56 protein-coding genes and 1 pseudogene (1 of these 57 running past the window's edge) are annotated in these 57,221 nt (G+C 70.2%); 25 read left to right on the forward strand and 32 right to left on the reverse strand.

The window, feature by feature from the left end; translation table 11 throughout:
• Both M6444_RS13480 and M6444_RS13485 read left to right on the forward strand, forming a co-directional pair.
• Positions 1-563: pseudogene (locus M6444_RS13480) on the forward strand (hypothetical protein); the annotation flags it as partial.
• A gap of 88 nt (positions 564-651) precedes the next feature.
• A complete protein-coding gene (locus M6444_RS13485) occupies positions 652-1,017 on the forward strand; it encodes an MmcQ/YjbR family DNA-binding protein (RefSeq protein ID WP_363326369.1) in 366 nt (121 codons plus the stop codon).
• Positions 1,018-1,038: 21 nt separating this feature from the next.
• Here M6444_RS13485 and M6444_RS13490 read toward each other — a convergent pair whose 3' ends face one another.
• The 4 genes from M6444_RS13490 to M6444_RS13505 form a co-directional block, all read right to left on the reverse strand.
• On the reverse strand, positions 1,039-2,061 hold the full coding sequence (locus M6444_RS13490; RefSeq protein WP_298328197.1) for a zinc-binding alcohol dehydrogenase family protein: 1,023 nt from the start codon (positions 2,059-2,061) through the stop codon (positions 1,039-1,041).
• A 21-nt stretch (positions 2,062-2,082) separates the two neighbouring features.
• On the reverse strand, positions 2,083-2,868 hold the full coding sequence (locus M6444_RS13495; protein ID WP_298328200.1) for an endonuclease/exonuclease/phosphatase family protein: 786 nt from the start codon (positions 2,866-2,868) through the stop codon (positions 2,083-2,085).
• 58 nt (positions 2,869-2,926) lie between these two features.
• On the reverse strand, positions 2,927-6,805 hold the full coding sequence (locus M6444_RS13500; RefSeq protein ID WP_298328202.1) for an AAA domain-containing protein: 3,879 nt from the start codon (positions 6,803-6,805) through the stop codon (positions 2,927-2,929).
• A 154-nt stretch (positions 6,806-6,959) separates the two neighbouring features.
• The gene (locus M6444_RS13505) at positions 6,960-7,532 is read right to left on the reverse strand and encodes a hypothetical protein (protein ID WP_298328205.1); all 573 of its coding nucleotides are present in this window, start codon (positions 7,530-7,532) and stop codon (positions 6,960-6,962) included.
• Between the two features lie 91 nt (positions 7,533-7,623).
• Here M6444_RS13505 and M6444_RS13510 point away from each other — a divergent pair, with 91 nt between their 5' ends.
• On the forward strand, positions 7,624-8,805 hold the full coding sequence (locus M6444_RS13510) for a M23 family metallopeptidase (protein ID WP_298328207.1): 1,182 nt from the start codon (positions 7,624-7,626) through the stop codon (positions 8,803-8,805).
• A 4-nt stretch (positions 8,806-8,809) separates the two neighbouring features.
• On the opposite strand, the gene M6444_RS13515 is transcribed toward M6444_RS13510, so the two are convergent.
• Positions 8,810-10,168: an NAD(P)/FAD-dependent oxidoreductase gene (locus M6444_RS13515; RefSeq protein WP_298328210.1), complete on the reverse strand. Its 1,359-nt coding sequence runs from the start codon at positions 10,166-10,168 to the stop codon at positions 8,810-8,812.
• Between the two features lie 44 nt (positions 10,169-10,212).
• Here M6444_RS13515 and M6444_RS13520 point away from each other — a divergent pair, with 44 nt between their 5' ends.
• From M6444_RS13520 to M6444_RS13530, 3 genes are all read left to right on the forward strand, one after another.
• On the forward strand, positions 10,213-10,416 hold the full coding sequence (locus M6444_RS13520) for a zinc ribbon domain-containing protein (protein WP_298328213.1): 204 nt from the start codon (positions 10,213-10,215) through the stop codon (positions 10,414-10,416).
• 252 nt (positions 10,417-10,668) lie between these two features.
• The gene (locus M6444_RS13525; protein ID WP_363326366.1) at positions 10,669-11,316 is read left to right on the forward strand and encodes a methyltransferase domain-containing protein; all 648 of its coding nucleotides are present in this window, start codon (positions 10,669-10,671) and stop codon (positions 11,314-11,316) included.
• Between the two features lie 98 nt (positions 11,317-11,414).
• Entirely contained in the window at positions 11,415-11,870 is a 456-nt protein-coding gene (locus tag M6444_RS13530) for an Hsp20/alpha crystallin family protein (protein ID WP_298328216.1), read from the forward strand.
• 67 nt (positions 11,871-11,937) lie between these two features.
• Here M6444_RS13530 and M6444_RS13535 read toward each other — a convergent pair whose 3' ends face one another.
• Positions 11,938-12,312 carry a hypothetical protein gene (locus M6444_RS13535; protein ID WP_298328219.1) on the reverse strand — a complete coding sequence of 125 codons (375 nt, stop codon included), beginning with the start codon at positions 12,310-12,312 and terminating at the stop codon, positions 11,938-11,940.
• A gap of 86 nt (positions 12,313-12,398) precedes the next feature.
• Here M6444_RS13535 and M6444_RS13540 point away from each other — a divergent pair, with 86 nt between their 5' ends.
• Positions 12,399-12,914 carry a GNAT family N-acetyltransferase gene (locus M6444_RS13540; RefSeq protein WP_298328222.1) on the forward strand — a complete coding sequence of 172 codons (516 nt, stop codon included), beginning with the start codon at positions 12,399-12,401 and terminating at the stop codon, positions 12,912-12,914.
• 93 nt (positions 12,915-13,007) lie between these two features.
• Complete coding sequence (locus tag M6444_RS13545; protein ID WP_298328225.1) at positions 13,008-13,274, forward strand: hypothetical protein; 267 nt, start codon at positions 13,008-13,010, stop codon at positions 13,272-13,274.
• Positions 13,275-13,286: 12 nt separating this feature from the next.
• Here M6444_RS13545 and M6444_RS13550 read toward each other — a convergent pair whose 3' ends face one another.
• The 3 genes from M6444_RS13550 to nagA are packed head-to-tail and all read right to left on the reverse strand — an operon-like array spanning position 13,287 to position 15,472.
• Positions 13,287-13,610 (reverse strand): rhodanese-like domain-containing protein, encoded by a 324-nt coding sequence (locus M6444_RS13550; protein ID WP_298328228.1) that lies wholly within the window; start codon positions 13,608-13,610, stop codon positions 13,287-13,289.
• Positions 13,607-14,290 (reverse strand): metal-dependent transcriptional regulator, encoded by a 684-nt coding sequence (locus M6444_RS13555; protein ID WP_298328232.1) that lies wholly within the window; start codon positions 14,288-14,290, stop codon positions 13,607-13,609. The genes M6444_RS13550 and M6444_RS13555 overlap by 4 nt, the downstream gene beginning before the upstream one ends.
• 36 nt (positions 14,291-14,326) lie before the next feature.
• Positions 14,327-15,472: an N-acetylglucosamine-6-phosphate deacetylase gene (gene nagA, locus M6444_RS13560; protein WP_298328235.1), complete on the reverse strand. Its 1,146-nt coding sequence runs from the start codon at positions 15,470-15,472 to the stop codon at positions 14,327-14,329.
• A gap of 58 nt (positions 15,473-15,530) precedes the next feature.
• Between nagA and M6444_RS13565 the strand changes: the two genes are divergently transcribed.
• On the forward strand, positions 15,531-16,220 hold the full coding sequence (locus M6444_RS13565; RefSeq protein ID WP_298328238.1) for a hypothetical protein: 690 nt from the start codon (positions 15,531-15,533) through the stop codon (positions 16,218-16,220).
• A gap of 308 nt (positions 16,221-16,528) precedes the next feature.
• The gene (locus M6444_RS13570; RefSeq protein WP_298328241.1) at positions 16,529-16,909 is read left to right on the forward strand and encodes a VOC family protein; all 381 of its coding nucleotides are present in this window, start codon (positions 16,529-16,531) and stop codon (positions 16,907-16,909) included.
• 16 nt (positions 16,910-16,925) lie between these two features.
• Here M6444_RS13570 and pdxH read toward each other — a convergent pair whose 3' ends face one another.
• Positions 16,926-17,564, reverse strand: a complete 639-nt coding sequence (pdxH, locus tag M6444_RS13575; protein WP_298328243.1) for a pyridoxamine 5'-phosphate oxidase — start codon at positions 17,562-17,564, stop codon at positions 16,926-16,928.
• A gap of 123 nt (positions 17,565-17,687) precedes the next feature.
• Here pdxH and M6444_RS13580 point away from each other — a divergent pair, with 123 nt between their 5' ends.
• Together M6444_RS13580 and serC are read left to right on the forward strand one after the other, a co-directional pair.
• Entirely contained in the window at positions 17,688-18,791 is a 1,104-nt protein-coding gene (locus M6444_RS13580; RefSeq protein ID WP_298328245.1) for a citrate synthase 2, read from the forward strand.
• Between the two features lie 105 nt (positions 18,792-18,896).
• Positions 18,897-20,024: a phosphoserine transaminase gene (gene serC / locus M6444_RS13585; protein ID WP_298328247.1), complete on the forward strand. Its 1,128-nt coding sequence runs from the start codon at positions 18,897-18,899 to the stop codon at positions 20,022-20,024.
• A 147-nt stretch (positions 20,025-20,171) separates the two neighbouring features.
• Here the strand turns inward: serC and M6444_RS13590 are convergent, their stop codons facing one another.
• The 3 genes from M6444_RS13590 to M6444_RS13600 all read right to left on the reverse strand — a co-directional run bounded on the left by M6444_RS13590 (position 20,172) and on the right by M6444_RS13600 (position 22,494).
• The gene (locus tag M6444_RS13590) at positions 20,172-21,389 is read right to left on the reverse strand and encodes an SAM-dependent methyltransferase (RefSeq protein WP_298328249.1); all 1,218 of its coding nucleotides are present in this window, start codon (positions 21,387-21,389) and stop codon (positions 20,172-20,174) included.
• Between the two features lie 104 nt (positions 21,390-21,493).
• Complete coding sequence (gene thpR, locus M6444_RS13595; RefSeq protein ID WP_298328252.1) at positions 21,494-22,081, reverse strand: RNA 2',3'-cyclic phosphodiesterase; 588 nt, start codon at positions 22,079-22,081, stop codon at positions 21,494-21,496.
• Between the two features lie 26 nt (positions 22,082-22,107).
• Positions 22,108-22,494, reverse strand: a complete 387-nt coding sequence (locus M6444_RS13600; RefSeq protein ID WP_298328254.1) for a cupin domain-containing protein — start codon at positions 22,492-22,494, stop codon at positions 22,108-22,110.
• Positions 22,495-22,555: 61 nt separating this feature from the next.
• Between M6444_RS13600 and M6444_RS13605 the strand changes: the two genes are divergently transcribed.
• A complete protein-coding gene (locus M6444_RS13605) occupies positions 22,556-23,023 on the forward strand; it encodes a MarR family transcriptional regulator (protein WP_298328256.1) in 468 nt (155 codons plus the stop codon).
• Positions 23,024-23,089: 66 nt separating this feature from the next.
• Positions 23,090-23,875, forward strand: coding sequence for an E3 ubiquitin ligase family protein (locus tag M6444_RS13610; protein ID WP_298328258.1), 786 nt, complete (start codon positions 23,090-23,092; stop codon positions 23,873-23,875).
• 5 nt (positions 23,876-23,880) lie between these two features.
• On the opposite strand, the gene M6444_RS13615 is transcribed toward M6444_RS13610, so the two are convergent.
• The 3 genes from M6444_RS13615 to M6444_RS13625 form a co-directional block, all read right to left on the reverse strand.
• Complete coding sequence (locus M6444_RS13615) at positions 23,881-25,188, reverse strand: MFS transporter (RefSeq protein ID WP_298328260.1); 1,308 nt, start codon at positions 25,186-25,188, stop codon at positions 23,881-23,883.
• A complete protein-coding gene (locus tag M6444_RS13620) occupies positions 25,185-25,631 on the reverse strand; it encodes a MarR family transcriptional regulator (protein WP_298328262.1) in 447 nt (148 codons plus the stop codon). The genes M6444_RS13615 and M6444_RS13620 overlap by 4 nt, the downstream gene beginning before the upstream one ends.
• A gap of 196 nt (positions 25,632-25,827) precedes the next feature.
• Positions 25,828-26,742, reverse strand: a complete 915-nt coding sequence (locus M6444_RS13625) for a DUF2530 domain-containing protein (RefSeq protein WP_298328264.1) — start codon at positions 26,740-26,742, stop codon at positions 25,828-25,830.
• Positions 26,743-26,884: 142 nt separating this feature from the next.
• Here M6444_RS13625 and M6444_RS13630 point away from each other — a divergent pair, with 142 nt between their 5' ends.
• Positions 26,885-28,336 carry an NCS2 family permease gene (locus M6444_RS13630; protein ID WP_298328266.1) on the forward strand — a complete coding sequence of 484 codons (1,452 nt, stop codon included), beginning with the start codon at positions 26,885-26,887 and terminating at the stop codon, positions 28,334-28,336.
• Positions 28,337-28,457: 121 nt separating this feature from the next.
• On the opposite strand, the gene M6444_RS13635 is transcribed toward M6444_RS13630, so the two are convergent.
• Together M6444_RS13635 and M6444_RS13640 are read right to left on the reverse strand one after the other, a co-directional pair.
• Positions 28,458-31,406, reverse strand: a complete 2,949-nt coding sequence (locus M6444_RS13635; protein ID WP_298328269.1) for a hypothetical protein — start codon at positions 31,404-31,406, stop codon at positions 28,458-28,460.
• Positions 31,407-31,432: 26 nt separating this feature from the next.
• Positions 31,433-32,206, reverse strand: coding sequence for a DUF3027 domain-containing protein (locus M6444_RS13640; RefSeq protein WP_298328272.1), 774 nt, complete (start codon positions 32,204-32,206; stop codon positions 31,433-31,435).
• A 93-nt stretch (positions 32,207-32,299) separates the two neighbouring features.
• Here M6444_RS13640 and M6444_RS13645 point away from each other — a divergent pair, with 93 nt between their 5' ends.
• Positions 32,300-33,700, forward strand: coding sequence for an MFS transporter (locus M6444_RS13645; RefSeq protein WP_298328275.1), 1,401 nt, complete (start codon positions 32,300-32,302; stop codon positions 33,698-33,700).
• Positions 33,701-33,727: 27 nt separating this feature from the next.
• Here the strand turns inward: M6444_RS13645 and M6444_RS23015 are convergent, their stop codons facing one another.
• From M6444_RS23015 to M6444_RS13660, 3 genes are all read right to left on the reverse strand, one after another.
• A complete protein-coding gene (locus tag M6444_RS23015) occupies positions 33,728-34,111 on the reverse strand; it encodes a cold shock domain-containing protein (RefSeq protein WP_363326367.1) in 384 nt (127 codons plus the stop codon).
• Positions 34,112-34,214: 103 nt separating this feature from the next.
• Positions 34,215-34,829 carry an HAD family hydrolase gene (locus M6444_RS13655; protein ID WP_298328278.1) on the reverse strand — a complete coding sequence of 205 codons (615 nt, stop codon included), beginning with the start codon at positions 34,827-34,829 and terminating at the stop codon, positions 34,215-34,217.
• Positions 34,830-34,874: 45 nt separating this feature from the next.
• Positions 34,875-36,851 (reverse strand): CHAT domain-containing protein, encoded by a 1,977-nt coding sequence (locus M6444_RS13660; protein WP_298328281.1) that lies wholly within the window; start codon positions 36,849-36,851, stop codon positions 34,875-34,877.
• 48 nt (positions 36,852-36,899) lie between these two features.
• On the opposite strand from M6444_RS13660, the gene M6444_RS13665 reads away from it, so the two are divergent.
• Entirely contained in the window at positions 36,900-37,208 is a 309-nt protein-coding gene (locus M6444_RS13665) for a hypothetical protein (RefSeq protein ID WP_298328285.1), read from the forward strand.
• Between the two features lie 389 nt (positions 37,209-37,597).
• Here the strand turns inward: M6444_RS13665 and M6444_RS13670 are convergent, their stop codons facing one another.
• Complete coding sequence (locus tag M6444_RS13670) at positions 37,598-37,906, reverse strand: hypothetical protein (RefSeq protein WP_298328288.1); 309 nt, start codon at positions 37,904-37,906, stop codon at positions 37,598-37,600.
• A gap of 99 nt (positions 37,907-38,005) precedes the next feature.
• Here M6444_RS13670 and M6444_RS13675 point away from each other — a divergent pair, with 99 nt between their 5' ends.
• Genes M6444_RS13675 through M6444_RS13685 form a run of 3 tightly spaced genes read left to right on the forward strand, consistent with a single transcriptional unit; the run spans position 38,006 to position 41,408 of the window.
• Complete coding sequence (locus M6444_RS13675) at positions 38,006-38,779, forward strand: S8/S53 family peptidase (RefSeq protein ID WP_363326370.1); 774 nt, start codon at positions 38,006-38,008, stop codon at positions 38,777-38,779.
• 59 nt (positions 38,780-38,838) lie between these two features.
• A complete protein-coding gene (locus M6444_RS13680; RefSeq protein ID WP_298328292.1) occupies positions 38,839-38,979 on the forward strand; it encodes a hypothetical protein in 141 nt (46 codons plus the stop codon).
• Positions 38,980-39,023: 44 nt separating this feature from the next.
• A complete protein-coding gene (locus M6444_RS13685; RefSeq protein ID WP_298328294.1) occupies positions 39,024-41,408 on the forward strand; it encodes a helicase C-terminal domain-containing protein in 2,385 nt (794 codons plus the stop codon).
• A 17-nt stretch (positions 41,409-41,425) separates the two neighbouring features.
• Here M6444_RS13685 and M6444_RS13690 read toward each other — a convergent pair whose 3' ends face one another.
• A complete protein-coding gene (locus tag M6444_RS13690) occupies positions 41,426-43,303 on the reverse strand; it encodes a long-chain fatty acid--CoA ligase (protein WP_298328296.1) in 1,878 nt (625 codons plus the stop codon).
• Positions 43,297-44,598 (reverse strand): acetyl-CoA C-acetyltransferase, encoded by a 1,302-nt coding sequence (locus M6444_RS13695; RefSeq protein WP_298328299.1) that lies wholly within the window; start codon positions 44,596-44,598, stop codon positions 43,297-43,299. The genes M6444_RS13690 and M6444_RS13695 overlap by 7 nt, the downstream gene beginning before the upstream one ends.
• An 88-nt stretch (positions 44,599-44,686) precedes the next feature.
• Between M6444_RS13695 and M6444_RS13700 the strand changes: the two genes are divergently transcribed.
• A complete protein-coding gene (locus tag M6444_RS13700) occupies positions 44,687-46,009 on the forward strand; it encodes a 3-oxoacyl-ACP reductase (protein ID WP_298328302.1) in 1,323 nt (440 codons plus the stop codon).
• Positions 46,002-46,853 carry a MaoC/PaaZ C-terminal domain-containing protein gene (locus M6444_RS13705; protein WP_298328305.1) on the forward strand — a complete coding sequence of 284 codons (852 nt, stop codon included), beginning with the start codon at positions 46,002-46,004 and terminating at the stop codon, positions 46,851-46,853. Before M6444_RS13700 ends, M6444_RS13705 begins: the two co-directional genes overlap by 8 nt.
• Here the strand turns inward: M6444_RS13705 and M6444_RS13710 are convergent.
• The gene (locus M6444_RS13710; RefSeq protein WP_298328308.1) at positions 46,814-47,434 is read right to left on the reverse strand and encodes a TetR/AcrR family transcriptional regulator; all 621 of its coding nucleotides are present in this window, start codon (positions 47,432-47,434) and stop codon (positions 46,814-46,816) included. The two genes, M6444_RS13705 and M6444_RS13710, sit on opposite strands and share 40 nt — an antisense overlap.
• 68 nt (positions 47,435-47,502) lie before the next feature.
• Here M6444_RS13710 and M6444_RS13715 point away from each other — a divergent pair, with 68 nt between their 5' ends.
• Positions 47,503-47,961, forward strand: coding sequence for an SCP2 sterol-binding domain-containing protein (locus M6444_RS13715; RefSeq protein WP_298328311.1), 459 nt, complete (start codon positions 47,503-47,505; stop codon positions 47,959-47,961).
• 11 nt (positions 47,962-47,972) lie between these two features.
• Positions 47,973-49,184 carry an acyl-CoA dehydrogenase family protein gene (locus M6444_RS13720; RefSeq protein ID WP_298328315.1) on the forward strand — a complete coding sequence of 404 codons (1,212 nt, stop codon included), beginning with the start codon at positions 47,973-47,975 and terminating at the stop codon, positions 49,182-49,184.
• Between the two features lie 12 nt (positions 49,185-49,196).
• Here M6444_RS13720 and M6444_RS13725 read toward each other — a convergent pair whose 3' ends face one another.
• The 6 genes from M6444_RS13725 to M6444_RS13750 form a co-directional block, all read right to left on the reverse strand.
• Positions 49,197-50,570, reverse strand: a complete 1,374-nt coding sequence (locus M6444_RS13725) for a DUF6114 domain-containing protein (RefSeq protein WP_298328318.1) — start codon at positions 50,568-50,570, stop codon at positions 49,197-49,199.
• Positions 50,567-51,157, reverse strand: a complete 591-nt coding sequence (locus M6444_RS13730) for a DUF6230 family protein (RefSeq protein ID WP_298328321.1) — start codon at positions 51,155-51,157, stop codon at positions 50,567-50,569. The genes M6444_RS13725 and M6444_RS13730 overlap by 4 nt, the downstream gene beginning before the upstream one ends.
• Before the next feature lie 198 nt (positions 51,158-51,355).
• Entirely contained in the window at positions 51,356-52,213 is an 858-nt protein-coding gene (locus M6444_RS13735) for a class II fructose-bisphosphate aldolase (RefSeq protein ID WP_298328324.1), read from the reverse strand.
• The gene (locus M6444_RS13740) at positions 52,210-53,112 is read right to left on the reverse strand and encodes a 1-phosphofructokinase family hexose kinase (RefSeq protein ID WP_298328327.1); all 903 of its coding nucleotides are present in this window, start codon (positions 53,110-53,112) and stop codon (positions 52,210-52,212) included. Before M6444_RS13740 ends, M6444_RS13735 begins: the two co-directional genes overlap by 4 nt.
• A gap of 26 nt (positions 53,113-53,138) precedes the next feature.
• Positions 53,139-54,038, reverse strand: a complete 900-nt coding sequence (locus tag M6444_RS13745) for an ROK family protein (RefSeq protein WP_298328330.1) — start codon at positions 54,036-54,038, stop codon at positions 53,139-53,141.
• Positions 54,039-54,041: 3 nt separating this feature from the next.
• Positions 54,042-54,923, reverse strand: coding sequence for an SIS domain-containing protein (locus M6444_RS13750; RefSeq protein ID WP_298328334.1), 882 nt, complete (start codon positions 54,921-54,923; stop codon positions 54,042-54,044).
• A 116-nt stretch (positions 54,924-55,039) separates the two neighbouring features.
• On the opposite strand from M6444_RS13750, the gene M6444_RS13755 reads away from it, so the two are divergent.
• Positions 55,040-55,861, forward strand: coding sequence for a DeoR/GlpR family DNA-binding transcription regulator (locus M6444_RS13755; RefSeq protein ID WP_298328337.1), 822 nt, complete (start codon positions 55,040-55,042; stop codon positions 55,859-55,861).
• Here M6444_RS13755 and M6444_RS13760 read toward each other — a convergent pair.
• Positions 55,837-57,221 carry the 3' portion of an LCP family protein gene (locus tag M6444_RS13760; protein ID WP_298328339.1) on the reverse strand. It continues 250 nt past the right edge of the window, so only the last 1,385 of its 1,635 coding nucleotides appear in the window; the start codon falls outside the window, past its right edge; the stop codon is at positions 55,837-55,839. The two genes, M6444_RS13755 and M6444_RS13760, sit on opposite strands and share 25 nt — an antisense overlap.

Genomic DNA, 57,221 nt, shown 5'->3' on the forward strand with positions numbered 1-57,221 from the left:
TGCGGTTGGCTGGCGCGCATGGGCGCCCGGTCACGGTGAACGTCACCATCCCGCTGTCCACCCTGCTCGGCCTGGACGACCACCCCGGCGAACTAGACGGCTACGGACCCATCCCCGCCCACATCGCCCGCCACCTATCCACCGCCGGACTCTGGCGCTGGGTCGCCACCCACGACACCACCGGCGTCGTCCTGGACCACGGACGCACCCGCTACAAACCCACCCAAGACCTCATCGACCACGTCATCCTGCGCGACCGCACCTGCCGCGCCCCCGGCTGCAACGCCCCAGCCCAAAAATGCGAACTCGACCACTCCATCTACTGGCCCCTCGGCCCCACCGCCGCCTGCAACCTCGGCCTGTTCTGCAAACACCACCACCTCCTCAAACACCACACCGGCTGGCAACTGACCCAACCCCACCCCGGCACCTTCACCTTCACCAGCCCCACCGGCCGCACCACAACAACCAGACCCACCCCCACCGGACCAACACCCCCACCACCCCAACCCGAACCCCCACCCCAACCACCCGACCCCGCCCACGACATCCCACCCTTCTGAAACCAGCGAGGTCAGCCGCAGCACAGGTCGGACGGCCTTGCCGTCGGCCTCCGGCCATCCCTACCGTGTCCTCGTGGCCCACCCGCGCATGTACAGCGACGACGACCCGTACCTGGACCGGCTACGGCAGACCGCCCTCGCGTTTCCGGAATCGGCCGAGGTCGAAGCGTGGGGACGGCCGACCTTCCGGGCAGGCAAGAAGATCTTCGCCGTGTTCGAGGGCAACGACGAGCATCCCTACGCCGTCATCGTCAAACCGGACCCGTCGGACCGCGATGCGCTGCTCGACGATCCCCGCTTCTACATCCCGGCGTACTACGGGCCCAGCGGATGGCTCGCGTTGGACTTCACCGCCGCCGAAGTCGACTGGGACGAGGTCCGTGAGCTCCTCGATGCGTCCTACCGCCAGGTCGCCCTCAAGCGGATGCTCAAGCAACTCGACCAGACCGGCTGAGCGAGCACGACAGCCCAGGGCTCACGGCGTCAGGACCGCAGCCCCATCGACGGCGTCCGCCGCGAGGTCGGCCAGGGCGGCGTCGGCACGCAGCAACGGGTAGCGCGTCGTAGTGACCTGGAGGGGATGCTCCGCGGCGACCTGAAGAAACTCACGGGCATCGGCTCTCGTGTTGGCCGTGACACTGCGCAGCTGCCGCTCCTGGAACAGGTGCCGCTGATAGTTCAACGGTGGCACGTCGGTGAGGTGAATCCCCGCGATGGCTAGCGTTCCACCCCGGTCCAGGGCCTCGAGCGCTGGCGGCACCAAGTCACCGACCGGCGCGAACAAGATCGCGGAATCGAGAGGTTCCGGCGGGCGATCAGCGCTGCCGCCGGCCGACGCGGCTCCGAGCTCGAGCGCCAAGCGCTGCGCCCGAAGGCTACGTGTCATGACGTGCACGACGGCGCCACGCGCCATGGCCACCTGCGCGGCCAGATGCGCGCTGGCCCCGAAACCATAGATGCCCACTCGCCCGCCGGGAGGCACGTCGGCACGCAGCAGCGCCCGGTACCCGATGATCCCCGCGCACAGCAGCGGCGCCAGCTCTACGTCGGAGTACCCGTCGGGCAGAGCGAGCGCATAGTCGGCCGGGACCGTCGTGTACTCGGCATATCCGCCGTCAGCGTCCCAGCCCGTGTAGACCGAGCGGGCGCACAGGTTCTCCGCCCCTCGCGCACAGAAGCGGCACGTACCGCACGTTCCGCGCAGCCACGCGATGCCGACCCGGTCACCCGGTGAGAAGCCCACCGCGTCCAGCCCCAGGGCGACCACCTCGCCGACGACCTCATGCCCAGGCACGACCCGTGGCCGATGGACCGGCAGATCACCCTCGGCGACATGCAGATCGGTCCGGCACACCCCGCACGCCATGACCCGAACGAGCAATTCGCCAGAACCCGGCGTCGGCACAGCTTCCTCGACCAGCTCCAGCGGTCCGCCGGTGATCGGTCCGGGCCGTACGACCCGCCAGGCTCGATGGCTCGTTTCAGCGTGGTTCGACATCGTCGCGGGACACCCCGGTTATCACGATACGCCCGGCGCCGGGACCAAGACGTCTGCGCGCACTGGACGGTGGTCCGACGCAGCGGTGTCGATGACCGCTGTCTCGACGACGGTGACATCGGCCGAAGCCAGGATGTAGTCGATCCGCGTCCGCGGGTCCCACGCGGGGTAGGTGGCACCGCTGCCCGTGCCACCGGTCTCCCATGTGTCCTCGAACACCTCCAGCAGTTCGGCGACTTCTGGATCGCCCGGCGCAGCGTTGAGGTCACCCATCAGGATCGTCGGCCGATCCGGGGTGCCCACCAGCTTCACGATCGCCGCGGCCTGCTCACGGCGCGTAGCAGCGTCGTCGAACTGCAGGTGGGTGTCGTAGATGTCGACCAGGACACCGTTCACGTCGATCAGTGCGGACAGCAGTCCCCGCTGCTCTTGCCCGTCGAACCTGGGCAGGTAGGTGTTGTCCCAGGTGAGAATCGGCCAGGCGCTCAGAATCGCGGTACCGAACTGCCTGCGGGGCGCGCCCGGCCGCGGCGGGTCGAGGTCCATGTTCGCCCCGTAAGCCAGGTGCATGTTCAGCTCGCTGGCCAGCCACCCCGCCTGGTCGGCGAAGCCGCTGCGCTCGGACCAGAAGCGGTCCACCTCCTGCAAGGCGATGACGTCAGCCTGTGCCGTCCGCATGACCGCAGCCAGCCGCGCCAGGTCAGCTTCACCGTCGGAACCAACGCCGAAGTGAATGTTGAAGCTCATCAGCGAGAGCCGCAGCTCACCCATGGGCGGGCGGAACGAGACGGCGAAGTCATCGGTCATGCCGGCCATCATGCCCATCCGGGGTGCCGGCAGAACAAGCCCGCGCCGAACGCGCGCGTCAGTCGATCAAGCCGGGAATCGCTTCACCCGAACGCACCCGCCACGCCGGGACCCTGAGCACCCGCGTCACTGGCCCGATGCCCGACGCGGTGTCGGGCTGGAGCCCCTCGAGCAGGTGGCACCGCTCCATCATCCGGCGCAGATGAGATGCCGCATCGGCGCCGGCGGCCGGGCCACGGTCCAGCAGCACCGCCGTGCCACCTTCGGCCGTACCCACCAGCACGTCGCAGCGGTACCCGTCCAGCAGCGCGTGGTGTTCGATCCGGTCGTAGCCGGCCTGCTCAAGACGCTGATGGAGCAGTTCGGCGAGCGAGTCGTCGACCACGTCGTCGGCCGGACGCTGTGGCGGAATCGGGTGCACATGGAACGAGCGCACCGACGACAACCGCGCCAACGTCGCCGCCGGCCCGGACCGGGTCGACCAGAACGCATGCCGGCCGACGGTGACGACGTGCGCACCCGCCCGGGTCAGAGCGGCGCTCCACAACGGCGCCAGCGACTCCACCCACCGCACGGTCTGTTCGGGCATTCCCTCACCGGCGACGAGAGAGACGACCACTGCATCACTGGCAGCCAGGTCGGTGTCGCCAGGCAGGTGAACCTGGATCGGCTCGAACCGGAACAGCGAGCGCAGTTCCTCAGCCTGCGCGCGGAACGGTGTCACGACACTCACCCGCGCCCCTTCGGGCAGCTGGTCACGCAGTTCGTAGACCGCCCACACCACGCGGTCGATCTCCGCTTGGCTGCGCCACGAACCACCGTTCGGGCCCGGTTCCGGGGTGCCGTGCACGTCCTCCCACAGCAGTAGCGTCGACTCAAACGTCTCGGGATCGCGGGCCCGGCGCAGTGCACGAACGTCCGTGGTGACGGTGAGCCGACCGTCGTACAGGGCGTCGTCGAAGATCCGGGCGATGTCCGGATGGCAGCCATCGTGCTCGTCGAGCAACTCGACCTGCGGGGCCCGGACGGCGACGGCGTCATAGGCGCTGTGGGTCTGGTGGCTCAACCGGCGCTGCTCCAGCCAACCGGCGCTCAGCCCGCCATGCTCGCGAGCCCGGCGATGACGGTGATCGCTGAGCCGCACCCGGGGCTTGCTGCGAACCGGGTCCCCGAGGACCAGCGCTCGACGCGCCCGGAACAGCACCGGCAGGACGGCGGCCACGTCGATCTCGTGCGCGTCGTCGACCACCACCAGGTCGAACAGGCCCGGCTCCAGCGCCAGCTGCTCGGCATCGGCGACCGTGACCGCCCAGCCGCCGAGTTGCTGGACGAGTTCACGCTGGCTGGCCTGCCGGTCACGTCCTCCGGGTTCGAGGGCCATCCGCCGCGCGAGCATCGTGGCTTCGGCCTGCTCGACCTGCTCGCCGACGACGACATCGACCAGTTCCGCCGACAACCGACGGCACCGGTCGAACAGCGCGCGCCCTTGCTCGTCCAGCTGCGTGTCGTCGACCGTCTCGACATCGCGTCGGTCGGTGCGCATCCGCTGCTCGGCACGGGCGAACAGCAACAAGGACTCGAACGCCTCGGGTTCGGCGAACCGCCGACGCTGATCACCGGGGTCGGCGTCGCCTGCGCTCACCGCTCGCAGATACTCTCCCGCGGCTCGACGACGACGCCACCCGCGCAGGATCCGAGCGGCGTCGAGGGCACGCGCGCGCTCGATCCACTCCGCCAGCGCCGCGTCGTCGTCACGCCACGCGGAGTCGAGCGCGTGAACGTCCACATCAAGGCGGTCTGCTGCTGCCGCCCGTGCCGAGCAGGTCTTCCGTAGGGCGGTCTCGACGCCGGACCGCCTCGACAGGCCCGCGCGCCATGTCTCGACGTCCGCGCGCGCTGCGGCGAGCTCAGCAAGGACCTCCGACCGGGGCCGGCGCCGCTGCGGATCGCGCGCCGAGCGCGTGAGATCACGCAGCAACTGCTTCTCTTCGGCCCGCGCCTGTGCGTCTCCGGTTCGGATCATCATCCCGGGGGCGAGCTGCGAGCACCAGTCGACCACGTTCTGCACCGCCCGGTCGTCGGGCGCGACATACAGGACCGTCTGCCCGGCGGCCAGCGCGGTCGCGACGGCGTCGACCACCAGGGCCTGCTTGTCGGTGCCTGGCGGCGTGGTGGCGACGGTCAACGGCTGGTTCATCGCCGCGTGCAGGACGGCTTCGCCGCTCTCGCTCAGCTCGTCCGGCGTCACCGCCAGTGGAGCTGCATCGGTGAGTTGGACACCCGGTGCGCGATGTCCGGCCGGGGCGGTGAGGTGCTCCAGCACGGTGCCGGGGATCCGGTCGGCGTCGTCACCGATCGCGGCCAGTTCGGCGCTCACGGCGATGGCCGCTGCGCGAGTGGACTCCACGTAGAGCACGGCGGCGGTGTTGTGCACGCCGGTGCGCGTGGCGGAGGTGATCCCGTCGCCGGTCAGCGCGGCCGGGTCGAGTGTCTCGAGCTCACCGAGCCCGAGTCGCTTCATCAGCTGCCGCACGGCGACGAGCATCTGGTCGTGGCCGTCCGAGCGCCACAGCGGTTGCCACGATTCGAGGACGCTCGCGGCCTCCTGATCGTCGAGGCACGCCTGGAGCACGCCGGCGTGCGGCATGATCGGCCCGGTCGGCCGCAGCGCGGCCGCACCTCGAGCGTCGACGGTCACCTCCACGCGTTGGACGAGCAGCGGTGCCACCGTCACCTGCGCGAGCGGGCTCGCCGAGTGCCGTCGCCCCCCACCGGCCAGCGTGACCAGGGGGTAGCCGTACCAGAGCTCGCGCTCCTTCCAATCGAAGGTGTCGACGCCGTCGGGCGCGGTCGTCGTCGACGACTTCCCGGAGAACAGCATCTCCGGGCCCGACGTGATCGGCACGTAGGCTTCGGCGTCGTCCCTGGCCGGCAGCGCTACCGGCGAACGCGCGTCGGCGAGGCAGGCGCGGTAGTAGGCGGCCAGTTCGCGCCACCCGGCGTCGTCATCATCGGGACCGGCGGGCTGAGCCGGCCGACGCCCCGGGTGTGCGCGGTTGTCGAGCAGGCTCACCGCCCGGACGGTCGACCGGGCGATGACGTGGTTGCCGGTGACCGCCAAGGTCGACGTCACTGGCCGGGCCCGCCGCGGCACGTCGTCCCCGCCGAGCCGCTGGGCCAGATAGCCGGCCAGGTCGTCGGCGGTCACCCACGGCCCGAGCCCGCTCTTGGCCCGCCCGGCGCTGAGCCCGTCGACGATCTCGGCGGTGAACCCCGACATCGCGTCGCTGTCGGCCGGTACGCGGTGCAGCAACGCCTCGGACGCCGCGATGACGTACGTGCCTGCGGGCTCCAGCCAGGCGCTGGGCGCCGCGTGCTCGGTGGCCACCGCCCGGGCGCCGTAGTCGAGCAGGACTACCTTGCTGGTTGCGCGGCATTCTTGCAGCTGACGGCGCAGGAAATCGGCCGGGACCGCGGTGTGTTCGAGATCGTACGGGTCGGAGTCCTTGCTCACGAGGTAGAGCCGACCGTCGGTCGCGGAGACCTCGGCATAGCCGCTGACGTAGACGACGACGGTGTCGCCGTGTTCGCGTTCGCTGAGGAACGCCTCGATGCCGCGCATCATCTGCGTGTGGGTGGCATCGCCGATCACCAGGCAGGTGTCCATCATCCCCACGTCGGGGCGTTCCAGGACGTGCTTCATCTGCCGCACGCCGGCTCCCGCGCTGGGCAGGTCGGGGTAGGCCTCGTGGTCGTGGATGGCGGTACCGATCAGCAACGCCGCGCGGTCGCCTGCGGGCAGCTGACTTCGATCGACCGGGACCGGCCGGCGGTCGATGCGAGGAGCAGCGACGAGAGCGGGCTTGACCGCGACGAACCGTTGTGGTGCTTGCTCGACGTCACGGAGCATCTCGTTCATCTGGGTCAGCTCGTTCATCGGGCTCCTCGCCTACGCACCTGCCGACATCGGTCCGCTCACCAGCGGATCTCTCGCAGACTAAGTACGCATCACGCCGAATGTCGGATCTCGGTGGAAATTGGGCCGAACACCCGATGGGGCCCTCGGACGACGGGTTGCCCCGCCGCGAGGGTCAGCGATGCCGCCGGACGTGCCGGCTCATCCAGTGGTCGATGATCGGCCGCGGCCACAGCGGCAGCCGACCGTTCAGCGTCACCGCAGGCGGCGGCATCTGACCACGAGCGTGATACGCGTTCACGGTGCTGCGCGCCACGCCGAGCAATTCGGCGATGGTCGACGCCGTCAGCATTTCTGCGGCCTCGAGCTCTGGAGCCGACATCCCCACGACCACGTCGCCGCGCCGGGCGAACTCCGGGGCCGGTACGGCGAGCGTCAAACTCGGGTGAGCACCGGTGATGTGCGTCACGTAGGGCTCGCACCAGCAGAGCTCGCGCCTGGCCTCCGGGCCCCACAGCCAGCCGGAGTCGAGCAAAACGTATTCATGACCTGCACGAACGACACGCGGCGCGGCGATGTAGCGACGGTGTAGAGTGACGTCGGCTGCACCTGGCACGGGCTTTTCGGTCGCCGCGTACAGCCAGGTACCGTCGAGCCGGACGTAATTGCCCCCGCCGGCCGCGAGTTCCGCGAACGGGCTGCTCACCGGCCGTAGATGGGCAGCGAGTTCGGCGGCGGCGTTGAGCATGGCGCAACGATAGGGTTACAACCAGTGGTTGTAAATGGGACATATGTCCCCTACAGTCGTCGGCGATGACCACGCACAGGGAGAGCCCGGAGTGAAATCGAAGGCTCTGGGCGCGATCATGGCAGTCGCTGCCATTGGATGTGCCACCTGGGGGGCTCCGTCGATCACGACGGCCGCCGGGGTTGTGTTGCGCTCCGACGAAGCGCCGTCCGTCGAAGATGCCAAGAGTGATCTCGACGCCGCGCGCGAGAAGTTCGAAGCAGCCAAAGCCACTGAGTCCAAGGCTCAGGAGCGCGCGCAGAAGGCCAGCCAAGCAGCCGTAGACGCCAAGGCCGCCGCCACCGAGGCCGCCGCGCGGGCCGAACGGGCTCGAAAGGAGAGCGCGCAGGCCGAGGCCGCCTCCGCCGACGCGCAGACCGAACTCGGTCGTCTCGCCGCGCACGCCTACGCGAACAACGCTGAGCTCGGGCGGCTGGCCGAATTGAGCGCCGCCATCAACCCGCAGGACTTCCAGCAGCGCTCCACCAGCATCACCGAGCTGATGCGCGTGCAGGACACGATGATCAGCCAAGCGGCCGAGTCGCGCGCCGAGGCCACCAACGCCGCCGCGCGTGCCGGCGGACAGGCCAAGGCAGCCGCCCAAGCCTCAGCTGAGGCCGACGAGCTCGCCGCGCAGGCGAAGGCCGCACTCGACGAGGCCGCAGCGGCAGCGGAAGAGGCCGAGGACGCTCTCGCCGAGGTCAGGCAGGTCTACGAGGACGCCAAGCGCGCCGAACGGGAACGCGAGAACGCCGAGGACCAACCAGACCGGAACGACCGCGACCCTGACACCGACGACTCCGACGACGGTGGCACCAGCGATCCACCGGTCGGCGACGGCGAGTTCCAGCGTCCGTCCGACGGCCCCATCACCTCGCCCTACGGCATGCGGGTCCACCCGGTGACCGGGGTGTACAAGCTGCACAGCGGCACCGACTTCGGCGCATCGTGCGGTGCTTCCGCCGTCGCGGCCGGCGGCGGCACGGTCGAGGCGGCCACTTACGCCGGCGCCTACGGCAACCAGGTCACCATCTCGCATGGTGTCATCGACGGCATGGACGTCGAGACCACCTACAGCCACCTGTCGTCGTTCGCGGTCAGCGCGGGCGACACGGTGTCCGGCGGTGAGCAGATCGGCAGCGTGGGCACGACCGGTTCGTCGACAGGCTGCCACCTGCACTGGGAGGTCATCGTCAACGGGGAGTTCACCGACCCGATGTCCTGGCTGTCCTGATCGGTCAGGACAGGGCCTTCACGGCGTCCAGGATCCCCCGGTGGAATGTCGGGTAGGCGTAGATCATGTGCTGCAACGCCTCGACCGGCACCTGCCCATGGACGGCGACGGCCAGTGCGCCGAGCACCTCTCCGCCGGTGGGACCGGCCGACGTGGCGCCGACGAGCACACCTCGCTCGGCGTCGGCCACGAGTTTGATCATGCCGTCGTTGCCGGCCTTGTGGATCCATCCGCGAGTCGTGGACGGCACCTCGGCGACCCCGACCCGCACAGCGAGGCCTGCCTCGCGCGCTTGGGCCTCCGTCATGCCCACGGCCCCGACCTCCGGGTCGGTGAACGTGACCCGCGGCACCGCTCGGTAATCAGCCGGCGGCCCCGGCCGACCGAGGATCTCGCGGACGACGATGTCAGCTTGATAGGTCGCCACGTGCGTGAACGCGCCGTGTCCGGTCACGTCGCCCACGGCCCACACGCCGTCGACGACCCGTAGCCGGTCGTCCACCGGCAGCGACCTCGCGGACGGGTCGACGCCGATGGCGTCCACGCCCAGGTTGCTCAGGTTCGACGTGCGCCCCACCGAGACCAGCAACGCCTGAGCGCTCACCTCGGTCTCGTCGTCGAGCCTCAGCGTGAAGGCCGAGCCGTCATGGCGCACCGCTTGCGCGCGGCGGCCCACACGGACGTCGATCCCGTCGGCCTGCAGAGCTCGGCGCGCCACGTCGGACGCCTCGGGCTCCTCGATGGCGATCAGCCGATCCTGCGCCTCGACCACCACGACCTTCGTGCCGAAGCGGGCGAAGCCCTGGGCGAGTTCGAGCCCGACGGCACCGCCGCCGAGCACGATCAGCGACTCCGGCGCCTCGGTGGCTTCCAGCGCCTCCCGATTGGTCCAGTAGGGCGTGCCGGCCAACCCGTCGATGGGCGGGATCGCCGGCGACGTACCGGTGCCGACGACGACGGCGCGGCCGGCCTCGTACGTCGTCCCGTCGACGTCGACGCGGTCCGGCGCGATCAGCCGGCCGCGTCCGCGCACGAGCCGGCCGCCCTTGCCGGTGAACCGGTCCGCGGCGATGCGGTCGTCCCAGTTCGTGGTGGCCTCGTCCCGGATCCGGGCAGCCACCGGTTTCCAGTCCGGCCACACCTGCGCCTGACCGGCCATGCCGTCGACGCGTGCGGCCTCGGCGAGCAGATCGGCGGCGCGGACGATCATCTTGCTGGGAATGCAGCCCCAGTACGGGCATTCCCCGCCGACCAAGCGGTCTTCGATGCCGATCACATCAAGCCCGGCCTCGGCCAAGGACCCGGCTACGGCTTCGCCACCGACCCCCATACCGACCACGATCACATCGGCGCGTTCACTCATCCACTGAGCCTACGCGCCCCCCGCTGCGGCTGTATCCTGAACTCGTGCCTACGTACGAATACCGCTGTCGAAGCTGCGGCGACACGTTCCAGTTGTCGCGCCCGATGAGCCAGTCCGGCGCACCGGCACGGTGCCCCACGGGACACGACGACACCGTCAAGCTGCTGACCACCGTGGGGCTCAGCGGCAGCGCCGGCGAGCCCGCCGCCGGTGGGTGCTGCGGCGGAGCGTGCGGCTGCAGCACCTGATCCCCGCTCGAGGCGCCTGGGGGGAGTGAGCGCCATGGCCACGTACGACACCGTCGTGGCAGTGGACGACGAGCGCGCCTGGTACGACCACGTGGCCCGCAGCCTCGTGCGGCCGACCGATCTGCTGGCTGCCGACATCGGCTGCGGTGCGGCGCACATGACCATCGCACTGAGCTCAGCCCTCCCGCGGTGCGCCTTCGTCGTCGGCGTGGACCGCGACGGTGACACCCTCGACGCTGTGCCCGGCGCCAGATGGTCGATGCAGACGTCGACGACGGGCACATCCGGCTCCTGTGCGCCGACCTCGACACCGAGTTCACGCTGCTGCCCACGGTCATCCGGGACGCCGACATCGTCTGGGCGTCGGCGTCGATTCACCACCTCGCCGACCAACAGGCGGCCCTCGACGTCCTGGCCCAGATCCTGCGACCTGGCGGCCGGCTCGCCCTCGCCGAGGGTGGCTTGTCGGCGCGCCATCTGCCGTGGGACCTGGGCATCGGCGCACCGGGACTCGAAGCTCGGCTTCTCGCCGCGGAGGAACGCTGGTTCCTCCGGATGCGCGCCAGGCTCCCGCATGCGGTCCGCATGCCGTACGGCTGGACAACCGCCCTGCGGCGGGCTGGGCTCACCGACGTGACCAGCCAAACCTTCACTTTCGACAAGCCGGCTCCCCTCACCGGCGACGACCTGTCGGCGGTCCTGGAGTGCCTCGAGCGGCGGGTGCGTCGTGTCCGCGACGACGCCGGGCTCAGCGTGGACGACGTCCGGTCCTGGAGCCGGCTGCTCGACTCCGATGATCCGGCCTGGTTGGGCCGCCGCGACGACATCTACTCGCTGCAGGCGCGGACGACCTACACCGGTGTTCGCTCAGAGCGAAACTCGACCGAGTTCCGGAATTGAGTAGCCTCGACTCAAGTTGTAGGTGGTAGACCTGGTCGTTCCAGGTCAGGCAGGAAATTCGTACGTCAACATCAACGACGACGAAGGAGGGATGTGCCATGGCCACCACGCTGATGCCGTTCCGTGACGTCGACCGCTGGCTCGACATGGACCGCTGGTTCGACGTCGACCGTTGGTTCCGCTCGTTCTTCGACGCCCCGATGACCAACGGCACCGGTTTCGCCCCGGCTGCCGACGTGGATCGCGACGGTGAAGACCTGGTGGCACGTTTTGACCTTCCCGGCATCGACCCGGACAAGGACGTGACCGTCGAGGTCGAAGGCCACAGGCTCATCGTCCATGGGGAGCGTCGAGACACCCACGAGGAGGAGGACGACGGCCGCAGGGTGCGTGAGGTCCGCTACGGCTCGTTCCGTAGGGTCGTCACACTGCCCTCCGAGGTCGAGGCCGATGCCGTCAGCGCGACGTACGACGCCGGTGTCCTGACGGTCCGGGTCGCTGGTGCGTACGCCGACTCGAAGCCGACGCGCATCGAGATCACCCGTGCGGCCTGACCGGGCCTCTGATCGACTGAGGTAGAGACAAGGGGAGACACCTCGACGGTGTCTCCCCTTGTGCTGTTCATTCAGCTGGAACGACGTCCTCCACCCGGAACGCAGTGCCCTGCTGACACGTGGTCAGGACGCCGCGCTCGACCCGTCCGGTGATCACCAGCGGCTGTCCCGATGACAGCAACTTCTCGTCCCCGCCGAGCAAGAGGTAGTCGTCGAGGAGCCAGCATCCTGATTCCACGCCCGGCTCAGGAACTCCGCGCAGCTCCATCAAGCCGGGCGTGGTCGGCATGGTGGGAGTGGGCGGCGGCGTGGTGACCTCGGCCGTCGGCGGGATCGCGGTGTGCCGTCCCCCGTCGCTCGGCTCCTCCGCGGCGTCGCCGCATCCGGCCAGCAGCACGATCACGACCGCGATCGCTGCGCTCAGAGCCGGCTTCGTCCTCACATCGGTCAGACGCGCAGCCGCGCGAACCGGTTCCCGCGTGAGTTCGACCATCGCGCCCAGCACCGCGGGCCAGTAAGGTGCCAAGCGTGATCTGGACCATTCGCACCGGCTCCGGGTCTTACGTCCTGCGCGAACAGATCGAGCCAGCGGACGAGCCCGGGCTACTGGACCTGTTCAGATCCTGCAACGACTGGTTCGAAGCCGTGACCGGCGGACCCTCCGGCAACGGTGACGTGCAGGGCCTGTTCTACTCGCTACCCGAGGGCGCACGTTTCGAAGACAAGCGCTTGTTCACCCTTCGCGACGGCGAGCGCATCGTCGGCTTCATCGACGTCGTGCTCGGCTACCCGCACCGGCGGGCCTGCTCCATCGGGACGTTCCTGCTCGCGCCGTCACACCGCCGGGCCGGCATCGGTACCGCCGTGAGCCGCGTCCTGCTGGAGGAAGCGCGCCACGCCGGCATCGACGAGGTCATCGCTTCAGCCGACGACCGGTGGCCGCAGGGCATCGCGTTCCTTCGATCCCTCGGTTTCACCACCGACGAACCTGATGGCCAGTCCGCACCGCGACGCGCGGTCCTGACTCTCAGCGCGGTGGACTGACGACGCGCGCTCGCGTGAGATCTATACCACGCAGAGTGACGAATCCGGCCAATCGGCGGGCAGAGCCGAAGCGAAGCGACCATACTCGTGCCCATGACGATGAGCGAGACCGAGACACGCACCATGGTGGGCTACGCCGACGCGCTCACCACTGTCATCCGCCGCGGTCGGCTCGTGCCGGCGCAGCGCGAGTGCTTCCTCGAACTGGACTCCTCCGGCGAGCGGTTCGAACTGCTCGGCCCGTTCGACACCGCCGCAGAACGCGGTGACGACGTCGAGATCGAAGGCGTCGTGGCACCGGGCCGGAACATGCCCGGACACGTCCCCGCCATGCTCGTCCGCCACGTGCGGCGGTTGTGACGGGCGAAGCGGTTACGACGCGTCCATCCCGCTGGCGACCGGGTGGCCGGCGCGGATCCACGCAAGGGTCCCGCCGGCCACGTTCCGGGCATCAACGCCCTGGTCACTGAGGAATTCCGCGACTTGCGCACTGCGCCCGCCGACCGCACAGATGACGTACACCGGCCGGTCGCGCGGGATCTGTTCGTGGGCCGCGACGACTTCACCCATCGGTAGCAGTTCCGCCCCGGGCACGTGCGCCTGGACGTACTCCTCCGGCTCACGCACGTCGACCAGGACCGCGCCGTCGTTCAGCTCCGCCGCCAGGTGGTCGACGGTGACGTCCTCGACACTCATGGCGCGCTGACGAAGATGTGCGAGGCGTCGGCGTCGGACAGTTCCACCGTCTCGGCGTTGCGCAGTGCGACCCCGGTCTCGGTGGAGATGGCCGTGACCGTCTGCCCCGGCGTGATCTCCGCCTGGCGCAGCGAGGCCAGCAGCTTCTCGTCCACCTGCAACGGCTCGCCGATGTGACGCAGCGTGACGCTGGTGCCGGTGGGCGTTCCCACCTGGCGCAGCTGCCGGACACCGGCGCGGAAGTCCTTGACCTCGGTGGTGATGCCAAGCTCACGCAGGCCGGGGATCGGATTGCCGTACGGGTCGGACGCCGGCTCGCGCAGCAGATCGACCAGCCGCCGCTCGACGGCCTCGGAGACCACGTGCTCCCAGCGGCACGCTTCGTTGTGCACGAGTTCCCAGTCGAGCCCGATGACGTCGACGAGCAGCCGCTCGACCAGCCGGTGCTTGCGCATGACCCGCGTGGCCAGCAGCCTGCCCTTCTCCGACAACTCCAGATGGCGGTCCTCGTCGACGTGCAGCAGCCCATCGCGCTCCATCCGGGCCACCGTCTGACTGACGGTAGGGCCGGACTGGCGCAGCCGTTCAGCGATCCGTGCCCGGAGGGGTGTGATGCCCTCTTCCTCGAGCTCGAAGATCGTCTTGAGGTACATCTCTGTCGTATCGATGAGGTCGCTCACCGGGCCGCTCTCCTTGCTCGAACTGATGAGCCGAGCTTACTCGACCGGGCCTGACCGGACCCAGGTTCCACGGTGTAGCACCGCGGCGACACGCAGGTCGGCGTCGAGCACCACGGCGTCGGCCAGCTTGCCCACGGCCAGCGTGCCCACGTGGTCGTCGATCCCCAGCACCCGGGCCGGATTCGCCGACGTCGCGGCCACCGCGTCCGGCAACGAGAACCCGGCCTGTTGGACGGCAAATCGGAACGCCGCATCCATCGTCAGGGTGCTGCCCGCGATCGAGCCGCCCTCGACCAGGCGAGCGACGCCGTCGGTCACCCGGACCTCCATGTCACCGAGCATGTAGTCGCCGTCCCCGACGCCGGCTGCGCCCATTGCGTCAGTGACCAGGGCGATCCGCTGCGGGCCAGCGCTGGCGCGCACATGCGCGGCGATCGCCGGATGCAGGTGGGCCCCGTCGAGAATGAGTTCGACGGTGACGCGCTCGTCTTCCAGCAGCGCCACGATCGGGCCCGGCGCCCGGTGATGCACCGGAGCCATGGCGTTGAACAGATGGGTCGCCACCCGCGCACCAGCCTCGATCGCCTGGCTGACCACCTCGTACGTCGCGTCGGTGTGCCCGACCGCCGCGGCGGCGCCCGCACCGACCACCGCGCGGACCGCGTCGAGGCCGTGGTCGAGTTCAGGCGCGAGCGTGACCATCCGCACGGTGCCCCGCCCGGCATGGAGCAGCTTGTCCACCACTGCCGGGTCCGGCGCGCCCAGCACCGACTCGTCGTGGGCGCCCTTGCGAACCGGGGAAATCCACGGCCCTTCCAAATGGACGCCGGCGATCAGCCCTTCGTCGACCATGTCGGCCAACGCCCGGACATCGTGGTCGATCTCGTCGATGGGGCCGGAGACGAGGCTGGCGACCAGGGACGTCGTCCCGTGCATCCGGTGGGTCGCGACGAACGTGCCGACGTCCTCGGGGTCGGCACCGGTGACCCTGGCCCCGCCGCCACCGTGGCTGTGCATGTCGACGAACCCGGGGACCAGCCAGTGCCCGTCGAAGCGGTGGTCGGGCTCTCGCGGCGGCTCGCCGGTGCCCGTCGCGGCGATCCGGCCGTGCTCGACGTCCAGCCACCCGTCCTCGACGACACCGTCGGGCATCACCATGGCGGCACCGGCGATCAACGACATGCGTGGGCTCCTCTCCTTCACCAACGACCGCAGCCGACCGTACCGCTAGTGTCGCGGCATGACGCTGACGGTGCACTCGCGCTTCCGCGGACCGGCCACCTCAGGCAACGGCGGCTACGTCGCGGGACGGCTGGCCGCCCACCTCGGCGCCGGGCCGGTGACGGTCACCTTGCGCTCGCCACCGCCCCTGGACGTCCCGCTCGAGGTGATCCCCGACGGCGACAGCATGTCACTGCTGCACGGGGACACCCTCGTCGCCACGGCGACCGAGGGTGACGCGTCGCTGCTCGACGTCGTCACGCCGGTGAGCGCCGACGAGGCACGCGCCGCCTCGGCGCACTACCCGGGGCTGAGCACGCACCCGTTCCCGGAGTGCTTCGTGTGCGGTCCGCAGCGCCGCCCCGGCGACGGGATGCGGCTGTTTCCCGGCCGCTTGGGCGACGGGCGGACCGCGTGCGTGTGGGACGTCACCGCCGAGACCGGCGGCGAGTCCGTCTTCGTCTGGGCGGCGCTGGACTGTCCGAGCGGATGGTCGGCACCCATCGAAGGCCGCCCGATGGTGTTGGGGCGGCTGACCGCGCAGGTGGACGACGCCCCCGACGCTGGCGAGTCCTGCGTGGTCATGGGGTCCTACCTGCAGACCGAAGGGCGCAAGACCTGGACCAGATCGACCGTGCACGGCCAGGACGGCCGCGTCCTGGGCCGCGCCCACGCAACGTGGATCGCCCTGCCCGACCAGCCGAGCTGAGCCCGCGTCGTTCACTGGGTGAAAACTCCGTTGCTCCGACAGGGCCTGGCCACATACCGTGAGGGCACACGGGAAAGGAGGTGGTCCAGACAGTGAATAGCTATCGGACTCGTGAGGTGGCTGCTCGCTAGCCACGCGCTCGTCGCAGGACCAGGGGTGACCCCTTGTTCGCCGGCCGTCGGCTGGCAATACCGAGCAGTCACCCGGCCCGCGGGTTCCCGGATCCAGTCCACCCGGGCCACGTCCGTCCAGGACGTGGAAGCAACCCGCGGGCCGTTCCATGTCCGGCCCGACTCACGGAGAGACTCATGATCGGCTCGTTCCAATGCTTGGTTCTCGATTGCCCGGCTCCGCTCGAGCTCGCGGCCTTCTACCAGTCGATACTCGGCGGCGAAGTCAACCGGCCCGACAAGCGATGGGTGCTCGACGACCACTGGGCCACCCTGCACACCGACACCACCGTTCTGGCCTTCCAGCGGGCCGAGGACTACCAGCCTCCGGCGTGGCCGGACCCGCAGCGGCCGCAACAGCTCCACATCGACGTCGGCGTGGACGACCTCGACACGGCCGAACGACAGGTCCTGGGTCTCGGCGCCCAGCTGCTGGACCGGGGCGAGCGCGACCGCGACTGGCGCGTGTACGCCGACCCGGCCGGCCACCCGTTCTGCCTCTGCCACGTCGGGGACTGACCCGGCGCCGCCGTGGTCACGGGGCCAGCCGCTCCACGACCCAGGCGGCGCTCTCGCGCCGGTACCGGAGCCGGTCGTGCAGCCGTGCCGGCCCGCCCTGCCAGAACTCGATCGTCTCGGGCTCCACGCGGTAACCGCCCCAGAAATCCGGCAACGGCACCTCGTCCGGGTACCTCCGCGCCACCTCGGCCGCCGCGCACTCCAGTTCGTCGCGCGTGCCGATGACCGACGACTGCCGGCTCGCCCAGGCGCTCACCTGGGAGTCCCGGGGTCGCGTCACCCAGTACGCGCGGCTGACCTCGGCCGGCACCGGCGTTGCCAGCCCGCACACCAGCACCTGCCGTTCCATCGTGATCCACGGGAAGCACAGCGACACGTGCGGGTTCTGGCTGATCTGCGCTGCCTTGCGGGAGGTCAGGTTGGTGAAGAAGACGAACGCATCGTCGTCGAACCCCTTGAGCAGCACCGTTCGCGAGCTCGGCCGACCGTCGGCACCCACGGTCGACAGAACCATCGCATTCGGTTCGGTCATGCCGGAAGTCACAGCATCGTGCAACCACGTCCGGAACTCGTCGAACGGATCGGCGGCAAGGTCACGTTCGAGCAACCGCCCCGCGGTGTAGCGGCGGCGCATCCTGGAAAGTTCTTCATCCACGCGGCCAACTGTCTCACCACCAGCGTCTGCACTGTGGGAAACCGCACATTCGAGGCATCCCAGCTTGTGGAGACCAACTACTTCGGGGGCATGATGGAAGCTCGGCCGCACAAAGGAGAGCGAATGTCAAAGGTCATGCATGGCCTTGAGGGTGTCGTAGCGTTCGAGACGCACATCGCCGAGCCGGACAAGGAAGGCGGCGCGCTGCGCTATCGCGGCGTCGACATCGACGACCTCGTCGGCCGGGTTCCGTTCGAGAACGTGTGGGGTCTGCTGGTCGACGGCGAGTTCGACCCGGGCCTGCCGAGCGAAGGACCGTTGCGGCTTCCGGCCCACACCGGCGACGTGCGGGTGGACGTCCAGAGCGCGGTCGCGACACTCGCCCCCCAGTGGGGAATGCAGCCCCTCCTCGACACCTCCGACGAGCAAGCCCGCGATCAGCTGGCCCGCACGTCGGTCACGATGCTGTCCTTCGTCGCGCAGTCCGCGCGCGGCGCGGCGGTACCCGCGGTTCCCGAGCACACGATCGACGAGGCAGGCTCCGTCGTCGAGCGGTTCATGACCCGCTGGCGCGGCGAGCCGGACCCACGGCATACGCAAGCTGTCGACGCCTATCTGACCTCAGCCGCCGAGCACGGCATGAACGCCTCCACGTTCACCGGCAGAGTTGTCGCCTCCACCGGTGCCGACGTGGCAGCGGCGATGTCGGCGGCGGTCGGCGCGATGAGCGGCCCGCTGCACGGCGGTGCGCCCTCACGGGTGCTCGCCATGATCGAGGAGATCGAGCGCACCGGGGACGCCGTCGGTTACGTGAAGAGCGTCCTCGATCGGGGCGAGCGGCTGATGGGCTTCGGCCACCGGGTGTACCGCGCCGAGGACCCGCGGGCGCGCACCCTGCGCCGGGTCGCGCGCGAGTTGGGCGCGCCCAGGTACGAGGTCGCCGAAGCATTCGAGAAGGCCGCACTGTCCGAGCTGGCCGAGCGCAAGCCGGATCGTGTCCTGGCGACGAACGTCGAGTTCTGGGCCGCCATCATCCTGGACTTCGCCGAGGTCCCGGCGCCGATGTTCACGTCGTTGTTCACCTGCGCCCGGACCGCGGGTTGGAGCGCGCACATCCTCGAGCAGAAGCGCACCGGCCGCCTCGTGCGTCCGTCGGCGAAGTACGCTGGGCCTGGGCCGCGGCGCCCGGAGACCGTGACCGGATGGAATCCTGACTGGGCCGTCTGAGCACCTGCCGTCGCGCCGTCGTCGCCCATGCGGCACAATGGCGGGGCTGACAGTGTCGTCATTCCCTTCATCGCCGACCGGACATCCACCCGGAGAGTTGATCACATGACGGATACTGTGCAGATTCCCGCCGCGCTCAAGCCCGCCGACGGCCGCTTCGGCTCCGGACCGAGCAAGGTACGCCCCGAGGCGCTCAAGGCCTTGGCCGAGCAGGGTGCTGCGGTCATGGGAACCTCGCACCGCCAGGCGCCGGTCAAGAACCTCGTGCGCCGGGTGCGCGACGGCGTCGCGGAGCTGTTCGGCCTGCCCGAAGGTTACGAGGTGGTGCTCAGCAACGGCGGCACCACCGCCTTCTGGGACGCCGCCGCGTTCGGGCTCGTGCGCAACAAGGCCCAGCACCTGTCGTTCGGTGAGTTCTCGTCGAAGTTCGCCAAGGTCACCGAGACCGCACCGTGGCTCGACGCGCCGAGCGTGGTGAAGTCCGAGCCGGGTACCCACCCGACGGCGTCGGCTGAGGACGACGTCGACGTCTACGCGTGGCCGCACAACGAGACCTCCACCGGCGTCATGGCGCCGGTCCGCCGCGTCCCCGGAGCCGGCGACGACGCCCTGGTGCTGGTCGACGCCACCAGCGGCGCCGGCGGACTGCCGGTCGACCTCGCCGAGACCGACGTCTACTACTTCGCGCCCCAGAAGAACTTCGGTGCGGACGGCGGGCTGTGGATCGCCACGTTCTCCCCCGCCGCGCTCGATCGCGTGGACGAGATCGCGGCCACCGATCGGTACGTCCCGGCCTTCTTCGACCTGAAGACCGTCGTGGACAACTCCCGCAAGGACCAGACCTACAACACCCCGGCGGTGGCCACCCTGTTCCTCATGGCCGATCAGCTGGACTGGCTGAACGGGCAGGGCGGCTTGGACTTCGCGGTCGGGCGCACCACCGCCTCCTCGCAGCACCTGTACGGCTGGGCGGAGAAGAGCTCGTACGCGACGCCGTACGTCAGCGACCCCGAGTCTCGGTCGTTGGTGGTCGGCACCATCGACATGGACGACAGCGTCGACGCCGCTGCGGTGGCCAAGACGCTGCGCGCCAACGGCATCGTCGACGTGGAGCCCTACCGCAAGCTGGGGCGTAACCAGCTGCGGGTGGCGATGTTCCCCGCGGTGGACCCAGCCGATGTGGAGGCACTGACCGCGTGCATCGACTACGTCGTGGAGCGGTTGCCGGCCTGACAGATGACGCCCGGCCGCGTCTGATCGTCAGCGGCCGGGCGCATCATCTGATTCCCCAATTGCGAGGAACCCTATTCCCCCGTCGTGTTTCTGATATAGATCATAGGCGCCTGGAACACCGCGTGTGAATCAGCCGTTCGGTCCCTTTCAGATATCCAATCCGGCCGTCATGAGTTCTCGCTTCAATCGCTGACCGAGCGCCGGACGAACCCCCCACATTTCGATCATGCGGGAATATTCAGTCACCACTTCGGCAGGTGGCTCACCACCAGTACGCACAGCTCTCAACAGTGTGTTACGCGGAGTATGAACGGAATCGACGAATTCCATCACGTCGACGCGGTAGCCGAGAATTCTCAAGATCGAAGCTCGTAGCGCATCGGTCATGACGTCGGCGAATCGCTCGCGCAGGATGCCCTGCCGGGCCAGCATGCCGTACGGGCCGGGCCAGTGCGCAGCCCCGCTGAGCTGGCGCTGCAGGTCGTGGTGGCAGCACGGGGCCGCCAGGATGACCGGGGCCTGCCACTGCACAGCGCGAGCGAGGGCGTCGTCGGTCGCGGTGTCGCAGGCGTGTAAGGCGAAGACCCCGTGCGGGCGATCGACGAGCTCCGCGGCGTCGATGGTCGAGCGGCCGAACGACATCGTCGACGCCCAGCCCAGTTGTGCCGCCAACGCCTCGTTGCGGGCCCGGGACTGCTCCTTGACATCGATTCCAGTCACCTCGACCTTGGAGTCAGGACGCTGGTCAAGCCACGCCCGGACGGCGAACGTCAGATACGCGTTGCCGCACCCGAGATCGACCAGCCGGACCGTTTCACCGGCTGCGGCACGAAGGACGTCGTCCATCGTGGGAGCGAAGGCGCGGAGGAATTCGTCCACTTGCCGGTATTTCGCCGACCGACTCGGCTTGATGCGACCCTCGGCGTCGCTGATGCCGACCGCATGCAGGAACGGGTGGGACGCATCGAGCATTCGGGCCTTGGTCCGGTCGTGCTGGCGCTCGACGTCGCGCTGCGGCGCCGGAGCGCGGTGCACCTGGGCCGCGCCCTTCTTCGTCACCCGGACTTGGACCGACTCGTCGGTGGAGTCGACGTGCCAGTTGCCGTAGGGCTGGTCGAGAACGGCGGCGACGGCCTCGGGCGCCGCGGCCGGCTCGACGTTGGTCGTGAAGCTCTGCGTGCTGTCGAAGGTGACGATCTGCAACCGCCTCCCGGCACGCAGGTCGACCCAGCGCAGCTCGGTACGCCGGTAGTGCGGGACCGCGCCACGCCGACGGCCGGACGCGACCGCGCGGACCAGACGATCGGGGTCGAGCAGGGTCGAGCGTAGGCTGTTGAGCACGGTCGGCAGACTTTCGGGAGGCACCCGGTCATTGTCCCCGACCGACACGAGGAGCGAGGCGAAGGTGCGGCCGAAGACGACGCGTCAACTCGTGGCCACGGTTCTGGCGGCCATGGTGCTCATCGTCGCTATCGCCGCCGTGCTGTGACGCCTTCCAGCCGGTACCGGCCCAACGCTTCGTACCTGGGTCCGCGGCCGGGCCGGGCGTCAGCGTGCGAGCTGAACAGGACGACCTCGGTCGCTGCCCAGGATGGCCCGGCGTAGTCAGCGAGCCGGGCGACGTACGGGCGCAGATCGACCGGCCGGCGCGCCCGCGCGAGCGTGATGTGCGGCCTGAACCGATCGTGCCGATCCGGGCCGGCGCCCAGCCGCCGACCGGCCGCGGCCATGGCGTTCGCTTGCCGGCCCAGCACGGCCACATCGCCGGTGATACCCGCCCACAGCACCGTGGACCCGAACCGCCCGGCCCCGGTCACCTGCAGCTGCGCGGGCGGGTGCCGGCGCGCGGCCCGGGCGATCCGGATGCCGAGCTCGTCGACGTCGCCGGGGTCGATGTCGCCGTAGAAGGCCAACGTGACGTGCCACGCGTGCGTGCCGGACCACCGCAACGTGTCGTCACGGATCGGCCGGACGCTCGCGTCGAGATGAGTGACGACCTCCGGCGGCGGCACCACAGCGACGAACAGCCGCAGGGGCGTGTCGTCGGTGGGTGGCATGCACCTACTGTGCCACCGGCGAGGGCTCACTGGGTCCAGGGCGGCACTCCTCGGTCGGTGCCGTCGGCCAAGCTCGCTCGCCCTCTCGGCGCCCCTGCGACGACGGCGACCAACCCGGAGTCCGACGCCGCCACCTGGCGACGGGCCCCGGTCGGCAGGACGATCGTGTCTCCCGCCTCGAGCGTCGCGGTGTGGCCGTCGACCTCGACCGAGGCCCCTCCGGCTAGGACGGTCCACACCTGCTCGGAGTCCATGATGTGCACTGGGCCCTGCTGACCAGCGTGCATGTCCACCCGCCACAGCGGCCGGGCCGCGCTGCCCTGCGTAGGCGAGGCCAGAGTGGTCATGACCGCGTTCGGCGTCTCGGTTCGGCGGGCGTCGGCGCTCTTGATGACCGATGCGCTGACAGGCATGGCGAGCCCTCCTAAGATAGACAATGTCGTTGTCGATTAATGGTTAACGAGGTTGTCTTCTATGTCAAACCGCCCACCCGGCTTCGAGCTGCCGCTGCGGCTGCTTCTCGCCTTTCGCGGACTCATCGACGCCTTGCATGCCGAACTCGCCCGCCAAGGGCACCCGCACGTACGGCCGATGCACGGCTTCGCCCTGCAGGCCCTCGCCGGCGGAGCGACCGCGGCCGAACTCGGTCGCCGGCTCGGCGTATCGAAGCAGGCGGCGGGGAAGACCATCGACGCGCTCGAGCGGCTCGGCTACGTCGAACGGGGGACGGACCCCGGCGACGCGCGGCGCAAGGTCGCCCGGGTCACCGATCGCGGCTTCGACGTCCTCACCCGATCGGCCACCGTTCTCGACGATCTGCGCGGCGAGTGGGAACGTACGCTCGGCGCCGAGCGGCTGGCTGCACTCGAGTACGATCTGCGGCGAGTGACGCCGGCCGACATCTGGCGGATCGACGTGCCCGGCTGGTTCGGAGGACCCTGACGGTTGATCCACGCGCGGTGATCAGTACGGTTCCTATGCGCCGACCGAACGAAAGGAACTGCGACCATGTGGATCGTCGGCCTTGTCGGGCTCGGGATCGCCGCGTTCTGCGGCTATGTCGTCGTCAAAGCCCGTAAGCGTCAGCATCAGATGATCACGACCGAGACCATGGCGGTCCAAGACCTGCACGCCCTGCGCGATGCGGCCGCCGAAGCGGCCGGCCCCGGCTTCTTTCGCCAGAAGTGCGAAGTGGTGGGGGTTTCGGGCAACGGGCCCGACGGGCCGTTGACCTCGGAGTTGTCGTCGACCGAATGTCTGTGGCACCGGCACGTCGTCACGCGCAAATACTGGGAGACCGAGCGGCGCCGGGACTCCGGCGGGACCTACCGGACCCGGCGCGTGGAGAAGACCGAACGCGTCGCCGAACGAGAGTCCGACCAGCCGTTCACCGTCACCGACAGTACGGGCAGCATCCTCGTGCACCCAGCTGACGGGGCGCTGCAGGACATGAGGCAGGTCCTGGACCGGTTCGAGCCGCACACCGGCTCAACTGAGCGCACCGAACTGTCCTTCGGCTCGTTCAGCTTCAAGCTGCCCAGCTCCCGCCGCGACGGCACCATCGGCTACCGCTACGAGGAGTGGGTGCTACCGGCCGGCCGTGAGCTCTACGTGCTCGGCGAAGTGAACGACGAGCGGGGTGAGCTGGCCTTCACCGCACCCGACCTGGTGTCGACCAAGGACGAGGAGACGCTGCTGGGCGAGGCGCGCCGGCGCGAGCGCTTCGGGCTCATCGGCGGTGGAGTCGCGGCCCTCGTCGGCATCGTGCTCATCGTCATCGACGTGCTCAGCTGACCTCGTCACGCGTGGACGTCGTGCTTCGCCTCGTCACGCGGCGGAGTGGAGCTCACCACCAGCCGTGGCCAGGGCCGCCATCGGGTCCGCACCACGACACCGCTGCGTGGGGCGATCAGGAGCACGGCGGCGACCGCGCCCGCGATCGTCAGGCTGCCACCACCCAGCAGTGACCAGCGCGCACCGAACAGGTCGGCGACCCAGCCGATGACCGGCGCGCCGGCGGGCGTACCACCCATGAGGATCATGATGTACAGCGCCAGCACCCGACCGCGGACATACTGCGGCACCGTGGTTTGGATGTAGGCGTTCGCCGCCGTCAGCACCGTCATGGACGCCACGCCGATGGGCACCAACGACACCGCGAACGTCGCGTAGGTCGGCATCAGCCCGGCGACCACTTCGAGGACCCCGAACAGCACTGCCCCGCCCACGATGAGCCGGCGCCTGGGCACCCGCCGACGGGCGGCCACCAACGCACCGGACAGCGTCCCGATGGCCATGATCGAGCCGAGCAGACCGTACTCTTCCGGCCCGCGGTCATAGACCTCGGTGGCCATCAGGGCCATCGTCATCTGGAAGTTCATGCCGAACGTCCCGACACCGAACATGATGACCATGACCATGACCAGGTCGGGCCGCGAGCGGACGTAGGCCACCCCTTCGCGCAGCCGCGACAGCGCGCCGGTGGGCTCGTCTCGCCTGTCCTCCGGATCGCTCTCGGGCACGACCATGGTGCGCAGCATCAACAGCACGATGATGGGCGAGGCGAACGAGAGCCCGTTGATGACGAACACCCAGCCGGTGCCGATCAAGGCGATCGCCGCGCCGGCCACGGCCGGACCGATGAGCCGGGCGGCGTTGAACGACGCGCTGTTGAGCGCGATGGCGTTGGGGATGTCTTCGCGGACGACCAGCTCCGACACGAACGCCTGACGTGCTGGATTGTCCAACGCTGTACCGACACCGAGGAGGAAGGCCAGCACGTAGACGTGCCAGATCTCGGCCTGACCGGTGAGGACGAGGATGCCGAGGACCAAGCCCACGCAGCCCATGAACGCGTTGGTGAAGATCAGCAGGTACCGCTTGGGCAACTTGTCCGCGAGGAGGCCGCCGAACGGCGCGACCAGCAAGAACGGCAGGAACTGCAGTCCGGTCGTGATGCCGACCGCCTGGCCGCCGCCGTGCAGCACCTGCAAGACGAGCCAGTCCTGGGCGACGCGCTGCATCCACGTGCCGACGTTGGACACGAACATGCCCGACCAGTACAGGCGGTAATCACGATGGCGAAGGGAATGAAACGTAGGACTCACGAGCGGGCCAGCTTCTCGAGCACCGGCAGCGCCTCGAGCAGCTTCTCGCGCTCGGCCGGGGTGAGCTCGCGCAATCGATGCGTCAGCCAGGCATTGCGTCGTTTGCGGTCGGCCTCGGTCCGGGCCAAGCCGGCCTCGGTGATCCGGACCACCGCGAGTCGTCGGTCGACGCTGTGCGGCTCGCGAACGACCAGGCCCAACTCCTCGAGCCCGGAGACCGTGCGGGTCATGGACGGCGGCCGAACACGCTCGTACGCCGCGAGTTCGCCGACCGGAAGCGCGCCGTGGCGCTCCAGCACGCCGAGCGCGGACAGCTGGTTCAAGGTGAGCGACTCATCCTCGCGCTCGTTGCGGATGCGACGACTGAGCCGGCCGACCGCGATACGCAGGGAGCTCGCGAGCCCGGCCTGTGTGCGGGGACGAGAGCTCGACGCTGCAGGCATCGCGCCTGCTGGCGGAGGCGGGGAGGACTTCGACGTTGACATTTTCCTTAGGGTAACTCATTACCCTTGCTAAATGCCAGTCGCGTGGAACCCCCACACTCCTTTCACTGTGAAATGATCATGTTCACTAGGGATTTGCCTGCCGGACCACCCGTGCATGCCTGTTGCTGCAGCACAAGGCCTCGTGGTGTTGGCGTCAGGCGCTGTCGGAGCGGCGAGCGCGACGGCCGCGGTACTGCTCGCCACCGCCCTCGGTGACTTCGTCGATCTCGCCGGTCATGTCAGAGCGGCGAGCTCGGCGACCGCCCCCGAGGGTGGTGTCCAGCAGCGGCTCGTCGTCGTCCAGGTCCGGCGCGGGCCTGGACGGGGGCGTGGCCGGGGGCGCCGGCGACGCTGCATTGGAGCCGGGAGCGTCCTTGTCGTCGAGATCGCCGAACCACGCTGGTGCACTCGGCGCACCGTGCTGCCGTGGAGGGCTCTCCGGTGCTGGCGCCGGGGGCTCCGGCCGCGCCGGTTCGGGGCGAGGGGATTCCGGGCGGTGCGAAGGCAGCGGCCCGGTGTCGATCGGCCGGGTGATCGCCTCGGGCGAGGACCGTTCGACCGGCGGCGGCTCGACAACCGGCTGGGCCTCCACCGGCCGGACGTGTTCCGGCCGGGCCTCCACCGGCCGGACGTGTTCCGGCTGGGCCTCCACCGGCTGCGCGTCCACCGGCTGCACAGCCATCGGCTGCACGTCCACCGGCTCCGCGGCCGCAGGCTCGGCGGGGGTCTCCTCGTCCTCATCCGCGGCCTCGGCCCGCGCCTCCGCGGCGGCCTCGATGGCGTCACGGCGCTTGCGGGTGTACTCCAGCCCGAGCAGGCCGAGCCCGACACCGGCCAAGCACGTCCAGAGCCACCAGTTGCGGCCCTCGGCACTGAGATCGTCGATGCGCAAGGCCAGCACCACGAACGCGACGGCCCACAAGACGGTGATGACCGCGACGGTACGCACGCCGTCGACGTCGGCCGGTTCGATGACGTCCGGAGCCTGCGCCGAAGAGGCATCGGTTCGCTCCGCCGCGTCGCGTCCCATGCCGGGCGCTTCGCGATGCCGCCGTCGCCCCTTGCTCATGTGCTCAGGCTAGCCCTGCCAGACTCCCCGCCGCTAACGCACCACCGGGACTGGGGCACCATGCCTATCGGTGACACAGTTCCGCCGGTCTGGCATCGTCGACGCCGGACCATTCCCCGCCCGGCCATGATCGGAGAGACGCATGACGTCCACGCCCACCTCTACCTCGGCACTCGACCGGTTCTTCCGGATCACCGAGCGCGGCTCGACGGTGGGCCGCGAAGTACGTGGCGGCGTCGTGACGTTCTTCACGATGGCCTACATCATCGTGCTGAATCCGCTGATCATCGGCACGGTGCCCGACGTCGAAGGCGCTTTCCTCGGTGGCGGCGACGCTCCTGACCTCGCCGCGGTGGCCGCGGTCACCGCGTTGGTGGCCGGCGTGCTGACCCTCGCGATGGGCCTGTTCGCCAACTACCCGATGGCGCTGGCCGCCGGCTTGGGCCTCAATGCGTTCGTCGCATTCAGCCTCGCCGGACAGATGACCTGGGCCGACGCGATGGGTTTGGTGGTGATCGAGGGCCTGGTGATCCTCGCACTCGTCCTCACCGGATTTCGCCAGGCAGTCTTCGCCGCGGTCCCGCGGCAGCTCAAGACCGCCATCAGCGTCGGGATCGGGTTGCTCATCGCCCTCGTGGGCTTCGTGAACGCCGGGTTCGTGCAGTCGACCGGCAACCCGTCGCCCCCGATCGGCCTCGGCATCGACGACCGTCTGCGCACCTGGCCGGTCGCCGTGTTCGCGGTGGGTCTGCTCGCCGTGGTGGTGCTGTACTCGCTGAAGGTGCGCGGCGCCATCCTGTGGACGATCATCGGTACGGCTGTGCTCGCCGTCGTCGTCGAGACCATCGGCGGCATCGGCACCACCGCTGACAACCCGAACGGGTGGAACCTCAACGCCCCGGAGGTGCCGGACCGCGTCGTCGAGGTCCCCGACTTCTCCCTGATCGGCCAGTTCAATCTGCTCGGTTCGTGGGAATCCGTCGGTGTGGTCGCGGTCCTGCTGTTCGTGTTCACGCTGATGCTCGCCGACTTCTTCGACACGATGGGCACCATGGTCGCCGTCGGTGCCGAGGGCGGCCTGCTCGACGCCGACGGCAACCCGCCGAAGACGACGCAGATCCTCGTCGTCGACTCGCTGGCCGCCGCGGCCGGTGGCGCGGCCAGCGTCTCGAGCAACACGTCGTACATCGAGTCCGCCTCCGGCGTCGGCGAGGGCGCGCGGACCGGCCTGGCCAGCGTCGTCACCGGCGTGTGCTTCCTGTTGTCGACGTTGTTCGCCCCGGTGGTGGCGATGGTGCCGAACGAGGCGGCCGCGCCCGCCCTGGTGCTCGTCGGCTTCCTGATGATGTCGCAGGTCCGGGACATCCCGTGGGACGACGTCGAGTTCGCGTTGCCGGCGTTCCTGACGATGGTGCTGATGCCGTACACCTACTCCATCAGCACCGGCATCGGCGCTGGTTTCCTGGCCTTCGTGGCGATCAAGCTGGCGCGGGGCAAGGCTCGGCAGGTCCATCCGCTGTTGTGGATCGTCTCGGCGCTGTTCGTCGTCTACTTCGCGATCTCGCCGATCGAAGACCTGCTCGGGGTGGCGTGAGGACCGGTTCACGGCTCGGGCACTCGGACCAGCGCCGGGTCAGCTCCAGTCCGTCCAATCGGGGCATCCGGAAGTCGGGCCAGCACGACGTCCGGGGCAGCTGCGCGGCGTGTGGAGGCGGTCAGGTGAAGACGTCCTCGGTGAGCAACGCTCCAGCCGCGGCCGGGTCACGCAGGATCTCGCCGAGCAGCCAGCGTTTGTCCCACTGACCGCACACCCAGGCCAGCGCGCGGGCGAGTCCGTCGAGCGTGCATGCGTGGATGGTGTCGTCGTCGATCCACCAGGCCAGCGGGACGTCGCCGGCGTACAGGTCGTCGTGCTCGACGTAGCGTTGCGGCGCCTCGGGGACCACAGCACGGGCGGCCGCCGGTACGTCCCGTACGTGGCCACCCGGCGAGAGGTGCACGTCAACGGTCTCGGCGGCGAGGTCGACGTCCAGGAGGTCGGCCAGCTCGGCCGAGCCCGGGAGCGCACCAGGCAGGCCGAGCTGCAGCCAGTACGGCGCGGCGCACACGACGACATCGGCGGCGGGGACCACGCGCGTGCCCACGCCGTCCGGGATCCGGACGAACGACGGCGGGTCCACGGCGGCCGGATCCCGCTCGGCCAGTGCCGCGTACACCTGCCCCAACCGGGCGGCACCGAGGTCGACCGTGTCGTCGGCCAGCCGCTCGAGCAGGACCCCGGCGTCGGCGTCGCCGATGGAGCGCACGATCCCGATGGTGGCAGCGAACGCGTCGTCCACCGGCAGCGCGACCGGATGCAGCAGGGCGCGCACGACAGGGTCAGCGTCGGCGGCGCACACGTACGGCGGGGCGTGCCCGTCTAGCCGCGCGTGCTGCTTCAGCCACCATGCCGCGTACGACGGCACCGCCCGCCGGGAACCGTCACCGGTCAGCACGAACACCGGCTCGACGACGGCGGAACGAGTCTGCGGGTCGGCCGCCAGGGCCGCGAGCACCTGCGGCCACGCGTCAGCGCGTACGAGGTCGAGGTCGCGGACGGCGACGAAGTCGCTGATCACCGGCGGCACGTCAGCGGACGGGACCAGCCGTTGCACCTCCGCGACCCAGCCGTCCTCGTCGTCGAGGTCGTGCCACAGGTCCGCATCCAGCACGACGTCGGCGTCGCGCACCGTGTCGAGGCTCGATCGCACGCCCACGGCGGCCAGCGTGGACGGGCCGAACCGGTCGACGAGCTCGGCGTCGACGGTGTACTCGTCCGGATCGGCGTCGAGCGCGGCGAGGACCGGCGAGCCGGGCAGGAACAGCTCGCGGGCCTGCGCATCGGCACCCGTGGCGTCCCGCAGCGGCAGCTCGGCCAGCCACGGTTCGTCGTCGACGGTCACCCCGGCCTCGGCGACGAGGCCGAGCACGGCGTCGGCGACCGGACCGGCCTCGCCGTCAGCCGCCGCCACCTCGGCCACACCGGCACGTACCAGGGGGTCGCGCAAGACCGACGCCGCCGACGCCGTCGTCGCGCCCAACCGGCGCAGCAGCGGGTGTGCGGCAGCGGGCGCGACCACCCGCAGCGCGAACGGCTCGAGCAGAGCCGGGTCCACGTCTCCGGGCAGCAGCAGCCCCCGTGGCCCGCGCACCGTACGCCCGTCAGCCAGCGGAACCGGCAGCGCACCCAGCGACTCGAGGTCGGCGCCGTCCAAGGCCGTGTACAGCGTGTGCCACTGCTCAGCGTCGAGATCCAGCCGCGTCAGGTCGTCGACGACCTCAGCCAACGGCCGCACCGTCGCGCCCAGCCCGGCGAGCACGTCCGCGTGCAGCCACCCGGTGACCGGTAACCCCGCGACCACCGTGGCCAGGGCCGACGGGTCGGCCGCAGCCGTCAAACCTTCGACCAGCACGGTGTCGCGGGGACGCAGTCGTGCGCCGTCGGGGGCCGGGACGAACGGCGTCGCGCCGAGGGCGTCGCGCACCGCTCGGTGCAGCGCCACGTCCAGGGGCTCGGTGCCGAGCGGTCCGGGGATCAGCTCGAGCACGGCCGGGTCGGTGAACGAGGCCACCAGTGCCGCATACGCGGCAGCGACGCGCTCGGTCAGGAACTCGGTGAGCGGGTCATCGGCCACGCGCCGGCGAGTGGAGTCCAGCGGGAACGAGGCGATCACGAGCGCCGCCAGGTCGGTGCGGTCGTCGGTGGGCGTCGGGGCGTGGATCACCGCCGGCCGGACGACGGGCTGCGGCTTGTCGCCGTCGACGGGCACGGCCACCGTCACCGACCACCCGGGGCGAATGCGCTCCTCGAACGGGCGGGCAGCGAGCACGTCGCCGGCTGCTTCGCCGGACGACGTCGCGAGCCGCCACCGCTGCTCGCCGAGCCGGCGCTCCAACACCGCCGCGTCCCCGTGTTCGTCGAGGACGTCGACCGCGCCGGCGTCCAGCGTGCGGGCGGCTCCGTCGACGTCGACGATCACCTCGGTCAAGGCGGGCAGCGCCAGCAACAGCCCCGCATCGACCTCGCCCAGCAGACGGTGGACCAGACGCACCGCGTCGTCGTCACGAAGCGGCAGGTGTACCGCGGTGTCGTAGCCGTCCGGGACGTCGACGGACTCGGCGGGCACCGCGAACGGCAACCGCAGCACCGGGACCGCCGCGCCGCGTGTCTGCACCTCCGCGGCCAGCGACGCGATGCCTGCGGCCGCCGCGCGTGTCTCGTCCCGTGACCATCGCACCCCACCGGTCCGCGAGAGCACGGCCGGGGCGTCGCTGACGCCCAGGACGGCGGCGAACCCGACGCCGAAGCGGCCCACGGCCGCGCCGGTTCGCTTGGTCGAGGCTCGCAGCGTGGACAGTCCTTCGACCCCGGCGGCATCCAGCGGCGCGCCGGTGTTCGCGGCGATCAGGCTGGAGCCGTGCAGCCGCAGCAACAGCCGAGCAGCCACGCCCGCGCGGGCCGCGGCGTCGGCGGCGTTCTGCGCCAGCTCGATGATCACGCGGTCGCGGTAGGCACCGCGGACCAGCTCCTCCTCGGCGTTGGCGTCCTCGCGGAACCGCGCCGGCGAGGCTGACCAGGCCGCCAGCACCCGCTGCCGCAGCGACGCGGTATCGAAGACGTCCACGCCGCGCAGTTTAGGCGCGCGGCGAATCAGGCATGGTCGAGTTCCATCGGGACGAGCTCGTGGGCCAACGTGTCGACGACCGGTTCGCCGGCGTCGTCGGCCGGAGCCGGCAGCCGGACGTCGCTGTGCCCGCCACAGCCGTGGTCGTGAGCGACGACCTTGCCGTCGAACGGGGTGCGCTCGTTGGTGCACACACCGAACGCCTGGCCGAGCGAGCCGGCGAGGGGCACGGCGAACCCGCAGGTGGCGCACGAGCCGGGCGCAGCCTTGGCGATCTCGGTGTGCGGTCCGCCGTCACCCTCGAACCAGCGGGCCGCGGCGTCGCTGCGGCCTTCGCGCGAGAGCACCCAGACCCGACCGAGTCCGAGTTCGTCGACCACGTCAGCGGTGTCGGCATCGGCGAACCCGGTGTACCCGGGTTCGAGCCGAGGGTCCTCGTCGGTGACGGGCAGCAGGTCGCCCGGGCCGAGGTCGTCCGGGGTGACCCGGTCCTCCCACGGCACCCACGGCGGCGCCAGCACCGCGTCCGAGCCCGGCAGGAGAACGCATTCGTTCACCGTCACCGACCGCGCGCGGGCCGCGCGAACGAGCGTGACCGCCCACCGCCAGCCCACGTATCCCGGCTGCAAGCATTCGAAGTAGTGCGTGACCACGCGTTCGGCCTCGGCGACGTGACCGAGGTGGTCGCCGACGGCGTCGGGCCCGCCGACCTCGACGGCGCCCGCGCGAGCTTCGTCGACTGCGTTGGCGGCGACGGCATCGACCTTGGGTGCCCTGGTGCGGGTGGATGTGCGGCTCACGACGACCGATTCTTTCAAACTCCGTCCATGATCGACACTTGGGCGTAGGGCTGCGTCCCGAAGCGGGGCGCCGCATGCGATTGGATGGTGCCTGTGGCACAGACAGATCCGCCGCCCGGCCAAGACGTCCCCGGTCCGGGCACCGAGGGCGCCGGTGGCGGACGCGCGGAGCGGATGCGTCGCGCCGCCAGCGCGTCGGCTCGTGCTGCGCGCACCGCGGCGTCGGGCACCTCCCGTGCTGCCAAGGCGAGCGCGGAGCGCCTGCATCGTGCCGCGGAGGCCAAGGGTGCCGACCAGACGGGCCTGTCGCGGCTGATCGAGCTCAACGCCGCCAGCGCGTTCGCCGACGCACTGGTGACGGTGGCGCTGGCGGGCACGTTGTTCTTCTCCGTTCCCACCGCCGAGGCGCGGGGCAACGTCGCGCTGTACCTGGCGCTGACCATGGCGCCGTTCGCAGTGGTGGCGCCGGTCATCGGCCCGTTCCTGGACCGGTTCGCCCATGGGCGGCGATGGGCCATCGGCTTGACCGCCGCGATTCGGGGCTTCCTGGCCTGGGTGGCCGCCGACGCCGTCCTCGACGGCGGGGTGTGGCTGTATCCGGCGGCGCTGGGTGTGCTGGTGGGGCAGAAGGCATACGCGGTCACCAGGGCTGCCGCCGTCCCCCGGGTCCTGCCGGAGGGGTGGACGCTGGTCAGCGCGAACTCGCGCCTGCAGCTGGCCGCGACGTTGGGCACGGCGCTGGGCGCCCCGATCGGCATCGGCCTGGCCCAGATCGGCGACGACTGGCCGCTGCGCGCGGCGTTCTTCGCCTACTGCGGCACGACCGTTCTGGCCATCCTGCTGTCCAAGCGAGTCGACTCCGCCGCAGGTGAGGCGCCGGCGTCCATACGCGACGGCGCCAAGGGCCGGTTCCGCGTCGGCGCGGCCGTGGTGCGAGCGTTGCGCGCGAACGCTGCGCTGCGCTGGTTCTCCGGCTTCATGACGATGTTTCTGGCGTTCGTCCTGCGAGAAGAGCCGGTCGCGGGGCTGTCCGGCCTGGTGCTGTTGGGCATCGTGGCGGCCTCGGCGTGGCTGGGGAGCACGGCCGGCTCGTCAGTCGGCGCGCTGGTGCGCTCGCGCAGCCCGGATCGCACCGTGCTCGTGCTGATCGTTCTCACCGTCGTCTGCTCGGTCGTGGCGGCGGTGTTCTGGAACCTGCTGACGGTGGTGTTGGTGGGACTGGCGGCCGGGTTCGCCCAGCAGCTCGGCCGGCTGTCGCTCGACGCGATCGTGCAACGCGACGTCCCCGAGCAGAACCGCTCCAACGCGTTCGCGCGTTCGGAGACGCTGCTTCAGCTGGGCTGGGTGGTCGGTGGCGGCATCGGCATCGTGCTGCCCCTGATCCCGTGGCTGGGCATGGTCGTCGCCGCGGTGATCATGGCCGGTGGACTCGCCGCGGCGCTGCGCATGCGCCCCGATCCGGCTGCCCCACCCCCGACCCAGTCGGCCAAATGATCATGATCATTTCGACGGCGGTGGCGGTCAGACCTCGAGGTCGTCGGCGACGGCGCGCAACACGCTGGCGACCTTGCGCGCGGCCTTCGGATCCGGGTGACGGCCGCGGCGGTACGTGTTCGACAAGCCGTCGAGCAGCTTGATGAGGTCTTCGGTGATCGTGACCATCTCGTCGGGCTTCTTCCGCGTCGCCGCCGACACCGACGGCAGCGGATCGAGGACCCGTACTGACAAGGCCTGTTCGCCGCGTCGGCCTTCGGCCACGCCGAACTCCACGCGCTGCCCGGGTTTCAGTGCGGTCACACCAGCAGGAAGGGCGGAACTGTGGACGAACACGTCGCCCCCTTCGTCCTTGGAGAGGAAACCGAAGCCCTTCTCCGCATCGAAAAACTTGACCTTGCCCGTTGGCACGGCAGACCCTCGTTCGTCGTCGGTGTAATCGGACTGTCCCCGCAGGCTTGGGGACGTCACAAGCCTACGGCTGATCGTGGGCCCGCGACATCCCCGGCCGTCCTCAGGTGGGCGTCCCCACGAAATCGGCCAGCCAGTACGGGAAGTCGAGCAGATCGGAGAAGACGACGTCGGCGCCGGCCTCGCGCAGCGCCACTGAATCGTGCGGTCCGGTGGTCACACCCATCGCGTACGCCCCGGCCCACCTCGCACCGATCATGTCGCCGGGATGATCGCCCACGAACACGTCGGCGCCCAACTCACGCAGCACCGCGCCCTTGGTCTCGGCGAACCGCTCGCCGTAGACGTCGTCGGCGGCCAGTCCGACGTGGTCGAGCACCTCGCGCACCGCGGACTCGATCTTCGCGCTCACGACGACGACGCGGCCGCGGAAGTCGTGGATGGCTTCGACGGCTTCCTTCGCCCCTGGGAGAAGTTTCGTCGCCGGGACGCCGATGGAGGGGTAGAGGGCGCGGTACAGCCCCTTCAATTCTTCGACGCGCGTTTCGTCCACGAAATGGCGCAGCGTGTCTTCCAGTGGCAGCCCCAGCAACGGCTCGAGCCGCTCGGGGTCGACCTCGACGCCGATACGACGCCCGGCCTCGGCAAGTGAGGCGGTGATGCCGTCAGCGGAGTCCACGAGTGTCAGGTCGAGATCGAATCCGATGACTAGGCCCACGACTGTCACCATACGCGGCTGAAAGTGACAATCGTGTAACCGAGATCACCCCGCGCCCAACGCGAGAAATGCCCACGCGGTCGCGATCGCCACCGGGGTACTCGCCTTCTGCCGAGCCGACAGCAGTGCGGCGCTCATGTCGTCGCCCGCTCGCAGGCGCTCGTGCACGACGAGGCTGACCTCGACACTTCCGGCGTCGCTGACTGGAACGACGGTGGCCAGCAACCCGGCCGTGCCCAACGCCGACAGCGACGTCGTCAGGCCGAGGAGCTCGTCGGCACCAGTCGGTGAGCCGACGCCGGACTCGCAGGCGGTCAGCACCATCCGGAACGGCGGCGACGTGAGCCGTTCGAAGTCGTAGACGGTCAGCGGCCCGTCGGCGAGCTCCAGCGCAGAGAACATCGGATTGTCGCCGCGGTACCGGCAGTGCGCGCCGACGTGCGCCAGCCACGAGCCGTCCATCGCGTGCAAAGCCTCGTCGGCGACCGCGTCCGCGCCGGTCAGCAGCGTCGCGTCCGGGTACGTCCCGGCCAGCACGTCCACCTCGGCGGCCGTCGTGGACAATCCGCTACCGGCGATCAACGCGACCCGTCGACGCGACGGCGGCGTACGGCAGCGCGCCCGGATCCAGGCCGACGCCGACGGCGCCACGGAGACGTCTCGATCACGCAGGGCTGGAAGTGCCCCCCACGGAACGGCCTGCAGCGTCGACGGAGGCACCACGACGACGGGACCGCTGCCGAGTTCGTCCACCGCCGGGCCGAGCAGCGTCGCCTGCAACCGGGCCAGCCCCGGCTCGGCGGCGCGCAGCAGCGCCTCGGCGACGTCGGCACCAGCCAGCGCCGCGCCGCGGAGCGCGAAGCGCGCGTACTCGATCTCGCTGCGGATATCGGCCACGGAACCGGCGACGACGTGTTTCACCCGCCCGCGCCGGACGATCACGACGTGGAACCGCTCGCCCTTGATGCCGACGATGCTGACCATGGTGCGTTCGCTACCGAGCTGGTCGAACAGCGCCGGCAGCTCGAAGCGGACCCGGCGCCGGCTGGTGTCACCGTAGCGGCCGTGCACGTGCCGGCGGATGCGCTCCTCGATGCGTCGGCGTTCGGCCTCCGCCGCCGCGCTGGCCCCGGCGGTCAGGACGTTCTCGGCTGCGCGCAGCCGCCCGAGCTCGGCGACCAAGACGGGATCGTGCCCGGCCGCCGGCCACGGCAGCGCGTGCAGGCTGGCTCGCCACCGCTCGGTCCAGCGCAGCAGGTCACGAGCGGTCCCGTCGGCGGCGACGCGGCGGGTCGCCAGAATCGCGAGATCGGTGCCGTGCACGGTCGCGCGGGCGCGCAGCTCGGTCGCGCCCAGTGACAGCGCATGTGTGTCCAGCACGTCGAGGCCTCTGGCACAGGCGCGCAGCATGCCCGCGCGGTCCCCGTCGGCTTGGGCGAGCAGGGCGCGGGCGTACCACGCGGTAGCCCGGCGCAGGGCGGAGCCGCGGTGGCGCTGCTCCGCGGCTTCACGCAGGTTCTGGGCCGCGAGCTCGGGCAAGCCGGTCGCCAACGCCATCCGCCCAGCCAGCACCAGTGAGTCGAGGCGCTCGGATGAGTACCGGTCGGTCATCTCCGCGGCCAGTTCGGCCGCAGCTCTGGCGTGCCGCTTGGTGACGGCCCCGGTCGCGTCCTGGGCGCGAAGCAAGACCACGCGGGCGTGCCGCTCGACGTCGACGTGGCCCTGCCGCTTGCTGGACCGCGCGGCTTTGCGGGCAAGGTCGACGGCGCGCTCCGGATGGCCCGCGGCGAGGTGAACCATGGCCGCGGCGATGAACCCGTCCGCCCGGCGGAGCGCGGCGTCGCGCGCGTCCTGCAGCATCGCGACCATCTCGTCGGCTGACTTCGCCGCGTCGTCGGGCAACCCGGCAGCGAGCTGGACGACGGCGAGGTCGCGCACCACCTCCGGTGGCACGACGCCGAGTGCGTCGTAGCGACGGCGAGCCTCGTACAGCAAGTCCAGCGCTGTCGCCAGGTCCCCCAAGCGGTGGGCACAATCGGCCCGCGCGTGGAGGGTGACCGTTGCACTGAAGTGACCTTCGTTTCCGCTCGCCAGCCGCTCGACGAGGACGAACTGCTCGGCTGCATCGTGGAATCGCCCAATCCCCATGAGTGCCACGCCTGCGTTGTGCCGAGCATTGGCCTCCCACTTGGTGTCACGTCCCTTGGCAAGAATGCGTGCGGCGTGAATGCAGTCCTCATAACCGCCGACGTGATCATCGATGTGCACCTTCGCACCGCCTCGGCGGACAAGAACGCGCGCTTTCTCCAGCTCGGAACCTGCTTCCAGAGCCTCGGCGAAGGCTGCGGCCATTGCTGTGCGTCTTCCCGCCATGGCTAGCGCCGTGCCCAGGCTGGCGGCAAGGTCACTTGCCCGGCTCGGCAGAACGGCAGACTTGCTCAGAGCCATGCCCTGACGAAACATGCGAATGGCACCACCGACGTTCCCTGAATCACGTTCGACGATGCCTAGAGCCTGAAAAGCATATGTGCGCTCGAGAGCAGAGCGACGTTGCATCAGCACGGTGCGCGCGTGCCGGCGCGCATCATCGGGACGTTCCATCGCCAAGTTAGGCAGTCTCGCCGCCGACACGAATCCGTCCGGCTTTCCGTTCGCCACTCGATGATGCTAGACATTGGTCCGGATTTGCCGCGATCGAACAGGGGGAAGACATGCCGGACGGGCCCGCGGGACCTCATGTGACCGAGCTTGCGAGTGAAGTCGAGCGCCTACGGCGCAACGCTGAAGCGCGTAGTCAAGGGCGAAACTTTCCGCTGGCGGCGCGATGGGACCCTACCGGCACAGTGGTCCAGTACCTTTACCGCAGCAACCAACTCATCTGCGATGAGCGTGACCTGCCGGCGACGCTCGAGGCGTTCGACCTTGCCGAGGTGGCTCGGCCAGAAGAAATCTCCGACGGGCCGATCGGGCTCAAAGTACTTGACGTCGGAGACCGGGACGCCGCCGACATCGCCGACGCGCTCGCGGACATAGCTGGCGACGACATCGTCACGCCAAACCACATCCTTGACTCTCAAGGTTATACGCGGCTGTGTCCAGCGACAGAGCCGCTGCCTCACCCGGGCCAGGTTCCTGAGTTGGCCGAGCCCCACGGCCCTGGGCATGCGCGCCTCGCGGTGATCGACACGGGATATTCGCGTGAGGTTGCACGAGATTCCGCCTACGGCCGGCTCCTCGCGGTTGAAGCATTGTCCGAACCCGACGACGAGGTCTTCGACGGAGACGGGCGAGTCATGCCGTACGGAGGGCACGGCACCGCGACGACCGCCGTACTCCTGTCGGTGTCCGGCGCAGATTCCACGACGGTCCATGTGCGCGACTGCCTGGTGGGTGGCGCTGTCGACGAGTTGAGCATCGTCGACGATCTCGCCACTGTCATACGCAACGGGGTTGACGTCGTGAGTGTTCAGGCTGGCCTGTTCACCCGGGCCGGTCGAGCTCCGAAGGCGTTCGAGGCGTTTCGCCGCAAGGTCCTACGCGAACACCCGGAAGTCGTGATCGTCGCTGCCGCAGGGAATCAGGGAACGGGCCGCCCGTTCTGGCCCGCCGCGTACGAGTGGACTACGGCAGTCGGCGCGCTGACCGACGGAGGAGGATCCCGGACGGGATGGACGAACGTCGGGCACTGGGTGGACGTCTATGCATCTGGCGAGAACGTCGTGGTCCCGTTTCCGAACGGGACATATGAGTACCTCGACGGCTCCTCGGCGGAATTCACTGGCGGGCACGCCCTGTGGTCGGGAACGTCGTTTGCCGCTCCGGTGGTGGCCGGCATGATTGCCCGCCGGATGATCGAACGCGGTGTCGACGCCCCCACGGCGCGCGACATCGTCCTTCGCGAGGCGGCCGTCGCGGCGTTGCCGACAACCGGTCCGCGGATCGTCGTCTGATCTCACGGCACCGGCTGGCCCCGTTGGCTCCGTGAACGACGGAAGGTATGGTCCGGCTTGTGACGGTCGAACGACGCAAACCTCTCGAGGTACCCGTAGATCCAGACATCACCGACGAGCTGCGGGCAGCTGACAGCGAGGCCCGCGAAGAGGCCGCCGAACGCAGCGCTGAGCTGCTGGAGCGCCTGCGCAAGCTCTGAGCACGGTTCGCCTCGCGCCACGCACACGCCGTACCGTGGAGCCGATGACCGGGAGCGACATGCCGGTGCGCAGTCTCGCCGACGACCTGCGCGCCAGGGCTGACGACGAGCTGGCGGCGCTGCTGCGCGCCCGGCCCGATCTGCTCGTCCCGGTCCCGGTCGACGTCACCCAACTCGCCACCCGCGCCACGACCCGAGCCTCGGCGACCCGAGCGCTCGACCGCCTCGACCGGTTCACCCTGCAGGTCGTCGACGCGTTGCTGGTCACGCCTGCCCCCGTTGATCAGGCCGCGGTGGAACGCGCTCTCGGTGTCACCGGTGCTCCGATCGCCGAAGCCCTGGCGGCCTTGCGCACACAGGCCCTGCTCTGGGGGGCCGACGACGACCTCAAGGTTCCGCGGGTGGTCCACGAAGTCGTCGGGGCGCATCCCGCGGGGCTGGGGCCGCCGGCGCGCCAGGCGTTGCTGGCGCTGTCACCGAACCGGATCGTCACGATCATGCGCGGGCTGGGCCTGGAACCCAACGGCGACCACGCCGCCAACGCCGACGACCTGGCCAAGCACCTGGCCGACGGGGACGCCCTCGACGCCCTGGTGGCCACCTTGACCGACGACGCGCGCGCCGCGTTGCAGTCGCTGGTCCCCGGCCCGCCCACGGGACGCATCGACAGCGCCCTGCGCGATGTCACCCGGTCCGAGGCTCGTACCGCCATCGATCTACTGCTCGCGACCGGCCTGCTGGTGCCCGTCGACGACTCCACGGTGGTGTTGCCGCGTGAGGTCGCGCTGCACCTGCGGGCCGGCAGGGTCCATGTCGACGTCACGCCCCACGCTCCCAGCCCGTCGATCACCGAACGCTCGCCCGGCACCGTTGACCGTACGGCCGGCGCCGGTGCGTTGGACATCCTGCGCAAGATCGAGATCCTGCTCGACGCCTGGGCCACCGACCCGCCCGCGGTGCTGCGTACCGGCGGCCTCGGCGTCCGTGACCTGCGCAAACTGCCAGAGCTGCTCGACACCGACGAAACCGGGGCCGGCCTCGTCGCCGAGTTGGCCTACATCTCCGGGCTGGTGGCTCCCGGCGGCGCGGCCGACGACGTGTGGCTGCCCACCACCCGGTTCGACACCTGGCGCCAGGAGGACCCGGCGTCGCGGTGGGCCCAGTTGGCCCGGACATGGCTGGACACCAGCCGGGTGGCGGGACTGATCGGCAGCCGGGACGAACGCGATCGGCCGGTGCCGCCGTTGGGCCGGGATCTGGATCGTCCGATCGCGCCGGAACTGCGTCGCCTGGTGCTGGAGGAGCTCGCTGCGCTGCCAGCGGGCTCGGCTCCCGACCTCAGCGGTGTGCTGACGACGATCCGGTGGCGTCGCCCGCGGCGTGGTGGACGGCTGCGCGACGAGATGGCCCGCTGGTTCCTCCGCGAGGCCGAGACGCTCGGCATCACCGGCATGGGCGCGTTGGCGTCGTTCGTGCGTCCCCTCCTCGAACGGCACGACGACAAGGCCGTCGCCGCGGCCGCCGACGCCGTCCGGTCCAGCTTGCCCGAACCACTGGACCACGTGCTGCTGCAGGCCGACCTCACCGCCGTGGCGCCGGGGCCGCTGCGACCCGACCTCGAACGCGAACTGGCGCTGCTCTCCGACGTGGAGAGTCGTGGCGGTGCGTCGGTGCACCGGTTCACCGCCGCATCGCTGCGCCGCGCTCTCGACGAGGGGTACTCCGCCGCCGACGTGCACCGATTCCTCGCGACGATCTCGCGAACGCCGGTACCACAGCCGTTGACCTACCTCGTCGACGACGTCGCCCGGCGGCACGGGCACCTGCGGGTCGGTGTCGCGTCGTCGTTCGTACGCTGTGACGACGAAACCGTGCTCGCTGAGATCATGGCCGATCCCAGCGCGGCCGCCCTGGGTGTTCGCCGGTTGGCGCCGACGGTCCTGGCGTCGTCGTTGAGCGCGAACCTGCTGCTCGAACGGTTGCGCCGGATGGGGTACAGCCCGGTGTCCGAAGCGGCCGACGGGACCATCGTGGTCGGCCGGGCCGAACTGCGGCGCGCTGCGGCCCAGCCTGCGCCCCAGCCATTGGTCACCGAGCGCGCCGTTCCCGAGGAAACGTTGCTCGGCGCCGCGGTGCGGGCCCTACGCGCCGGCGAGCGATCCCGCCACGAACGCCCGCCCGACGCCGCCCCGGCCAGGCTGACCAGCAACGGCGCCGGGCAGACGCTGGCTGAGTTGCGTGAGGCGCTCGCGGTTGGTGCCACGGTCTGGATCGGTTACGTGGACCACCACGGCGCGACGACCGAGCGGCTGGTCGATCCGGCTCGCCTCGAGGGCGGGTGGCTTTCGGCGTTCGATCATCGCAGCGGCGAGGTCCGCTCGTTCGCGGTCCATCGCATCAGCGGTATCGCGCCGGTCGACGCCAGATGACGCCTTCGTGCACATGATCATCTCGGGGTCGATCGAGCTGATGCGTAGAGGGCGTCGATCTCGGCGGCGCAGGCTTCGAGAACATGTGCGCGGCGCAACTTCAGCGACGGCGTCAGCAGGCCGTTGTCCTCGGTGAAATCGTCGTCGACGATGGCGAACGCACGGATCGATTCCGCCCGCGACACTGTCGCATTGACCTCGTCGACGGCGTCCTGGAGCGTGCGACGCAGCCCGTCGTCCGACGGGTCGTCGGTATGCGCGCGCCAGTGCTCCACAGCTTCGGTGTCGAGGGTGATCAGCGCGGCGACGAACGGACGGTCGTCGCCGACGAGCATGCACTGGCTGATCAGCGGATGTCCGCGCAGCTGATCTTCCATCGGGCCCGGCGAGACGTTCTTGCCGGTGCTCGTGACCAGGATCTCCTTGGACCGCCCGGTGACGGTCAGGTACCCGTCGGCGTCCAGGACGCCCAGGTCGCCGGTGCTGAACCAGCCGTCGTCGTCGATTCCCTCCCCCGACTCGTGGTAGCCGGAGAACACTTGCGGGCCGCGGACCTGCACTTCGCCGTTGCCGGCCACCCGAACCTCGGCTCCGGGAACCGGGCGCCCGACGGTGTCGGGACGGGGCCGCGTGGGCGGGTTGATCGTGATGGCGGCGCAGGTCTCGGTCAGCCCGTAGCCCTGCACGATCACCACCCCGGCACCGGCGAAGAAGTGCGTCAGACGCGGCGACAGCGCCGAGCCGCCGCTGATCGCGTACCGCACCCGCCCGCCCAGCGCGGCGCGGATACGCCGGTAGACCAGGAGGTCGTAGAGCCGGTGCGCGAGGCGTAGCCCGAGCAGCCCCCACGGCGAGATGGACGAGCGCGGATCGACCTCGAGCGCCAGGCGCCCATAGCGTTCGGCCACCCGCTCGGCTCGCCCGAACGCCCCGGCCTTGCCCATCTCGGTGGCCTGTTGCCGCGCCACGTCACGGATCTTCTCGAACACGTAAGGGATGCCGACCAGGAACGTCGGTTCGAACGAGGCGAGGTCGGGGCGCAGCTCGTCCGGCGCGACCGACGGCGCGTGCCCCAGGACCACGCGTTCACGCAGGCACGCCAGTTGAACGACCCGACCGAGCACGTGCGCCAACGGCAGGAACAAGATGGTGGACGGCTCCTGACCGGTCGCGGCGCGAAACGGCGGCAGCAGCAGGGCCGTGATGCTGTCGACCTCGGCCAGCAGGCTGGCATGGGTGAGCACGCAGCCCTTGGGCCGCCCGGTGGTGCCCGACGTGTAGATGACGGTGGCCACGGCTTGCGGCGAGATCGCCGCCCGGCGTTGCTCGACGACCGACGGCTCCACGTCGGCACCACCGCGGCGCACGTCCTCCACGGCGCCCTCGTCGATACAGGCCACCGGCACCGACACGCCGGTGGTGCCGAGCATGTCGACCTGCTCGCGCGTCTCCACCACGCAGAACATCGCGCCGCTGTCGGTGAGGATCCATCGAGCCTGCTCGGCCGACGAGGTCGGGTAGATCGGCACGACCACGCCGCCGGCCGCCCACGTCGCCAGGTCGACGAGCATCCATTCGTAGGTGGTGCGGGCCATCAGCGCCACTCGGCCGCCGGGTTCCAGGCCCTGCGCGATCAGCCCGCCGGCCAGCGCGGAAACGTCGTCGGCGAGCTGTCGTGCCGTGACGTCGCGCCAGGTGCCGCCGGTCTTGCGCCGGACGACGACGGTGTCGGGCGCCTCGGCGGCGTTGGTGAACGCGATGTCGGCGAGGCTGCCGAGCGCGTCGGGGCGGCCGAGTGGGCGGGTGAAGACGGTGCGATCGGTCGGGGCCGTCCCGGTGACTTCGACGACGGGCTCGGCGACGAGGCGGCGGACCCGGGCGAGTTCGTTCAGCATGGGGCCTCCAGTAGCGCGACGACGCCCTGCCCTCCGGCCGCGCAGATCGATATGAGACCGCGGGTCGGCCGTCCGATCTCACCGGCCCGGGTCGACAGCAGCGTGGCCAGCGTCGCCACGATGCGCGCGCCGGTGGCGGCGAACGGATGTCCGGTGGCCAGTGACGATCCGGCGACGTTGAGCCGCTCCGGCGGGACCGTCCCGAACGCGTCCGGCAGCCCGAGGCGTTGCTTGCAGAACGCTGGGTCGGACCACGCGTCGAGGGTGGCCAACACCTGGGCGGCGAAGGCCTCGTGGATCTCGACGAGGTCGATGTCGTCGAGGGTCAGTCCGGCCCGTCGCAGCAGCTCGGGCACGGCGTACACCGGCGCCATGAGCAACCCGTCGGCGCCGGAGACGAAGTCGACGGCAGCCGTTCGCACGTCCACCAGGTAGGCCAGCACATCGTGCCCACGCTCACGGGCCCACTCCTGCGACGACAGCAGGACCGTCGCGGCACCATCGGTCAGCGCGGTCGAGTTGCCCGCCGTCATCGTGGCCGTGCCCGGTTCGCCGAAGACGGTGCGCAGCTGGGCCAGGCGTTCGGGGGTGGAGTCCGCCCGGAGCACGTCGTCGCGGGTGAGGCCCAGATACGGGGTCATGAGGTCGTCGAACAGCCCTTCGTCGTAGGCCTGGGCCAGACGTCGATGGCTTCGGGCGGCCAGCTCGTCCTGCGCTGCCCGGCCGACCCGGTGCTCGAGCGCGGTCCGAGCGGCATGATCACCCATCGACAGGCCGGTGCGCGGTTCGGCGTTGCGTGGCGCTTCCGGCAACAGGTGTCGGGGCCTGGCCCGGGCCAGCGCCCGTAGCGTCCCGGTGACGCCGCGCGCCCGGCGGGCCGCGAGCAGGTGGCGGCGCAGGTCGTCGTGGACGGCCAAAGGGGCATCGCTGGCGCTGTCGGCACCACCGGCGATACCGGCGTCGATCTGTCCCAGCGCGATCTTGTTGCCGACGGCGGCCACGGCTTCCAGGCTCGTCCCGCAGGCTCGCTGCAGGTCGTAGGCGGGGGTGCGAGGGTCGAGCCGGCTGCCGAGGACGACTTCACGGGTCAGATTGAAATCGCGGGCGTGCTTGAGGACGGCGCCGGCGACGACCTCGCCGAGCAGGTCACCGTCCAGACCGAACCGGGTGATCAGCCCGTCCAGCGCCGCGGCGAGCAGGTCGCTGGTGGAAGCCTGCGCATAAGCACCGTCGGCGCGCGCGAACGGGATGCGGTTGCCGCCCAGGATCGCCACAGGACGCGGAGTCTGGATCATCAGCGCTCCTTCCACCATCGCCGCTCCGGCGTCGGTTCGAGCGGAGTCTACTAGGCAGTAGACTTACTGACCAGTAAGATCTCGGGCCATGTCCGACCCCTACTTCCGGATCGCCAACAGCGCTCTCGGACGCGCGGCGCTGCGCCGGTTGTCGCTCCCGATTCCCGTGCCGCTGCGCCGGTACCGGCCCGGCGAGCCGCTGACCGACGGGCCCGTTCTCCTCCTGAACGCCGCAGACGACCTCGCCGAGGTGGTGCACTCGCTCGGCGTCGACGTCCACACCCGCACACCCCCGAACGGCTGCGCCGCGGTCGTCCTGGACGCCCGAGGTGTGCGCTCCAGCCGCGAACTCGACGTCGTCCCTCGGCTCTTGTCGCCGATCATGCGCTCTCTGCGGCCGCACGCGCGCGTCGTGACAGCCGGGCTTCCACCGAACACCGCCGCCACGACCAGCGCTGCCGTCGCGCAGCGGGCTCTCGAGGGCAGCACCCGCTCGCTGGGCAGAGAATTGCGCGACGGGGCGACGTCCAACCTGGTCCAGATCGAGCCGGGAGCCGAGCACGACGCCCAGTCGGCGCTGCGGTTCCTGCTCTCCGGCCGCTCGGCTTACGTGTCCGGCCAGGTCGTCCGCGTTACGGCAGCACCGGAACCACCCGCACCGATCGATTGGGACCGCCCCCTCGACTCGACTGTGGCGCTGGTGACCGGGGCGGCGAACGGGATCGGCGCCAGCATCGCCCGGGTGCTCTCACGCGACGGCGCCCAGGTCGTCTGCGTCGACACGCCGGCCCAGAACGACGCACTACGCGACGTCGCCGCGAGCATCGGCGGGCATCCGCTGAGCGTCGACCTCACCGATTCAGACGCCGCCGACCGGATCGCCGCACATCTGCGGCAGGCTCATGACGGAGTCGACGTCGTGGTGCACAACGCCGGCATCACCCGGGACAAGACGCTGGTTCGGATGGACGCCGACCGGTGGTCGTCGGTGCTCGACGTCAACCTCACCGCCACCGAGCGGCTGACCGAGGCCGTCCTCGCCGACGGCCTGCTGCGCGAGGGCGGTGCGATCGTCGCGACGTCGTCGATCAACGGCATCGCGGGCAACCGTGGGCAGACGAACTACGCCGCCAGCAAGGCGGGTGTCATCGGACTGGTCGACGCACTGGCAGCGAGCCTGCGCGATTCCGGCCGCCGGATCAACGCGGTGGCTCCGGGCTTCATCGAGACCAGGCTCACCGCGCGGATGCCCGCGTTCACCCGCGAAGTCGCTCGCCGGCTCAACAGCCTCGGGCAGGGCGGGCAACCGATCGACGTCGCCGAGACCGTGGCCTGGCTGGCCGCTCCTGCCACGGCCGGGGTGAACGGCCAGACGATCAGAGTGTGCGGGCAGGCGTTGCTCGGTGCCTGATTTCACCCTGCTCCGGGCCGCCGTGTCGGTGCTCGTCCCCCGCCAGCCGCCACCTGCGCACCCGGTGCACCTCGAGCGGGACGGCCTGCGGGTCGATCCCGACCGGGTCGCGGCGTACGCGCGGGTGTGCGGCGCACACGAGGTCGACCCGCTACCGATCCTGTACCCACACGTGCTGGCGTTCGGGCTCACCATGCGCGTGATGAGCAGGCGTGACTTCCCTTTCCCCGCCCCCGGGCTCATTCACGTCCACGACGTCGTCACCCAGCACCACCCGATCGGCATCACCGACTCGCTCGACCTGCGCGCCACCGCCGGGGAACCACGACCCCACCACCGCGGACGCGTCATCGACGTCCACACCGAGGTCAGCGTCGCCGGACAGCCGGTGTGGTCGCAGCGCAGCTCGTACCTTCGCCGCGACACTCGGACTCGCGGCGCTGCGCCGCCGCGTTCCACCGACGACGACCTGAGCGCCTGGCCCGAGATCGACCGATGGCCGGCCGCCGCTGACATCGGCCGCCGGTACGCGTCGGTGTCCGGCGATCGCAACCCCATCCATCTGTCGGCGCTCACGGCCCGGCCGTTCGGTTTCCGCCGGGCGATCGCGCACGGCATGTGGACGACGGCTCGGGCGCTGAGCAGTCTGCAACCTGAACAGCCGAGCGCCACCACGGTCGCCGTCGACTTCATGGCACCGGTCACCCTGCCGACGACGTTGATCCTCGCCGCGACGCCGGCACGTGACCGGTTCGTGGTCCGCTCCCTGAACGGGCGGATCCATGTGAGCGGCTCGCTACGAGCTCACGACGACGCGGGCCGCCACGACGCGCCGTCGATCTGACGCTCGATGCCGATCCACACCAGGTTCATCAACCGCGCCGTCGTGACGGTGGCCGGCTCGCCGGTCCGGCTCGCCCACTCCGCGAGCGCATCGGCGGCACCGACCAGGGCATGCGACAGCGCTCCGGCTTCGCCAGCCGAAGCCCCGCGTTGATCGACCAAGCCGGTGACGGCGTCGATGATGTCGTGGCGGGCTCGGTCGACCTCGTCGGCGAACGGCGGGCCGAGTGCCCGGGCGCGGTGGTACAGCACGTTCCAGCTGTCCTTGTGCTCCGCGACGTAGCCGAAGAAGGCTTCGAAGCCGGACACGAGGCGGCACTCGATGGTCGCGGCATCGTGGACGGCGGAGGTGATGCGCTCCATCAACCGCGCCGCTTCCCGGCGGATGCACGCGCCGAACAGGTCCTCCTTGGACCCCAGATACAGGTACACCATCGGCTTGGAGACCCCGGCGAGTTCGGCGACCTCGTCCATGGACGCTCCGTGGTAGCCACGGTCGGCGAACACGCGGACCGCGGCGTCGAGCATCTGCTGCTCGCGCACCGCGCGCGGCAGCCGCTTGGGGTTGGCGACACCGGTCACCTTGCCACTCTAATCTACGGCCCCGTAACCTTACCCATCAGTAAACTTACTCATTGGTAAGGAGTCGCATGGTTGCCGACCTGTCCTCGCTCGACTTCAGCGAGATCTCTCCGCACGAGTTCGCCCGCATCGTCAAGTCCGCCGACCGCGGCGACCTGCACACCCTGATGGCCGGTCCGACACGCGAGCGGGTGCTGGACGAGGTCTTCGCCCGGATGGCCGACCAGTTCCGCTCCGACGTCGGCGCCCACCTCGACGCCACCGTGCGCTGGCGGCTGCGGTCCGCCGGCGAGGAAGCCGAGACGACGTACGAGCTGACCATGACGCAGGGGCAGTGCACCACCAGCAAGGGAGCCTCGGACGTAGCGCCACGGGTGACGATCACCATCGGCGACGTCGACTTCCTCAAGCTCGTCTCCGGCAACACCGGCGGGCCCACGCTGTTCATGACGCGCAAGCTGCGCGCGGACGGCGACCTCGGCCTGGCCGCGAGCCTCACTCGGTACTTCGACATCCCCCGCGCCTGAACGGAGCCACGATGGTCTTTTCGCTCACCCTCAGCGAGGAACAGTGCGAGCTACGCGACTGGGTCCACGGCTTCGCCGCCGACGTCTTGCGCCCGGCGGCACGGGAATGGGACGAAGCCGAGCAGACGCCGTGGCCGATCATTCAAGAGGCCGCCAAGATCGGGCTGTACGGGTTCGAGTCGCTGGCCGAGACCTGGTCGGACCCCACCGGCCTGTCCCTGCCGATCCTCAATGAGGAACTGTTCTGGGGCGACGCCGGCCTCGCCATGTCGATCATGGGGACGAGCCTTGCCGTGGCGAGCATCTTCGCCGCAGGCACCGGAGAGCAACTGGCCGAGTGGGTACCGGCGTGCTTCGGCGACGCCGACGAGCCCCAGGTGGCGGCGTTCTGCACGTCAGAGCCCGACGCCGGCTCCGACGTGTCGTCGATGCGCACTCGCGCCCGGTACGACGAGGCATCCGACGAGTGGATCATCAGCGGGCAGAAGGCCTGGATCACCAACGGTGGCATCGCCAACATCCATGTCGTGACAGCAGCGGTCGAACCCGACCTCGGCTCGCGTGGCCAAGCGGCGTTCGTCGTCCCGCCCGGTTCCCGAGGTGTCGAGAGCACCCGCAAGATCGCCAAGCTGGGTCTGCGCGCATCACACACCGCCGACGTCTTCTTCGACGACGTGCGGGTCCCGGGGCGGTGCCTGCTCGGCGGGAAAGAACGCCTCGATCGACGCCTGGCAGCTGCACGTGAAGGACGTTCCGCTCGCTCCCAGGCCGCCATGGCCACCTTCGAAGTCAGCCGGCCCACGGTGGGTGCTCAAGCGCTGGGCATCGCCCGGGCGGCCTACGAGTACGCGCGGGACTACGCCCGCGAGCGCGTCCAGTTCGGCCGCCCCCTCACCGAACACCAGGCCATCGCGTTCGCCCTGGCCGACTTGCACACCGAGATCGACGCAGCCCGACTGCTCGTCTGGCGCGCGGCGTCGATGGCTCGCACCGATCAACGGCACACAGCCGGTGAAGGGTCCATGGCCAAGCTGAAAGCCGGCGAGGTAGCCGTCGCGGCGACCGAGAAGGCCGTTCAGATCCTCGGCGGCGCGGGCTACAGCCGTGAGCACCCCGTCGAGCGGATGTACCGGGACGCGAAGCTCTACACCATCTTCGAGGGAACCTCGGAGATCCAGCGGTTGGTGATCGCGCGCGCGATCACCGGTGCGAGCCTGCGCTGAATCGCCGTCGAGCTAGTCCTCGGTGAAGTGCTGCCGGTTGTTCGCAGCGGTGAGTGAATCGCTGGCGATGTAGACGAGATTGATGTCCGGGTTGGTGAAAGTCATGTCCGACAGCACCAGCGGTGGCGGAAAGTCGGGCGTGAACGTCAGTGGAATACCCAGAAGCTGGCCGGAGAACCGGTTCGTATAGAACTTGACGTCACCCTCGACCGTCAGTTCATCGGCCAGCGTGAGCAAGTCGTGGCCGTCGGAACCAGGGACCAGCAACGAAAAGTCCGAAACGACGGATTTGTCCATGGAGAACTGCAGCGACGGAATCGATCCGGTCGCGGTGGGGACCTCGACGACACCGTCGTAGGACAGTCCGTTCATGACCAACTGCGAACCCTTCAGGTGCCCGGGATTCTCACCGGCGAGGTTCTCCGGGGTCACGATGGCTCGCGGTTCCGCGGGGGTCTCGCCTTCGGGCACCTCGATGACCGGCTGGTCCGGGTCAGGCGTCGGCGGCGTGGTGGGGTCGCCGGGCTCCTCGGGCTCGTCGGGATCGGGCTGGTCCGGCTCGTCCGGGTCGGGCTCGTCGGGGTCCGGGTCCTCGGGGTCCGGGTCCTCGGGGTCACCGGTGGGCGACGAGGTGGGCGAGGGTTGAGTCGTCGGCACGGGAATGCCGGTCGGGACGATCGGCCCGGTCCGGGTGGGTGAGGGGCTGGGCTCGTCGGACGGCGTCGGCCACTGGATCAGGGCCGGCAGTGCGACCGCCGACGGTCCGGCGATGCTCGGCACAGCGAGCGCGACCAGCGCGATGCCTGCTGATCCGGCGCCGGCCGCGAACGCCGTGCGCCGCCTGGCCCGGCGCCCGGGCTGGACATCGGGTTCGGCTTCGGGGTCGGCACCGGGCTCGACGTCGGGTTCGGCGTGAGCGTCCGGCTGCGGTTCCGGTTCCGGCTCTGCGCCGCCGAGGAGGTCGTCCACCCCGAGGGTGTCGTCATCGAGGCCGTCGCCGACCTGACTGCGCGGCTCGTCCAGGTCGGTCTCGCGCGGCATCCACGCCACCGCCAGGGCACCGCCCACCACGCCCAGGATCATGCCGATCAGGAACCCGCCGAGATTGACGCCCACCATCGAGTACAGCGCCACGACCAGCGTGATCACACCGTAGAAGACGCGGTGAGCAGGCATGAACCAGATCAGCAACCCGGCGAGCACCAGGACGACGGGGATGACGATGCTCTGCAGCCCCTCGATGCCGATACGCACCTGGAGGCTGCCCACCGTCAGCTGGGTGCTGGCAAAGACCTGCACACCGGACAGGATCGTCAGCATGCCGGCCCAGAAGGGCCGCCGATGCCGCCACGCCCGGAAGCGCTCGCGAGCCCGACGCAGCGTCACCAGTCGAAGCACTCCTCGCCGGACGCGCTGACCTTCATCGACAGCCCGTTGAGCGTGAACGTGCCCGCGTGAGTGGTGTAAGCCTTCTGCTCCAGACCGGTGATCTTCACCGAGTCAGCTTCCTGGCCGGTGTCGCCTTCGCGCCCGGAACCGCCGCCCTTGGTGAGCTGAGCGGCATCGACACCGATGTCGATGTTCGAGAACGTGGCGTCGCCGCGGAGCTCGTCCATGCCGATCGTCAGGTTCTTCGCCACGGCCGGCTCGTCGCCGCCGGCACGGATCACCAGGGTGACCGGAAGGCCCGGGGTGGCCACCGACTGGCACAGGTTGGTGAGTTCGGCGTGCTTGATGTCCGACACGGCGACGGGGATCTCCTCGCCGTCAGCCGTCACGACCATGCTGCCGTACTGGTCGAATCCCTCACCGACGAGCTGATCGGCAGAAACCTTGAAGGTCTGCCCGGAGACGTTCAAGGCCACAGGCACCGCACCGTTGGCGATACCGACCATGAGAATGGCGGCGACAGCGGTCGCCGGAACGGCAGCGGCGGCGAACCTCCGCCACCGAGTGCGAGTGCGCTTCTTCAACGAATCCTCCTCGATCCGCAATGCTTAGGGCGAGATGCTGCACCCTCGGCGAGCAGAACCACAAGACCTTTGCTACTGGCGCGTAACTTCTACGTGAATGCGGCCGACCTTACCGCAACCGCGCCAAACTTGACGCATCGGTAACATCGCAGGTCAGCACAATTCCGCCGCGCGACATGAGCGTGGCGACCACACGGATCACAATTCGGTAACAGCTCCGTCATGGGCTCGCAGTACGCCCAGCAGGCGAGCCGTCTCGGCCGCGACCGCGTCCCGGCCCGCGCGAACGTACTTCCGCGGATCGACCAGCTGCGGGTCGTCGGCGAGACGTTGCCGGACGGCGTCGGTGAACACGGCATTCAGGTGCGTGGAGATGTTCACCTTGGTCATGCCGTTCTCCACGGCCCGGGTGAGCTCGGCGTCGGGCACACCGGACGAGCCGTGCAGGACCAGCGGCACCGGTACCTGGGCCCGGAGCTCGGCGATGAGCGCATGGTCGACGACCGCGTCGCGCGTACGCATGGCATGTGACGTGCCCACCGCCACGGCGAGGGAGTCGACACCGGTGGCGGCCACGTACGCCGCGGCCTCGCCCGGATCGGTTCGCACGCCGGGCGCGTGTACGCCGTCCTTGCCGCCGACCTCGCCCAGCTCGGCTTCCACGGCGACGCCACGTGCGTGGCAGAACGCGACGACCTCTCGTGTCGCCGCGACGTTGGCGTCGTAGTCCAGCGCGGACGCGTCGAACATCACGCTGCGCACGCCCAAGGCCACGGCCTCATGCACAAGTTCGACGTCGTCAGCGTGGTCGAGGTGAACCACGGCCGGAACTTCGGCTGCCTCGGCCACCGCTTGCGTGGCCAGCGTGATCGGCGCCAACGAGCCGTGATAGCGCACGCAGTTCTGACTGATCTGCAGCACGACCGGGGCGCCGGCCTGCTCGGCACCGGCGACGAGCGCCTCGGCATGCTCGAGCAGGATCACGTTGAACGCGCCTACACCGCCGCCGTGTGCCACAGCACGGTCGAACAGGGCTCGTATCGACGTCGATGTCATCGGTATCGCTCCGCGGTGAGAGTGGGCCGGAACCGCTCGTAGGCAGCGAGATCGACGTCCCCGGCGACGTCGGCGAGGACGGCGGCGGCGCCCAGCGCGGTCGCGCGCACCAGGACCTCGGGCCACGGCGTGCCGGCCACCAGGCCCAGCGCCAGGGCGGCGACGACCGCGTCACCCGCTCCGGTCGGGTTCCCCGTCAGCCCGGGGACAGCGCGGACCCGCCAGGGCTGGGCCCCGGCCGCGAAGCCCGCCAGACCGTCGCCTCCCAGGGAGACCACCACCTGGCGAGCACCCCGCTCGAGGAGAGCGTGAGCAGCGACGACGACGTCGGTTTCGCCCGTGGCCGCGCGCAGTTCGTCCACGTTCGGCTTGACCAGGTCCGGTCCTGCCACGGCGGCGCGCAGCAGGGCGGGGCCGGAGGTGTCCACGACGACCGGCACACCGGCGCGGCGAGCGTGTTCGATCAACCGGGCGTGCAGGTCCGGCGGCGTGCCGGGCGGCGTACTACCCGAGACCACCAGGGCACCCGGCGCCTCGAGCGCCCGCCCGGTGACACCGACGACGTCGTCCCAGTCCGGCGCGCTCAGCGCCGGCCCGGCCTCGTTCAACGCCGTGGCCTCACCGCCGGACACCACCGTCACCGTTCGGCGGGTCTCGGCGTCCACGGGCACGGCCGCCACCTCGAAACCGTCGGCGCGCAGCGAGTGGAGCAGCGCGTCTCCGGTGCGCCCGCCGAACGGCGCCACGACGACAGCCGGCTCGCCGAGCGCCCGGACCACCCGAGCGACGTTGATCCCCTTGCCGCCAGCCCGTTCGCGGACCCGCGAAACTCGATGCGACTGCCCCACCCGCAGGTCGTCGACCTCGTAGGTGATGTCGAGCGCAGGGTTGGGCGTCACGCTCACCACGGGACGCGCAGAGGCCGTCATCCGGGCGCCACCCGGTCCCACGCGAGCAGGCCAGCACCGACACACCCCGCGCGCTCACCCAGTTCAGCTGGGACGACGCGGGGCATGCGGTGGAAGGTCAACCGCGACCGCAGCCGCGAGCGCAACGGTTCGATCACCAGGTCGGGCGATTCCCCGAAGCCGCCGCCGATGGCGATCACCTCCGGCGCCACGAGGCCCACCAGGGTGGCCAGCCCGTGGCCGAGCGCGTCGAGGGCATCGCCCCAGACCTCCAGCGCATCCTTGTCCCCCTGACGCACCCGCTCGGCGACCTCGCGACTGCCGTCCACCCGCACGCCGGTGCGTTCGGTGTAGCGCCGCGCCAGCGCCGCGGCCGAGGCGATCGCCTCGAGACAGCCACGCCCGCCGCACGCGCACGGGAGGTCATGCCCGACGTCGATGTGCCCGACCTCGCCGGCATACCCGTCGCCCCGGCAGATCCGCCCGTCGATCACCAGCGCGGCGGCGATTCCGGTGCCCACCGGGACGAAGGCCGCGTTGGTACTGCCCTGACATGCGCCGATCCGGTGCTCGGCCAGGCCGCCGACCCGCACGTCGTGTCCAACCGCCACCGGGCAGCCGAGCCGGGCGGTCAAGGCTGCCGCGATGGGGACGTCCTGCCAGGTCAGGTTCTCCGACAGGACGGCGACGCCGGCGTCTTCGTCCACGACACCGGGCACCGCGACGCCGACCGCGACGGGCTGCGCAGGCCCGCGCAGCGCGTCGACGAGACCGGCCACAGCATCCAGGACCGCCGCGCCGTCCTGCCCGGCCGGTGGGGTGCGAACCCGCGACGTCTCGACCAGGCTCCCGTCACGACGCACGACGCCGGCCTTGATCGACGTACCACCGACGTCCACCGCGATCACCTCGGCCACCGGTCACTCTCCCGGCAGGACGACCGCGCGGGTCAGGTGCCGCGGCCGATCGGCGTCCAGGCTCCTGGCCTCGGCGAGCGCAACGGCGAACCGCTGCGCCACGACGAGGTGGGCCAGCGGGTCGAGATCGCTGGTGATGAACGTCGCGCCGGTCGCGGCGACGTCGGAGTCCAGCCCGGGCGGCGGCGTCCCGAACGACCACACGAGGCGTCCCGGCTCGGCGATGGCGATCGGGCCGTGCCGGTAGTCCATCGCTGGATAGGCCTCGGTCCAGAACTGTGCTGCCTCGCGGAGTTTGAGGGCGGCCTCGTGCGCCAGCCCGATGGTCCAGCCGGTCCCGACGAAGGTGACCTGGCTGATCTGTGCCGCGTCGACAAGCGGCTGGGCCAGCGCCTGCTCCGCGCCGGCGGCGAGCGCCGCGACGTCGTGGCCCAGGTGGGCCCGGAGCAGGGCGAGCGCGGTGGTCGCGAAGCGGGTTTGGACGACCGACGTTTCGTCGGCGAAATCGAGCACCACGCTGCGCTGGGCTGCCTCGGTGACCGGTGATCCGGCCACGGCGGTCACCGCCACGGTCCGCGGGGCATCGACGCGACGCAGCGCCTGCATAACCTCGGTGGTGGTGCCGGACCGGGTGATCGCCACCACGGCGTCGTACGAGCGCCCGTCCGGCAGCTCCGAGGCCGTGAACGCGTCGGTCTCGCCCTGGCCGGCTTGCTCGCGTAGCGCGGCATAGGACATCGCCATGAACCACGAGGTGCCGCAGCCGACCACGGCCACGCGCTCACCAGCGACCGGCAGGGCGGCAGCTGCCGGTGGCAGCGCCTCGCTCACGCGCCGCCAGCAGGCGGGCTGACTCGCGATCTCGGCCTTCGTGCGTGTACTCAATCGATCGTCCTCTCGGCGTCCGCGCGACGAATTGTGCGCGGAACTATCCTAAAACGAGTACATACAATCACGGCGACGGATAGCGCCACGCGCCCGCGCAGGACGAAGGGACCGAGGTGAACGACCAACCAGACCGCTCCGACCGCTGGCGGCGCCTGCTCGATCTGCTCGCCGAGCACGGCCGGCTGACCGTCAGCCAGACCGCGACGGCTCTCGGCGTGTCCGAGGCGACCGTGCGCCGTGACTTCACCGACCTGGCTCGCCAGCAGCTGGTCACGCGCACGCACGGCGGCGTCGTCGCGACGTCGGTCGCCTACGACCTGCCGGCGCGGTATCGCGCGTCGGCCGAGCACGATGCGAAAGAGCGCATCGCGGCGGCCGCGGCCGAGTTGGTGAACGCAGGCACGGTGGTCGGGTTCAACGGTGGAACGACGACATCGGCCACCGCCCGCCGGCTGGCCGCAGCGATCGAGCCGACCCGCTCGGCTGCCGAGCCTGCCCTCACGGTCGTGACCAACGCGCTCAACATCGCCGCCGAAATGGTCTTGCGTCCGCACGTCCGGACCGTGTCGCTCGGCGGCGTGGCCCGCCCGCAGTCGTACGAGATGACCGGCCCGCTGGCGAGCATGGTGCTCGACGAGCTCTGGCTGGACCTGCTCGTGCTCGGTGTGGACGGCTTGTCCGCTGACGGCGGGGCCTCCTGCGAGCATGACGGTGAGGCCGGCATCAATGCGAAGATGGTTCAGCGAGCCGAGCGGGTCGTCATCGTCGCCGGTGCGGACAAGATCGGCCGGCGAGCCTTCGCCCGCATCTGTGCCGTCGACCAGGTCGACGTGCTGGTCACCGACGCCGACGCTCCGAGGGACGAGGTGGCGGCGCTGGAAGCGGCTGGTGTGGACGTCCGAATCGCGGGTCAGCAGACCTCGGAGATGGCCTGAGCGCCGCCGGACTCGTCGGGCGCCGTGTCGCCCGGGGTTTCCTCGCCCTCGGGCGTCTCCTCACCCTCAGGCGTCGCCTCGCCCTCGGGCGTCGCCTCACCCTCAGGTGTCGCCTCACCCTCAGGTGTCGCCTCACCGTCAGGTGTCGCCACACCCTCGGGCGTCCTCACACGCTCGTCGTCGTCCGGCGGATCCAGGGACTCCTCGACGAAGTCCCGGATGAGGTCGTAGTCAGGGTCGTGGTACTCGACGATCTCGTTGGTGAACGGCAGGCTCCGGATGCCGGCGTCCTGGACCTTCAGGGCGAGCTCGGCGAAGTCGTCCAGCCGGCCACGCCCGATGTCGGTGGACATGGTGTCCTCGGCCGCCGAAGCTAGCTGTTGGTAGCGGCGTAGGACGTTGAACGGGTTGAACTGCTGGGCGATCGCCCCGATGACGCAGCGCTGGCGGCGCATCCGTTCGTAGTCGTCGTCGACCGGCGGCGGCCCGCACCGCGCTCGGGCGAACCACAACGCGTGGTAGCCGTCGAGATGCTGATTCTCGCCCTTCTCGATCCAGTTGCTGGGCTCCGAACAACCGCCCCAGGCGAGCTTCTTCGTCCCGGTCGGAATGCGGTACGGCACGTCGATCTCGACGCCGCCGAGCGCATCGACCAGCGTCTGGAAACCTTGCAGGTTGACCATCACGTAGTAGGAGATGTCCAGGCCCAGCGCCTCGCCGACCACGAGCTTCATCGCTTCGGCGCCAGGGTCCTTGATGCCCTCGAAGTACTCCGGGAACTCGGCGGGGACGTTGCGGTACATCGACGACAGCCAGTACTCGGCCTCGGGTTCGCCGTGATAGCCGTCGGGGTAGGCCTCGCGCAACGGGCCCTCGGGCATGGGGGTGTACTGCAGGTTGCGCGGCAACGAGAACAACGCCGTGTCGCCGGTCTCGGTGTTGATGCTGGCCACCATGACGGTGTCGGTACGGGTGCCGTCGCGATTGTCGCCGCTGTCGGCCCCCAGGATCAGCACGTTGACCCGGGGCTGGCCGGCCCAGGGATCGTCCTCGGTGGCGTCTTTGGGGATGGTCAGGCTGTGCTGCTCCTCCTCGTCGGCGAAGACCGATTCGATGAAGTCGCGCTGGGTGAATGCGTACCGGCTGCCGAGGCTCAGCGGCGACACCACGACCGACATCACCACCAGGACCACGAAGGCCGCGGTCAGCCGCTGCATTGCGCGCAGCCCGGCCGGCTGCAACACGTACAGGCTGATGACCGCGAGCAGCAGCCACACCACAGCCAGCCCGAGCAGCCCGAAGGCGATGCGTTCGATGCGTTCGGGATCGGTGCCGAGGCGGATCAGGCCGACCCCGCCGG

The organism is Haloactinopolyspora sp., assembly GCF_027324685.1.
Taxonomy (GTDB): Bacteria; Actinomycetota; Actinomycetes; order Jiangellales; family Jiangellaceae; genus Haloactinopolyspora.

Coding starts and splice junctions, on each gene's coding strand:
- M6444_RS13485 (WP_363326369.1), top strand. CDS start 652: ATGTACAGCGACGACGACCCGTACCTGGACCGGCTACGGCAGACCGCC.
- M6444_RS13490 (WP_298328197.1), bottom strand. CDS start 2,061: ATGTCGAACCACGCTGAAACGAGCCATCGAGCCTGGCGGGTCGTACGG.
- M6444_RS13495 (WP_298328200.1), bottom strand. CDS start 2,868: ATGACCGATGACTTCGCCGTCTCGTTCCGCCCGCCCATGGGTGAGCTG.
- M6444_RS13500 (WP_298328202.1), bottom strand. CDS start 6,805: ATGAACGAGCTGACCCAGATGAACGAGATGCTCCGTGACGTCGAGCAA.
- M6444_RS13505 (WP_298328205.1), bottom strand. CDS start 7,532: ATGCTCAACGCCGCCGCCGAACTCGCTGCCCATCTACGGCCGGTGAGC.
- M6444_RS13515 (WP_298328210.1), bottom strand. CDS start 10,168: ATGAGTGAACGCGCCGATGTGATCGTGGTCGGTATGGGGGTCGGTGGC.
- M6444_RS13525 (WP_363326366.1), top strand. CDS start 10,669: ATGGTCGATGCAGACGTCGACGACGGGCACATCCGGCTCCTGTGCGCC.
- M6444_RS13530 (WP_298328216.1), top strand. CDS start 11,415: ATGGCCACCACGCTGATGCCGTTCCGTGACGTCGACCGCTGGCTCGAC.
- M6444_RS13545 (WP_298328225.1), top strand. CDS start 13,008: ATGACGATGAGCGAGACCGAGACACGCACCATGGTGGGCTACGCCGAC.
- M6444_RS13550 (WP_298328228.1), bottom strand. CDS start 13,610: ATGAGTGTCGAGGACGTCACCGTCGACCACCTGGCGGCGGAGCTGAAC.
- nagA (WP_298328235.1), bottom strand. CDS start 15,472: ATGTCGTTGATCGCCGGTGCCGCCATGGTGATGCCCGACGGTGTCGTC.
- M6444_RS13565 (WP_298328238.1), top strand. CDS start 15,531: ATGACGCTGACGGTGCACTCGCGCTTCCGCGGACCGGCCACCTCAGGC.
- M6444_RS13570 (WP_298328241.1), top strand. CDS start 16,529: ATGATCGGCTCGTTCCAATGCTTGGTTCTCGATTGCCCGGCTCCGCTC.
- M6444_RS13580 (WP_298328245.1), top strand. CDS start 17,688: ATGTCAAAGGTCATGCATGGCCTTGAGGGTGTCGTAGCGTTCGAGACG.
- serC (WP_298328247.1), top strand. CDS start 18,897: ATGACGGATACTGTGCAGATTCCCGCCGCGCTCAAGCCCGCCGACGGC.
- thpR (WP_298328252.1), bottom strand. CDS start 22,081: ATGCCACCCACCGACGACACGCCCCTGCGGCTGTTCGTCGCTGTGGTG.
- M6444_RS13600 (WP_298328254.1), bottom strand. CDS start 22,494: ATGCCTGTCAGCGCATCGGTCATCAAGAGCGCCGACGCCCGCCGAACC.
- M6444_RS13605 (WP_298328256.1), top strand. CDS start 22,556: ATGTCAAACCGCCCACCCGGCTTCGAGCTGCCGCTGCGGCTGCTTCTC.
- M6444_RS13610 (WP_298328258.1), top strand. CDS start 23,090: ATGTGGATCGTCGGCCTTGTCGGGCTCGGGATCGCCGCGTTCTGCGGC.
- M6444_RS13620 (WP_298328262.1), bottom strand. CDS start 25,631: ATGCCTGCAGCGTCGAGCTCTCGTCCCCGCACACAGGCCGGGCTCGCG.
- M6444_RS13625 (WP_298328264.1), bottom strand. CDS start 26,742: ATGAGCAAGGGGCGACGGCGGCATCGCGAAGCGCCCGGCATGGGACGC.
- M6444_RS13630 (WP_298328266.1), top strand. CDS start 26,885: ATGACGTCCACGCCCACCTCTACCTCGGCACTCGACCGGTTCTTCCGG.
- M6444_RS13685 (WP_298328294.1), top strand. CDS start 39,024: ATGACCGGGAGCGACATGCCGGTGCGCAGTCTCGCCGACGACCTGCGC.
- M6444_RS13690 (WP_298328296.1), bottom strand. CDS start 43,303: ATGCTGAACGAACTCGCCCGGGTCCGCCGCCTCGTCGCCGAGCCCGTC.
- M6444_RS13695 (WP_298328299.1), bottom strand. CDS start 44,598: ATGATCCAGACTCCGCGTCCTGTGGCGATCCTGGGCGGCAACCGCATC.
- M6444_RS13700 (WP_298328302.1), top strand. CDS start 44,687: ATGTCCGACCCCTACTTCCGGATCGCCAACAGCGCTCTCGGACGCGCG.
- M6444_RS13715 (WP_298328311.1), top strand. CDS start 47,503: ATGGTTGCCGACCTGTCCTCGCTCGACTTCAGCGAGATCTCTCCGCAC.
- M6444_RS13720 (WP_298328315.1), top strand. CDS start 47,973: ATGGTCTTTTCGCTCACCCTCAGCGAGGAACAGTGCGAGCTACGCGAC.
- M6444_RS13735 (WP_298328324.1), bottom strand. CDS start 52,213: ATGACATCGACGTCGATACGAGCCCTGTTCGACCGTGCTGTGGCACAC.